The organism is Cyclobacterium sp. 10D3-21 (assembly GCF_055809755.1).
Genome location: NZ_CM147924.1, coordinates 2,479,871 through 2,537,541, shown reverse-complemented (window position 1 = coordinate 2,537,541; position 57,671 = coordinate 2,479,871). Strand labels below are relative to the sequence as shown.

General features: G+C 38.1%; 45 protein-coding genes (2 of these 45 running past the window's edge). 6 read left to right on the top strand and 39 right to left on the bottom strand.

Annotated features, from left to right (window positions below; translation table 11 throughout):
• The 6 genes from AC0L7T_RS10300 to AC0L7T_RS10275 all read right to left on the bottom strand — a co-directional run.
• On the bottom strand, window positions 1-677 hold the 5' portion of the coding sequence (locus tag AC0L7T_RS10300; protein WP_473342508.1) for an SDR family NAD(P)-dependent oxidoreductase. Its footprint begins 55 nt before the window's first position; 677 of the gene's 732 nt are visible here — the first part of the coding sequence; it begins with the start codon at window positions 675-677; its stop codon lies off the left edge, out of view.
• 177 nt (window positions 678-854) lie between these two features.
• On the bottom strand, window positions 855-2,213 hold the full coding sequence (locus tag AC0L7T_RS10295; protein WP_473342507.1) for an MATE family efflux transporter: 1,359 nt from the start codon (window positions 2,211-2,213) through the stop codon (window positions 855-857).
• 13 nt (window positions 2,214-2,226) lie between these two features.
• Entirely contained in the window at window positions 2,227-2,766 is a 540-nt protein-coding gene (locus tag AC0L7T_RS10290; protein WP_473342506.1) for an NUDIX domain-containing protein, read from the bottom strand.
• A gap of 56 nt (window positions 2,767-2,822) precedes the next feature.
• Window positions 2,823-3,305, bottom strand: coding sequence for an Lrp/AsnC family transcriptional regulator (locus AC0L7T_RS10285; protein WP_014018107.1), 483 nt, complete (start codon window positions 3,303-3,305; stop codon window positions 2,823-2,825).
• 210 nt (window positions 3,306-3,515) lie between these two features.
• On the bottom strand, window positions 3,516-4,718 hold the full coding sequence (locus AC0L7T_RS10280; RefSeq protein ID WP_473342505.1) for a tetratricopeptide repeat protein: 1,203 nt from the start codon (window positions 4,716-4,718) through the stop codon (window positions 3,516-3,518).
• Window positions 4,719-4,961: 243 nt separating this feature from the next.
• Window positions 4,962-6,155, bottom strand: a complete 1,194-nt coding sequence (locus AC0L7T_RS10275) for an NAD(P)-dependent oxidoreductase (RefSeq protein ID WP_473342504.1) — start codon at window positions 6,153-6,155, stop codon at window positions 4,962-4,964.
• Between the two features lie 394 nt (window positions 6,156-6,549).
• On the opposite strand from AC0L7T_RS10275, the gene AC0L7T_RS10270 reads away from it, so the two are divergent.
• Window positions 6,550-9,525, top strand: coding sequence for a glycosyltransferase family 117 protein (locus AC0L7T_RS10270; RefSeq protein ID WP_473342502.1), 2,976 nt, complete (start codon window positions 6,550-6,552; stop codon window positions 9,523-9,525).
• Window positions 9,526-9,637: 112 nt separating this feature from the next.
• Here AC0L7T_RS10270 and AC0L7T_RS10265 read toward each other — a convergent pair whose 3' ends face one another.
• A complete protein-coding gene (locus tag AC0L7T_RS10265; protein WP_473342501.1) occupies window positions 9,638-10,414 on the bottom strand; it encodes a class I SAM-dependent methyltransferase in 777 nt (258 codons plus the stop codon).
• Between the two features lie 75 nt (window positions 10,415-10,489).
• On the opposite strand from AC0L7T_RS10265, the gene AC0L7T_RS10260 reads away from it, so the two are divergent.
• Genes AC0L7T_RS10260 through AC0L7T_RS10250 form a run of 3 tightly spaced genes read left to right on the top strand, consistent with a single transcriptional unit; the run spans window position 10,490 to window position 13,829 of the window.
• Window positions 10,490-11,713 carry a GWxTD domain-containing protein gene (locus AC0L7T_RS10260; protein WP_473342499.1) on the top strand — a complete coding sequence of 408 codons (1,224 nt, stop codon included), beginning with the start codon at window positions 10,490-10,492 and terminating at the stop codon, window positions 11,711-11,713.
• Window positions 11,686-12,471, top strand: a complete 786-nt coding sequence (rlmB, locus tag AC0L7T_RS10255) for a 23S rRNA (guanosine(2251)-2'-O)-methyltransferase RlmB (RefSeq protein ID WP_473342497.1) — start codon at window positions 11,686-11,688, stop codon at window positions 12,469-12,471. The genes AC0L7T_RS10260 and rlmB overlap by 28 nt, the downstream gene beginning before the upstream one ends.
• Window positions 12,472-12,482: 11 nt before the next feature.
• Window positions 12,483-13,829: a DNA recombination protein RmuC gene (locus AC0L7T_RS10250; RefSeq protein ID WP_473342495.1), complete on the top strand. Its 1,347-nt coding sequence runs from the start codon at window positions 12,483-12,485 to the stop codon at window positions 13,827-13,829.
• 37 nt (window positions 13,830-13,866) lie between these two features.
• Here AC0L7T_RS10250 and AC0L7T_RS10245 read toward each other — a convergent pair whose 3' ends face one another.
• From AC0L7T_RS10245 to AC0L7T_RS10125, 25 genes are all read right to left on the bottom strand, one after another.
• Entirely contained in the window at window positions 13,867-14,520 is a 654-nt protein-coding gene (locus AC0L7T_RS10245; protein WP_473342494.1) for a transcription elongation protein SprT, read from the bottom strand.
• A 26-nt stretch (window positions 14,521-14,546) separates the two neighbouring features.
• Window positions 14,547-15,911, bottom strand: coding sequence for a hypothetical protein (locus tag AC0L7T_RS10240; RefSeq protein ID WP_473342492.1), 1,365 nt, complete (start codon window positions 15,909-15,911; stop codon window positions 14,547-14,549).
• Between the two features lie 29 nt (window positions 15,912-15,940).
• A complete protein-coding gene (locus AC0L7T_RS10235; protein ID WP_473342489.1) occupies window positions 15,941-17,029 on the bottom strand; it encodes a dipeptidase in 1,089 nt (362 codons plus the stop codon).
• Complete coding sequence (locus tag AC0L7T_RS10230) at window positions 17,026-17,415, bottom strand: RidA family protein (protein WP_473342487.1); 390 nt, start codon at window positions 17,413-17,415, stop codon at window positions 17,026-17,028. Before AC0L7T_RS10230 ends, AC0L7T_RS10235 begins: the two co-directional genes overlap by 4 nt.
• A gap of 31 nt (window positions 17,416-17,446) precedes the next feature.
• Window positions 17,447-18,253 carry an SDR family oxidoreductase gene (locus AC0L7T_RS10225; protein ID WP_473342485.1) on the bottom strand — a complete coding sequence of 269 codons (807 nt, stop codon included), beginning with the start codon at window positions 18,251-18,253 and terminating at the stop codon, window positions 17,447-17,449.
• The gene (locus AC0L7T_RS10220) at window positions 18,246-19,022 is read right to left on the bottom strand and encodes an SDR family oxidoreductase (RefSeq protein ID WP_473342483.1); all 777 of its coding nucleotides are present in this window, start codon (window positions 19,020-19,022) and stop codon (window positions 18,246-18,248) included. The genes AC0L7T_RS10225 and AC0L7T_RS10220 overlap by 8 nt, the downstream gene beginning before the upstream one ends.
• Complete coding sequence (locus AC0L7T_RS10215; RefSeq protein ID WP_473342482.1) at window positions 19,012-19,944, bottom strand: Gfo/Idh/MocA family protein; 933 nt, start codon at window positions 19,942-19,944, stop codon at window positions 19,012-19,014. Before AC0L7T_RS10215 ends, AC0L7T_RS10220 begins: the two co-directional genes overlap by 11 nt.
• 57 nt (window positions 19,945-20,001) lie before the next feature.
• Complete coding sequence (locus AC0L7T_RS10210) at window positions 20,002-20,949, bottom strand: aldo/keto reductase (protein WP_473342480.1); 948 nt, start codon at window positions 20,947-20,949, stop codon at window positions 20,002-20,004.
• The gene (locus AC0L7T_RS10205; protein ID WP_473342479.1) at window positions 20,946-21,755 is read right to left on the bottom strand and encodes an HpcH/HpaI aldolase family protein; all 810 of its coding nucleotides are present in this window, start codon (window positions 21,753-21,755) and stop codon (window positions 20,946-20,948) included. The genes AC0L7T_RS10210 and AC0L7T_RS10205 overlap by 4 nt, the downstream gene beginning before the upstream one ends.
• 519 nt (window positions 21,756-22,274) lie before the next feature.
• Window positions 22,275-23,693 (bottom strand): alkyl sulfatase dimerization domain-containing protein, encoded by a 1,419-nt coding sequence (locus AC0L7T_RS10200; RefSeq protein WP_473342477.1) that lies wholly within the window; start codon window positions 23,691-23,693, stop codon window positions 22,275-22,277.
• A 164-nt stretch (window positions 23,694-23,857) separates the two neighbouring features.
• Complete coding sequence (locus AC0L7T_RS10195) at window positions 23,858-24,586, bottom strand: siderophore-interacting protein (protein ID WP_473342473.1); 729 nt, start codon at window positions 24,584-24,586, stop codon at window positions 23,858-23,860.
• Window positions 24,587-24,696: 110 nt separating this feature from the next.
• Window positions 24,697-25,551 carry an SDR family oxidoreductase gene (locus tag AC0L7T_RS10190; RefSeq protein ID WP_473342472.1) on the bottom strand — a complete coding sequence of 285 codons (855 nt, stop codon included), beginning with the start codon at window positions 25,549-25,551 and terminating at the stop codon, window positions 24,697-24,699.
• 143 nt (window positions 25,552-25,694) lie between these two features.
• Window positions 25,695-25,844 (bottom strand): helix-turn-helix domain-containing protein, encoded by a 150-nt coding sequence (locus AC0L7T_RS10185; RefSeq protein ID WP_473342471.1) that lies wholly within the window; start codon window positions 25,842-25,844, stop codon window positions 25,695-25,697.
• 29 nt (window positions 25,845-25,873) lie between these two features.
• Entirely contained in the window at window positions 25,874-27,136 is a 1,263-nt protein-coding gene (locus AC0L7T_RS10180) for an MgtC/SapB family protein (RefSeq protein ID WP_473342469.1), read from the bottom strand.
• A 76-nt stretch (window positions 27,137-27,212) separates the two neighbouring features.
• Window positions 27,213-28,697, bottom strand: coding sequence for a mannitol dehydrogenase family protein (locus AC0L7T_RS10175; protein ID WP_473342468.1), 1,485 nt, complete (start codon window positions 28,695-28,697; stop codon window positions 27,213-27,215).
• Window positions 28,694-30,412: a purine-cytosine permease family protein gene (locus tag AC0L7T_RS10170; protein ID WP_473342465.1), complete on the bottom strand. Its 1,719-nt coding sequence runs from the start codon at window positions 30,410-30,412 to the stop codon at window positions 28,694-28,696. Before AC0L7T_RS10170 ends, AC0L7T_RS10175 begins: the two co-directional genes overlap by 4 nt.
• A 554-nt stretch (window positions 30,413-30,966) precedes the next feature.
• On the bottom strand, window positions 30,967-32,166 hold the full coding sequence (locus tag AC0L7T_RS10165) for a BaiN/RdsA family NAD(P)/FAD-dependent oxidoreductase (protein ID WP_473342464.1): 1,200 nt from the start codon (window positions 32,164-32,166) through the stop codon (window positions 30,967-30,969).
• Between the two features lie 108 nt (window positions 32,167-32,274).
• Window positions 32,275-33,246, bottom strand: a complete 972-nt coding sequence (locus AC0L7T_RS10160; protein WP_473342463.1) for a dihydrodipicolinate synthase family protein — start codon at window positions 33,244-33,246, stop codon at window positions 32,275-32,277.
• Complete coding sequence (locus AC0L7T_RS10155) at window positions 33,228-35,567, bottom strand: hypothetical protein (RefSeq protein ID WP_473342462.1); 2,340 nt, start codon at window positions 35,565-35,567, stop codon at window positions 33,228-33,230. Before AC0L7T_RS10155 ends, AC0L7T_RS10160 begins: the two co-directional genes overlap by 19 nt.
• A 438-nt stretch (window positions 35,568-36,005) precedes the next feature.
• Window positions 36,006-37,949, bottom strand: a complete 1,944-nt coding sequence (locus tag AC0L7T_RS10150; protein WP_473342461.1) for a sensor histidine kinase — start codon at window positions 37,947-37,949, stop codon at window positions 36,006-36,008.
• A 143-nt stretch (window positions 37,950-38,092) separates the two neighbouring features.
• A complete protein-coding gene (locus AC0L7T_RS10145) occupies window positions 38,093-39,679 on the bottom strand; it encodes a sensor histidine kinase (RefSeq protein WP_473342460.1) in 1,587 nt (528 codons plus the stop codon).
• 560 nt (window positions 39,680-40,239) lie between these two features.
• Window positions 40,240-40,647 (bottom strand): response regulator, encoded by a 408-nt coding sequence (locus AC0L7T_RS10140; protein ID WP_473342459.1) that lies wholly within the window; start codon window positions 40,645-40,647, stop codon window positions 40,240-40,242.
• A gap of 390 nt (window positions 40,648-41,037) precedes the next feature.
• Window positions 41,038-42,456 carry a nucleoside recognition domain-containing protein gene (locus tag AC0L7T_RS10135; protein ID WP_473342456.1) on the bottom strand — a complete coding sequence of 473 codons (1,419 nt, stop codon included), beginning with the start codon at window positions 42,454-42,456 and terminating at the stop codon, window positions 41,038-41,040.
• Window positions 42,446-43,222 (bottom strand): FeoB small GTPase domain-containing protein, encoded by a 777-nt coding sequence (locus AC0L7T_RS10130; RefSeq protein WP_473342455.1) that lies wholly within the window; start codon window positions 43,220-43,222, stop codon window positions 42,446-42,448. The genes AC0L7T_RS10135 and AC0L7T_RS10130 overlap by 11 nt, the downstream gene beginning before the upstream one ends.
• Window positions 43,222-43,992 (bottom strand): metal-dependent transcriptional regulator, encoded by a 771-nt coding sequence (locus AC0L7T_RS10125; RefSeq protein WP_473342454.1) that lies wholly within the window; start codon window positions 43,990-43,992, stop codon window positions 43,222-43,224. The genes AC0L7T_RS10130 and AC0L7T_RS10125 overlap by 1 nt, the downstream gene beginning before the upstream one ends.
• A gap of 985 nt (window positions 43,993-44,977) precedes the next feature.
• Between AC0L7T_RS10125 and AC0L7T_RS10120 the strand changes: the two genes are divergently transcribed.
• Together AC0L7T_RS10120 and AC0L7T_RS10115 are read left to right on the top strand one after the other, a co-directional pair.
• A complete protein-coding gene (locus AC0L7T_RS10120; protein ID WP_473342453.1) occupies window positions 44,978-46,153 on the top strand; it encodes a dicarboxylate/amino acid:cation symporter in 1,176 nt (391 codons plus the stop codon).
• A 728-nt stretch (window positions 46,154-46,881) separates the two neighbouring features.
• Window positions 46,882-48,042 carry a DUF4221 family protein gene (locus AC0L7T_RS10115; RefSeq protein WP_473342451.1) on the top strand — a complete coding sequence of 387 codons (1,161 nt, stop codon included), beginning with the start codon at window positions 46,882-46,884 and terminating at the stop codon, window positions 48,040-48,042.
• A 950-nt stretch (window positions 48,043-48,992) separates the two neighbouring features.
• Here the strand turns inward: AC0L7T_RS10115 and katG are convergent.
• The 7 genes from katG to AC0L7T_RS10080 all read right to left on the bottom strand — a co-directional run.
• Window positions 48,993-51,266 (bottom strand): catalase/peroxidase HPI, encoded by a 2,274-nt coding sequence (katG, locus tag AC0L7T_RS10110; RefSeq protein ID WP_473342450.1) that lies wholly within the window; start codon window positions 51,264-51,266, stop codon window positions 48,993-48,995.
• A 465-nt stretch (window positions 51,267-51,731) separates the two neighbouring features.
• A complete protein-coding gene (locus AC0L7T_RS10105) occupies window positions 51,732-53,153 on the bottom strand; it encodes a M56 family metallopeptidase (RefSeq protein WP_473342449.1) in 1,422 nt (473 codons plus the stop codon).
• Window positions 53,146-53,520: a BlaI/MecI/CopY family transcriptional regulator gene (locus tag AC0L7T_RS10100; protein WP_473342447.1), complete on the bottom strand. Its 375-nt coding sequence runs from the start codon at window positions 53,518-53,520 to the stop codon at window positions 53,146-53,148. Before AC0L7T_RS10100 ends, AC0L7T_RS10105 begins: the two co-directional genes overlap by 8 nt.
• A gap of 271 nt (window positions 53,521-53,791) precedes the next feature.
• Complete coding sequence (locus AC0L7T_RS10095; protein WP_473342446.1) at window positions 53,792-55,588, bottom strand: right-handed parallel beta-helix repeat-containing protein; 1,797 nt, start codon at window positions 55,586-55,588, stop codon at window positions 53,792-53,794.
• A 409-nt stretch (window positions 55,589-55,997) separates the two neighbouring features.
• Window positions 55,998-56,474, bottom strand: coding sequence for a hypothetical protein (locus AC0L7T_RS10090; RefSeq protein WP_473342445.1), 477 nt, complete (start codon window positions 56,472-56,474; stop codon window positions 55,998-56,000).
• A 150-nt stretch (window positions 56,475-56,624) separates the two neighbouring features.
• On the bottom strand, window positions 56,625-57,044 hold the full coding sequence (locus AC0L7T_RS10085; protein ID WP_473342444.1) for a hypothetical protein: 420 nt from the start codon (window positions 57,042-57,044) through the stop codon (window positions 56,625-56,627).
• A gap of 462 nt (window positions 57,045-57,506) precedes the next feature.
• Window positions 57,507-57,671, bottom strand: partial view of a DUF1761 domain-containing protein gene (locus tag AC0L7T_RS10080; RefSeq protein ID WP_473342443.1) — the 3' portion only. Its footprint extends 246 nt past the window's final position; the window shows 165 of its 411 coding nt (coding positions 247-411); its start codon lies beyond the right edge, outside the window — the gene reads right to left on this strand; it ends in the stop codon at window positions 57,507-57,509.

Below are 57,671 nucleotides of genomic sequence, written 5' to 3'. Positions count from 1 at the left end.
AAGTACAAGACTTTCTCTGCCACTTTATCAGGGGTACTTAGGTCTCCATTCTCTTTAAAAGATTTAAACTTAGACAGTCCAGTAAAATCCTTTTCAGAAGCTGCCCTAATTGATTCCTGCATTGGGGTGTCAATAATACCCGGTGATAAAGCGAACAGTTTAAACCCTAAATCCTTTAGGTCAGATTCATGCTGTGCTATTAAAGTCATTTGATTTAAAGCAGCCTTGGATGAGCTATAGCCTGACCAACCATCCACTACCTTTGCTGCTGCACCTGAACTTACATTAATGACTACTTTAGTACCTTTATTGTTCTTGTATTTTCGCATAAAGGCATTCATTAGAATTGCTGGGGCAATGACATTTAAAGAGTGGATTGTTTTTATGTCCCTCGGAGAAATATTTCCGTTATGAGCGATATCGCCTATCCAACCTGCATTATTTATCAATACTACCTTGTCATAATTCCCAAACGGGAAAATCTCATGTAATTTATCGATCAAGATATTGCTGTCAGAAAGATCAATTTGTAAAGGAATGAAATTATCCTCTACCTGAATTGGACTTCTTGAAATACCAATCACCCTTGTATTCGGTAATTTCAACAATCGATTTTTTAGTGCCTTACCTAAGCCTTTACTGGCACCAGTAAGAATATATAGAGATTGTCCTTCCATTTTATAATAATTTATGCGTTTGAACTATGTGCTGAAAAAGCGAATCCTTTACGGAAAAAACCAAATAAAACTTGATTCAGCCTAAAAAAGGCAATGGTCATTCTATTATATGGAAATATCTCCTTCATGAAAGACCGGAGCATTTTGACCTGGATTTCAAATAAGTGATTTATAAAATTAGGTTTTGGGAATTTCAAAACTGCGCTTTAATTTTAAACTAAGGGAATGAAACCGATAAACAAGCATAATAGCAGTAAGGGTTAGACCAATTAACAATCCAATCCAAATACCCAATTCATTCCAATGAAGTACGAAAGCCAAATAATACCCAAGAGGAAGCCCAACTACCCAATAGGCAAGAAGTGTTACTAGCGTGGGTATTTTCACATCTGACAACCCTCTCAATGTCCCTAGAGCAACTACTTGTAGCCCGTCTGAAATTTGAAAAATCCCAGCAATAACCAAAAGACTGGCAGCCATTTCTACTACCTGACGATCATCAATATAGAGCAAGGGCATGTAATTTTTCAACAAAAGAAAAGTGATTGCAAACACGGACATAAAGACGGTCACCATCCCAAAGATAGAAAACCCCACTTCCCGGAGCTTAATAATATCTCCCTTGCCAAGTTGATTACCTATCCTTACCATAGCCGCTGCTGATAGCCCTGAAGCCATCATATAGCTTATTGAAGCGAGGTTAATAGCAATTTGATGCGCAGCTAAGGCGTTGACACCTATCCAGCCCATCATTATGGCAGCCGTACTAAAAGCCCCTACTTCAAAAATAAACTGCATGCCTGTAGGAATGCCTATTCCAAGCATTTTTTTAACGATTGATAATCTTAGTTGCTTAAAATGTATGCCACGAATATACTTTTTATACCTTTTCGATTTTGTCACATACAGGTACAGAGCCCAGGCCATAAGTATTCGGGAAATCAAAGTAGCCCAGCCTGCACCATTTAACCCTAAGGCCGGAAAGCCCCAGTTACCATAAATTAACAACCAGTTTAACCCAATATTCAAAAGGTTAAAAATAATCGTTACAAACATGGCTTGTTTGGTTTGAGAAAGCCCTTCTATAAACTGTTTGTACGTTTGGAAAAACATAAAAGGCAGCAAAGAAAAGGTAATAATCAACAAATAAGGAATAGCAAGTATCACTACCTCCTGGGGCTGATTAATCAATTTCAATCCTGGAGAAATGGCTAAAATCAACAAAAAAAGAAAAATAGAGGCCACTGTATTGATCACAAACCCATGATTCAATAACCTTCCAATTTTACCCGTTTTCCCTTCGCCGTCAGCAGCTGCCACCATAGGGGTTACCGCCATAGAAATTCCAATGCCAAACATTAAAATCACAAAAAAAATACTATTGGCGAGAGAGGCTGCAGCCAATGGTACAGCACCTAATTTACCTACCATAATATTGTCCGCCACTCCAACCATTACTTGGCCAAGTTGACTTAACATCACTGGGTAAGCCAAGGTAAATGTCTTATCAAAATTAACTCTAAAGCCTTTGAACATTCAATATTGGTATTTATTTTTTCAATATAACAGCAGTTTTTAAAATGGCTGCCATGCTAATGGCATCTGTGATTTGTCCATCCAAAACCATTTGATAGGCTTCCTCGAATGGTAAGTACCAAATTTTCAGATCTTCCGTATCATCAAACTCAGTTTCACCCTGTATTAAATCTTTGGCCAGATACACATAACCGACCTCATCCGTAACGGAATTTGAGGTATGTATCTTTAATAATTCTGTCCATTCATTTGCCTGCAGACCGGTTTCCTCTTTAAGTTCTCTTTTGGCACTTTCAAGAGCTGTCTGATCAGCAGGGCCACCTCCCATTGGGATCTCCCATGCATATTCATCTAGCGTATACCGGTATTGGCCCACAAGCCAGGTATAACCATTTTCGTCAAGCGGAATAATTCCAACTGCCAGGTTTTTAAAAATCACCTTCCCATAAATGCCTTTTTTTTGAGTGGGAGTTATTACCTGGTGTTCTTCTACCTTGATCCAAGGGTTGTCGTACACCTCTTTTTTAGAAATTGTTGTCCACGGATTTTTCATAACAAAAAAAAGGGTGACTGAAAGCCACCCTTTAAACGCTTTAAATAATTGTAAGTTTAAGCCGGGATAGGCAAAACCTTGCTGTCTTTAAAAGTGGAAAGGATTACCATAGATTGCATAGAATCTACTTCCTTAATCTCACTTACCTGCTCCAACATTAACTTCTGATAAGAGTTAATGTCTTTAGATATGATTTTTAAAATAAAATCTCCTGTTCCAGTGATGTGATGACATTCGATCACTTCTGGGATTTGGTTGATCTCCTTCATAAAGGCATCTATATTAGACTTATTATGACCGATCAAACCTACCAAAACAAAAGTACTAACTCCAAGTCCAATTTTCTCTGGATCTAACTTGGCGTGATAGCTTTTAATTATTCCCGATTGTTCCAATTTTTTAACTCTCTCTAAAGTTGGTGCTGGAGACAATCCTATATCTTTTGAAAGCTGCGCATTTGTAATTTTTGCGTTGCCTTGTAGAATTTCTAAAATCTTACGGTCAATTTTGTCAAATTTCACTTTTATACTATTATCCATATTGTAAAGAATTTACCGAATTATATGTGGCACAAAGGTAATCTAATTTATATTTATTTTAAAGACATTTACGAAAAAAACGCAAGCATGGACGGAATATTGTTGTTTAATTGTCATTATTTTTAAAATTATTACACTTACTGTTTCGTAATTTCCTAAAAAACGTGGTTTTACCATCGATTAAACTAATAATGAACATTTTAGTGCTTATCAAAGTTTATTCTTTTTCAAAAAATCTCGGGCTTCCTTATTTGCTGGGTGTCGGCGCTTCGAATTCTCTTTAACTAAGTTTAAATAGCGCTTGGCTTCTTTTTTATTTCCCTGATCAAATAAAATTTTCCCCACCTGAAGAAGTGAAAACAAATAATAACCGCTATCCTGGGCTTCCAACTCGTTACCAAAAGCCACTGATTTTAGGTAATAGGGCAATGAATTTTCGGCTTGCCCCATTCTATCGTAATTTTGAGCAACAAAAAATGAGGCATACCTTCCACTAGTGGCTTCATACCCTGTCCATTTTTCATCTATTCGTTTAAGAATTTCCAAAGAAACATCCCTGGCCTCTCTTCCTCTACCTACCGCATAAAGTTGCCTGGCATAATGCCTGTGAAAGTAGGGGTTATTGGGATATTTACTATGGAGATAACTCGTAATTTCCAAAGCTTTAAAAGGCTTTTTTTCCTCCGTAGCATAAAGTCTGAATAGAAAATATTGCGCTTCAATTCGAGCGTAGAAAGAACTTTCAGCTACTTCTTCCAATTGTTTCAATCCCAATTGTTGATCTCCTTTAGGGAACAATAACATTAATGGTCTTAACAAAGGGTAATTCTCAGGTATCCATACTGAAAAATAATTAAACAACGCATCTCCCAATAACAATTCAGGACTCAACTCCTCCTCACCCCTGCTTAGTTCCAGGTACTTTAATGCATTTTTACTGGCAATCGTGGAACTTGTCCAATTTTTTCTTTCACTATGCAATCTTCCCTGAAAACCGTAAGCCCCAGCCAGAAAAAAAGCTGCTTCTTTATTTTCAGGATTTTCATATAACAGTTTTTCCGCTTTTTCTATGGTTAAATCCATGTATTTAAGCATGAGCGCGTCATGGCTTTTGTTGTCAACGGCTACAACAATTTTCCACCATTGGCTCAATCCCATTAAAAAATAAGGAAGAGGGTGTTCTGGGTAAGTATAACGCATGACAAGAAAACCCCTTTCAGCTTGCTCAAAATCAAAGTTATACATGCTATTGATGGCGTCGGTTATTCTAAACTGAAGTCCTTTGTCAAGCAAAAGATATCCGTTTTCCTGCGAGCTCACATCAGTGATGACATCCTCCTGAGCCTGAACTTCTGCAGGGACGATACTATTTATTATTAGTAATAAGAATAATACTATCTGGATATTTTTCATTAAGATCGTTTTCAATAAAACTCATTTCACAAAGCATAAACGCTATATGACAATAATTAATTTCGAAAATCCAAAAAAAATCTTTTGTCCAACTAAAAAACAGGTCCTGAGGAGAATTTCGTGAGTAATATTTGATCACCTATTAATTTCAAGGTGCCTATAAAAAAACAGACCCATTAAACCACTACTACAAGAAATGTAATATTGGCCAATGGATCTGTAAACAGCAATAAGATTAAAAAATTAACAGCTTACTTTTATACCTAATCGATTTTTTAAGTTTACATCGGAAATGGTGCTTTTCCAAGCTTCCAATGCCAAAGAATCGGGTATATTTATATCGTCAAATGTAATTAATTCTCCTTCCTCAATATTTCGCTTCAATTGAACTTGGCTCATTAAGCCAATAGGGATATGGTTAGGGCAATCAGTAATTTTGATCGCTTCACCTCTTACTTCCATCCCACCAATTCCTTTGTCAATATAAGAACCTGAAATCAATTTTTTCTTTGCGATCGTGCCTACACTAATGGAAGGAACATCTCCATTGTCAAGCAAAATCTCATTGTGATTCACCAAATTCAAAATACTGTTAGGTATCTCAAAAAAGCACAAATGCATGGGTTTGTATAGCAAATAAAATGGACCTTTACCCATTTTGTAGGTTGTCAATTCTTCTGCCAAATCTTCTTGGTGAGTAGCAGTGATGAACACACCTGGAGGTGACTCTCTGGAGATAATGTAATCACTGATAACCGAATTTTCTTTTTGAGCAATTTCACCCAATGCAAAAGCTCCAGTTTCAAAATCACTTGTTTCGTACCCCACAAGACCTTGCTTAACAATATCCAGGCCTAGGCCATTTGCTATTAGTGCTTGTTCAATCTGAAGTTTTGTTCCATCGGTAAAGGAAGTAACAGAGCTAAGGCTATAACCTTGTTTCTGCGCCCAATACAACATGTCTTCTAATGTTGGGGTTTTGTTTAGAAACCCTTTAATATTACCATACACCAATGGCTTAAAGCCCATTTGAATCACTTCCTTATTAAGCGCAGCAAGACAGCCAGGTTGGTCACCATTTGCTTCTGTAATCACACCACGCTTTGACAACCATGAGCCAGTTAGCACCTGAGTGTCGGCATCCATAGTAACGACCGGAAGTCCGTAAATAAATGCTTTGTCAATAATTTCTGTTGAATAAATGGGGTCTCCAGTGCTAACCACTAAAAGATCTGAGCTGTCAAATACCTCTTCAGGGGAAGTGGTTAAAAATTCCTGACTAACTCCAAGATCATTAATTAATCCTGCTCTTCTGGTCAATATCTTTGAGATGACCATGTCTTGTCTTCTAGCAATGAGTTTAGCCAAACCCCTGCCGATCCCGCCAGTACCTACTATACCGATCCTAAGTTTTTTACCGTTGTTACTTTTCATCATTAAAAATTTTGTTTGCTGTTTGTCTGCTGTTTATTCATGACGATGTAAAGGTAAGTAAAAAAATTTAAAAACCATTTTATTGTATTTAAAATACATAAAAAATATTTTAAAATAATCAATTTAACTAATCAGCTTATATAAATCCAAACCTTTATTACCTACATTAAAATCAGGCAATTCGAAAAAACAGGGCTGGTATACAACACAAATAAGTTTTTTATAAAATTTAATTTTGCTCCATTATATTTATTTTTTTTTCATGCTGTCATTCAATTCTTGATGAAACATCTAATTTTTACGCCTATTCAACCAACTTTCATTTTTTAAATAAAGCAATTCAACTGTAATTCATGATATTTTTTTTATTTTCGCCTTTCATAAATATTCAGGTAACATGCTAAATTATGCCAGGGTTAACAATCTCGCAGGTTGGACCACCTTCTTTATTGCATTTATTACTTATTTGCTCACCATCGAAGAAACTGCTAGTTTCTGGGATCCGGGGGAATTTATAGCAGTAGCCTATAAATTACAAGTACCCCATCCCCCTGGTGCTCCTTTCTTTTTGCTAATCTACCGTATGTTTAGTTTTCTAGCTTTCGGGGATGTTCTTGAAATTGCGTATTGGATGAACGTAGGTAGCGCTTTGTTTTCTGCCTTCACTATATTATTCTTATTTTGGACCATTACGCTTCTTGGTAGAAAGTTATTACTCAAAAATAATGAAGCACCGGATAAAGAGCAGATTTTCACCTTAATTGGTGCCGGATTTATAGGTGCATTGGCTTACACCTTTTCAGATAGCTTTTGGTTTTCGGCAGTTGAAGCCGAAGTATATGCCATGTCTTCCTTCTTTACTGCCATTGTTATCTGGGCCTTTTTGAAATGGGACGTTATCAAAGACCCCAGGGATGAAAACAAGTACATGATCTTTATTGCTTACTTGGTAGGATTATCAATAGGAGTCCATCTCTTAAACCTTGTAACACTTCCAGCACTTGCACTTGTCGTCTACTTTAAGAAATATAAAAACCACAACTTAAAAGGAGGAATAATCGCCTTTTTATTGGGTGGGGTGGCATTGGTTGTAATCAATAACTTTATTATTCCAGGCCTGCCAAGCATAGCTGGGTCTTTGGAAATATTTTTCGTCAATAGTCTCGGACTTCCATTTGGTTCTGGGATAATTTTCTTTTCCATCGTTTTCTTAGGAGGCCTTGTTTTTGCGGTTATTTACTCTTATCGCAAAGAGAAAGTAATCCTCAACACCATATTATTATGTTTCTCATTTATTCTTATTGGATACAGCTGTTACGCATTGATAGTAATCCGAGCAAATGCAGAACCTGTTATCAATGAAAACGATCCAAAAGACATCATTAGCTTTGTCAGCTATTTGAAACGTGAGCAATATGGCTACCGCCCTTTGGTTCAAGGGCAATATTTTACCGCTGATGTTGTAGATCAGGTAGAAGGTGATCCTGTATATGCCAAAGGCAAAGAAAAATATGAGATAGTCGATTACCAACTTAAAAACATCTATGACCCGGAGAAGACCACTCTTCTACCGAGAATATACTCTACCCAAGAGCGCCACAAGCAACTCTATAGGTCTAAACTAGGGCTGAGGGAAGGCCAAGACCCTACCTTCTTTGACAATGTTTATTTCATGTTTGATCATCAGCTAGGGCACATGTATTGGCGATACTTTATGTGGAATTTCAGTGGTAGGGAAAGTGATTTAAGTAATTCTCCTTATTTAAGTATATGGAATACAGTCACCACAGATTTTCCAGATTATATCAAAGAAAACAAAGGCCATAACAATTATCTTATGCTCCCTTTAATTTTAGGGTTGATAGGAATGTTTTTCCAAGCCAAACATGATCCGGAATCATTTTGGCTTACATTGTCACTATTCCTAATGATGGGCGTAGTGCTGGTGCTTTATCTCAATTCTCCACCTGTAGAACCACGGGAGAGAGATTACATATACGTTGGTTCTTTCTATGCTTTTGCCATTTGGATCGGATTCAGTGTAATGGCCATCAGCAACCAGCTTAAGAAAATGAAAAAAGGCCTGGTGATGGCTGGGGTATATGCTGCCCTTATCGCATTGCCTGTACCAATATTAATGGCTTCGGAAAACTGGAATGATCATAACAGGTCTGACCGTTATTTCTCGGTGGACTCTGCAAGGAATTTCTTAGCCTCTTGTGCCCCAAATGCAATTCTATTCACTGGAGGAGACAATGACACCTTCCCCCTTTGGTATGTACAGGAAGTGGAAGGATTCAGAACCGATGTGAGGGTTATCGTACTCAGTTATTTTGATACTGACTGGTATGTAAAACAAATGGCCAGACCCGTCAATGAATCTGCTGCACTGGATTTCACCTTGGAATACGACAATTATAAAAAAGGCACCAACGACGTGCTATACGTCACAGAGAGAATTGAAAGCCTGCCATTGGTAGATTACCTTAAATTGTTAAAAGAAAACAGTGACTTGTTGAAGCTTTCTGGTAACAGGTCAAGTAGCAGTATCAACACCGTTCCTTCTCGTATTCTGACCTTGCCTATCAACACAGAAAACGTTGATAAGTCTGGAATTGTACCGGAGGAATTTAAGGACTTGAAAATACCAAACATCAACATCCGTATTAAAGGGAACTATGTAACCAAAGGCAACTTGATGCTACTGGATTTAATTGCGACCAATAATTGGGAAAGGCCTATTTATTTCAACAACACATCTCTGGCTACCATAGGGTTTGACATGAGTAACCATGTAGTAATGGAAGGATTAACCTACCGACTGCTTCCTATCCAGAAACCAGACAATCAGGATGAACTGATCAATACAGACCTGGCTTATAAGAATGTTACTGAAAATTTCGCCTTTAGAGGAATGGACAATCCAGACAACTATTTTGACGATGAGTACAGGCGTTTCACGTCTAATCACAGAAGCGTGCTAAATAGCATTGCCATAGCTTTACTGGAGGAAGAGGATAAAGAAAGGGCCGCAGACATTATGCGTTTGAGTTTGCAAAAATTACCGGGTGCAGCAATCCCTTATGATTTGGCCAGCGGACAGGCTGTCCCAATATTATTTGAATTGGGAATGAAAGATGAGGCCATGGATATAATAGCGCAAATGTCTAAAAAATCTATAGAAATGCTGGATTTCTACCAAGAGACCGGAAGGGAAATGGATAGAGAAGCTCAAATTTCCATGCAAATGTTGAATTACTTTATAAAAGTTTTAAATGATCAAGGCTATGTGGAGAAAGCCAATGAAATTCAGCTGGAATATATGCGAATTTTCGGCTCAGCAGCTGGAAACCAAGGTATACAAAGGAGATAAAAACTATTCCAACAGCTGAACAGTAGGTTTGGAATCAAAAAAATAGCCAAATTGGCGCAATTATATACAATCGACTGCCCGTCACAGATGGGCAGTCGATTGTTTTTTAAAGCTATTTTTTGTGCAAAATATAATAAAGGTCAAGGGCATTTTCTGGATCATCCACAAACAGATAGTCCTCATGATTTAACTGCTCTACAGCCTTCCCCTGCTTTTTATGCAACTTGTTTCTATTGGCCCTATTAAGTATTTCGTAGGGAATTCTAAGCAATGCAGAAGGGAGTCTGTATTGAAGATTAAGCACATCCCAGCGGGTAATTTTATGGACAGATTCCTTATTGGCAGCATAATAATCCCAAACTTTGGAATTGCCTCCGACCCCCTTGGTCTCCACTTTATCAAATATAGAAGTACATAACTCTTTTAATTGAGTTGGGGTATATTCCCTGGTATGCCAGGGGTTTCTAGTCAATGAAAATCTGATGTTAGGGGTAGAAATCAAGGCCATTCCACCGGGTTTTAACACGCGATAGATTTCTTCAAGGTATTTTTTGTCGTCTTGAATATGCTCAATCACCTGAAAACTCACTACTGAATCGAAGGAATTGTCTTTTAGGGTGGCCATGGGTGGAATAATTGCCTGCTCAAATGTAAATTCAGGGAATTTATCCTTTAGTCTGTCCAGGATTTCTCCTATCTTGTCCATGCCATGGTAATGTTGTACCAAAGGGCCGAGAACATGTACCCCTCGACCTTCACCACAGCCTATTTCCAGCAGATTGCCTGAAACATACTCTTTAGCAACAATGTATGCTTTAAAAAGGCGTTGATGAATTGGGTTGTCACTGATCAACTTATCGGAAGTAATTTCCGTTGTATAGGTAGCCATCTAAAATTTTATTATTTTCAACAAAATTAAGGTTAATTTTTAAAACCAACTATGGAAAAAATAAAGTCATTGCATATGAAACGAATTATTGGGTTTATATTTATTTTAACCCTGCTTTCCCTTCCAACTTTTGCACAAAAAAATCTGCAAAGTATCAACCAAAGTTTAAGGTATTCAAGGTATTCCAGAATATCATTAAAAGTAATCCCTATTGAAACCGCTGACAGAACCTTTAAACTTCAAATGTTAGTAGAAAAAATAGAGGATGGAGCCAATTTTGATGATTACCTTTTTTCTTATACCATTGTCAATAGTTTTGAGCAAAGAATTGATGATGACAAAGTAATTGCATTGGACCGGGACCTCCTTAAAAAAGACACCGATAGCCATTTTTATTTTGAAGAAACGGTGGAAATACCTTCCTCTGATGAACAGGCCTATGTGATTTTCAGGGCAACAGATACCCGACAGGAAGATGAATATGTTTATCATGCAGATTTAATAAGCCCATTTATTGCAGACCAGCCTTCTTTCGGCGCTTATTTTGGGAATGATATTCCTTATGACCAGAATTTTTTAAATGTAGAAGAATCCCTGCTTTTTAAAAGCGAGCACAGTGTAAGTTTGTACAGGTATTTTTATCCACAGGAATTCCCAATCCCACTTCCTCCCATGGAAACAAAGTCACCAGAAATAGCCAAAGAGACGCAAGTAATTGACGATGGGGACTTCCTGGTAAATGTGCCCGTACCTTTTGAGAAATCAGGCTATTATTTTGTACAGGAGGACACCTCAACAGCATCAGGCCTAATGATTAAAACTGCAGGAAAGGCTTTCCCAAAGGTATCTACCTGGGAAGAAATGATCCAAATGGTGGCCTATATATCCACTCGCAAGGAACATGAAACCCTCCTTGCCGCTGAAAACAAAAAAATAGCACTGGATGAATACTGGATCAGAATGACCAGAGATGAGGAAGCAGCCAAAGGATTGATCAAAGAATATTTTAGACAAGTAGAATTTGCCAATATTCTGTTTACTGACTTCAAAGAAGGATGGGCAACGGACCGTGGAATGGTTTATATTATTATGGGTCCTCCGCAAGAAGTTTACTTTAATTTAGACAAAGAAACCTGGGTTTACCTGGCTCAGGATTCAAATTCCAAAATAACCTTTACCTTTGCACGAGTAAAGAATATTTTAACCCCCCAATATTATACATTGAATCGATCCAGAGCCTATCAGCCTGTATGGTTCAAAACAATCACAGCATGGAGAAACGGAAGGATGGTTTTTTAATAGACAAAGACGAAGACCAAAAAGATTTTATATTTGGCATCAGGCCTATAATGGAGGCCTTGAATGCAGACCGGGAAATAGACAAAATATTGGTCAATAAGGAGCTCAAAGGAGACCTCCTGAAAGAATTACTTGCTTTAACAAAAGAAAAAAAACTTCCGGTAACCAAGGTTCCAGAAAGCAAACTTAACCGCATTACCAGAAAAAACCATCAAGGGGTAATTGCTTATATTTCGTCTATAGCCTATGCTTCATGGGAAAATGTGGTCGACAGTACCTTTACCAAAGGGGAAGCACCGCTTATCTTGATGTTAGATAGGGTCACAGATGTTCGTAATTTTGGTGCCATCGCCCGAACGGCAGAAGTAGCAGGAGTACATGGCATTATTATCCCTGAAAAAAGCAGTGCTCAGATCAATTCAGATGCTGTTAAAACTTCTGCTGGTGCGTTGAACTTTTTACCGGTAAGTAGGGTAAGAAACCTTTATTACACACTCAAAGACCTTAAGAAATCAGGACTAAAAGTGGTGGGCGTAACTGAGAAAACTGACCGAATGATGTATGCGGCAGATCTTACCACTCCTACTGTTTTGGTAATGGGTTCTGAAGAAGATGGGGTTTCTGATGAATTGTTAGGCTTGTGCGATGAGTTCGTAAAAGTACCTGTACATGGTCAGATCGAGAGTCTAAACGTATCTGTGGCCACTGGAATAGTGATTTATGAAGCCATTCGCCAAAGAAATCAAGCCGATTCTTAATTTTAGTATAAATGGCAATTGAACTGGTTGCGCTTTTGGTATTAATGGTCGGGATCATAGCTGTATTGGCTGTACTCCTGTATCAATCTCAACAAAAGCGTGACCATTTGGAGAAAAACCTTAATGCCCTGACCCTGGAAAAGGAGCGTTACAGCGAAAAATACCAACTCCTTCTGGGACAACAGGAAAGTATCAAACAGAACAATTCAGCTCTTTCGGTTTCAGTCAAGTCTCTTGAAAAAGAAAATTATCAGCTTGCACTGGATAAAGGAAAATTGGATAGCCAATTCCTTTATTTGGAAGAAAAGCTAGCCTTTCAAAAACAAGAACTTAACAAAATTGGCAGTCAATTTCAGCAAGAATTTGAATTGCTGGCCAACAAAATCCTGGAAGAAAAAGCTAAAAAATTCACTAGCCAGAATCAGGTAAATATTGAAAATATTCTCCAACCATTGGGGAAAGAATTGGAGGCGTTTAAAAAACAAGTTCAAGAAGCCTACGCCATGGAATCCAGAGAACGCTTTTCGCTTGAAGGAAAGGTCAAGGAACTCGCCCTGCTCAATCAGCAAATCAGCCAGGAAGCCAAAAACCTGACCAATGCCTTGAAAGGAAATGCCAAAATCAGGGGCAATTGGGGTGAGGCTATTTTAGAAACCATCCTTCAAAACTCCGGACTGGAAAAAGACCGGCATTATAGCATTCAAGGATTTTTGAAAGATGAAAATGGTCATCCTCTTATCGGTCCAGATGGCAAAAGAATGCAGCCTGATGTGATTATCCACTACCCTGACGACAAGAAAGTAATCATTGACAGTAAAATATCACTTATTGCCTATGAGAAATACAGCAGTGCTATAGGTGAAACCGAACAAAAATTAGCTCTTGACCTTCATATAAAGGCTCTAAAAACCCATATAGACCAGCTTTCTGCAAAACAGTATGAGGGCTACGCAAAGGCCCTGGACTTTGTGATCATGTTCGTCCCATTGGAAGCCGCTTATATCGTAGCCCTTCAGGCAGATCCTCAAATTTGGGAATACGCCTATAAAAAACGGGTATTATTGATTAGTAGCAGCAATCTTATCGCAGCCCTTAAGATGATTAAAGACCTGTGGATTAGAGATGATCAATCCAAAAATGCTTTGGAAATAGCTGAAAGAGGAGGCAAACTGTATGACAAACTTTCAAATTTTGTAAATAGTCTGGAAGATGTAGGCAAACACCTCGACAGGTCCCAGGACAGCTATGCTACGGCCATCAAGCAACTTAAAACTGGCAAAGGAAACCTTATTTCACAAGCTGAAAAACTCAGAACCTTGGGGATAAATGCCCGGAATAAAATTTCAGGAGAGCAATAAAAATTCCAGACTGTTTCCCCATGGCTTTAAACCTGAACTAAAACGGAACATCTCCAGGATCATCCACATTTTTGACCACCGCATTATTTGATATCAGATAATTTCTTCCTGTGGAAATCTCCTGACAAAGCACTCTTGACCTTTGGGTGCGCATTTTCTTAAAAACTCTTTTTCTTAATTCGAAATGCGCATGTTGCGGAAGATCTCCCAATAGAGGTTGTACAAAAGTGAAGGCATCTTTGTCATATTTCCTCAACTCCTTCATTAAGAAGAAATCGGCTCCCGTAGAAGCTTTGGGGTTCCCCATATGTAACCGAAGCGGAATTAAAACATCCTTAGGAAACACTCGCTCATGTAACATTGGAGCCATCAACCATTTGAAAGATTGCTTCCACTCTATGCCATGTGGCATGATCCCATTCCCAATTCTATCCTTGTACTTGCTAAAAACCCGATGGTGGGCCACCTCATGGATAAAAGTAATTAAAAATTGGTATTGATTTAGATCGTGATTGATGGTGATCTTTTGAATGCTTTTGTCCTTTCGGTAGCGAAAATCCCCCAATTTAGTCCTTCTAGATTTGGCAATTTCAAAGAAAAAAGGTTCCTCTTCCCAAAGGGAAAAACAATAGGACAAGGCGTTTTGGGGCACCCTATCCTTTAATAATTCAAACCACTTTTCCTTATTCACCTATTGACTTTATGCTGAACCCAAAATTAAGGATTTTTATCTTTTTGAATCAGTTGGAGCAGCTTTTTTCTAAACAATTCCTCTGCTTCCGGCAAAAGATTGCTAATCCTACACCTCCAGGTTTCATACCCCCCTTTTTCTATTTCATGAGCAGGTGGGACATACCCAACATTGTCATTGGCCAGACTTATGGTGAAATAGGGGCCATTGACTTCCGCTTTAACTTTAAGTCCTGTTTCAGCGAAAAACTCACCAGGCAAAGCACCAATTTTACCCTCCCCTATATGTAAAACCTGCACAGGACTTTCCGCTTCTTCAGGAAATTCATGGAGCAACATTTGTTCCCGGGCATAAAGCTTTCGCCATCCCTCGGTATCTGGCTTCAATTCCTCCAAACCACCAGTAGCCAAAATTGCGCTGGCTGATTCCAGTTCATCCTTACCTGGCATTCTTCGGCCTGCCTTTACAAGGGCAAAACTACTGTTGAGGTAAGGCGCCTGGTTCCACTCCAAATTTTTCAAACCCTCTACCACTTTGTCAGCCAAATCACTGCCAATTTTCTTGCTTTTAGCCAGTTCCCCATCAGGGAATTTCTTTTGTCCGCTAAAATCCCAAATATTGATATCCCCACTGGTACCATTGCTCATCATGCCTACAAATCCAGCTCCCGCATTCAGCTTTTCTCTCAGGGCATTTGAAAATTCCCCGAAATAATCAGCTGAAATGGTTCCATTTTCCCAATCCCCAACGTAATGAAGGGAGTAATTCCCAAGAATAGCTATCCATTGATCATCCAAACCTTTTACCGCCAAAAAGCCCAATTCAGGGTCTGGGGTATTAAGGGGTTTTATGATCTCATCTTCCACTCCAAAAGGGTTGGTTTTCATCAAATCTGCTTTCCCCGTTACAGGATTTATCGAGGTATAGCTGTCTTTCATCCAATACCGGCGACACATCACATACTCAGGAGCATCAGCGGTTCCGAAGGCTAGTTGAGCAGGCATTAATTTGCTTAATGCCTTTTCGACTGCCTCCACTATTAAATTCGGTATGCGTTTCCTGTAAGCCAAATCAGCAGGGACCATATGTACATCTTCCACTGCTCCCGAAGCATGGGTATGGGTAGCTGAAATCAGTACCTGTTCGGGGGGAATCCCAAATTTATCTTGGATGATTGCCTTGGTACCATCCAGCAATTCTTTACCCAAAATGCAAATATCCACAACCACCAATACCAAAGTAGTTGCCTCATTTTTCAGCACCAAAGCTTTGGCATGCAAGGGGTCGTGCACTTTCTGTGCATAATGCGTGACAAAGTCACCATTAATAATGGTACCTAAAGGGGGAGTAGTAACTACACTGGCCGCACCAGCCTGAAAATTATCTGACATTGTTGGAGTAAATTATTTAATGTAAAAAGTTAACTAGCAGGTAAAGCATTTCTCATAAATCGAAGAAAGTTGCCATGGAATATATTGTCAATGTCTTCCGATGAATAACCTCTTCTGTCTAATATCTCTTCATACTTTTGAAGGTCTGCTATGGAATTAAGGTCCCAGGGAGATTGCTCGGTACCAAATATTCCATCCAAATCACTGCCTATACCGATGTGCTCACTGTTCCCTGCCAATTGACAAATATGGTCCCAATGGTCTACCAGATGCTCCAGTTTAATGTCTAACTGCCAAGGATCTGAAATGGTGTCAATAAACCGAATATCCATGGCCCAACAGTCTAGCATTCCACCAATGACAGCCCCACGTTTCACAAGGTTTTTGATCTGTTCATCGGTCAGTTGGCGCTGATTCGGAACAATTTTACGCACATTGTGATGGCTGGCCCAAATGGGTCCAGAATACAAATCCATGGCCTGCTCAAATCCCTGATCAGTAAGGTGGGTTACATCTAAAATCATTTGATATTGCTCCATTTTTTGTAGCAACTCCTTACCTAAATGGGTTATCGGTCCCTCAGATTTTGTGCCTGGGGCATATCTTCCCGGACCAAAATGAGAGAGGCCTAAAGCCCTTAATCCGTAAGCATGAGCCCTATCAAGATAATCAGGGGATACCAAAGAATCGCCACCTTCAAGGTGCAATAGATAACCAATCGGCTTCTTCTCATCTGGAATGGAATCATCTTCCCATAAATCCACCATCTGATCCAGGTCCTTTCGGCTCAATATCTGCTTCATTTCTCCCTGAGCCTCCATTTCACGGTACCATGCCAACTGAGCCTGTGTCATTGCCCAGGCCTGTTGGGGTGAATTCCAACCTGAAAGGGCAGAATCGGGCGGAGAATACCGGGCCAATTGCGTGGCCACCACTATCCCGATATTACCTTTTCTAAGCTCAGGTAAACAAACGGTTCCCCGGCCTCTATCGGGTTTGTCAGGCATGTGCATTTCTGATTGCCTGATTTCCGAAAGTGGTCTACTCAAATCTCTGTTCCACTCAATGGCATTCATAGACAAGTCTAAATGCGCATCCAGAATCAGTCGTTTACTCATTTCGAGGTGGGTATTTTGGCGATGCAGTCTATTTCCACCTTAAGGTTTTCCGCCAACACAGATTGAACTGTGATACGGGCAGGCTTGGTGTTTTTGAAGAAGCTGGCATACACTTTATTGTAACGATCAAATTCAGAGATATCTGACAAATGAACGGTACACTTTACTACATTGTCCATTGTGCCTCCGGCAGCTTCTATGATTGCTTTTATATTGTCCAGGGTTCTTTGCGTCTCCTCTTCAATGGTTCCCAGCTTAAACTCAGAGGTTTCGAAATCCACTGATGCCTGTCCTGAAACGAATAAAAACCCATCCGTTAATATAGCGTCTGAATAAGCCCCTGTATCAAAACTTAAATCTCTTTTAGGGTGTACTATCTTTTTCATTTTGATCTTTTTTAATTGTTTAAATATTTTTTTACCAGGCAGTCCATCCACCATCCACTACCAGGTTATGACCTGTAATATAACTGGAAGCATCAGAGAGTAAAAAACAAACTGCACCCGCCACTTCCGGGGCAACTCCTACCCTTCTTAAATAGGTTTTTTGTTCCAATCGTTTTATAAATTCCGGGTGATCTTGCTGGACCTTGCTATTGGGAAATGGACCTGGAGAAATGCTATTGCACCTGATATTTTTAGGCCCGTAATGCATGCCCAAATATTTGGCCATCTGTATTATTCCAGCTTTCCCTACCCCGTATTCTATCGGGTTTGGCATCATCGGAAATTGATAAATATGCTCATCAGGAGCTTGCATTCCATACATGCTGCCAAATAACAAAATGCTTCCCGATTCCTTTTCTGCCATTATGGCTCCCACCGCTTTGGCAAGTACAAAGGTAGCTGTGAGCCCGGAATGATTTACCTCATCAAAGTCCATCGCTTCTATGGCTTCAAATGACTTCCCACTAGCGGCATAGGCCATATTTACCAAGCCATCGGGTACGCCTAATTTTTCTTTATTTTCGTTGACAAATTCAGGTATGTCATCCGTATTCGAGAGATCAAAACTTGCCGTCATTAACAAACTGCCAAGCTTGGCTTCTTTTTCAAATGCCATGGCCTTGTCTTCTCTATCAATACACAAAACCTTGGCTCCCTGAGCACACAGCAGGCGCACAACTTCCTGACCCAGGTATCCTGCTCCACCTACCACCCAAATGATTTTCCGTTCTAGAGAAAACGGGGACTTTATTGCGGAGCTGGAATTTGAATCAGGCATTTAAACCTCCATCCATCAAGATGTTTTCACCATTGATATAGGCCCCTGCATCAGAAGCAAGCAATACGGCTAATCCCTTGATGTCATCATTATTGGCCATCCGCTTCATAGGTACTTTTTTGTTGTAATTTTCAACAAATTGCTCGGGCTGGTTATTAAACAATCCACCAGGGGAGATACAGTTAAATCGAATATTTTTACCTGCATTCATCTTGGCCATAAAGCGAGTAAGATTGATTAATCCAGCATTGTGGAAGAAATAATCAGGTGGCAAATCCCCCATACTGGTACCATCGTAATTGGACAAATCGGGTCCTTTCATTCCCATCATAGAGCTGATGTTGATCACTGCTCCACCTCCGCTACCTATAATCAAGTCTGACATGGACTTTAACAAATCCCACATTCCTGTCGCATTTACCCGCATGGATTCATCAAAATCTGCCAAAGGTGCATTGTACCCTTTCATTGGCCTGGAAACGGCATTGTTAACAAAGACATGCAATTTCCCAAACCTCTCTTGTAGGCTTTTGGTAAAGCGACTAACTGACTCAGTATCCCCTTGATCCACTTCCATGGGATGCACATCTAGCCCTTTCTCACGAAATAAAGCCGCTGTCTTTTCTGCCGACTGTAAATCTCTGGAAGTAGTTATAACGGTCCCTCCTGCTTCGGCCAAACCTTCAACCAAGCATTTACCATATAGACCGGAACCTCCAGTGACTACGATTATTTTTCCTTTTAAGCTAAGTAATTCTTTAACGTCCATGTTTTTCTAAATTAACAACCTTTCCCCCATTTTCAAAACTTTCTTTGGCGCCAATCACTACCTGCATGATGGCCGCTGTTTTAGCAAATTCCAAATAGGGCTTTTCATCCCTAAGGGCATCAATAAATACTATGAGATTGTCCCTAAACATAGAATAGGAGTTTTGAATATCAGCGATTTTCCATCCCTTTTCCCCAAAAAAGCTGAGTTGAAAAGTCCCACAAATATCCTTGAATAGATGTACAGTTGCTTTTATTCCATTTTCAAAAGTTACCAATACAATGTCCTCATCAACCTCTCCAATATGCTGAACCTTTACTGGTTTCGGGTCATCCAGGGTGCTGAAAAGTGCTTCCAAAAGATGTACGCCATACTTTTTCCAGTCCTTTTTCCCTACAGCAGTGACCAAATGAATTTTTCCCAACGATTTAATCCCTGTTTTCACAGTCCGACATTCCTGCGAATAACGCATAGAGGAACAGGACATAAAAACTTTCCCTAAATGGTGTTGTTGAATAAAATAATCAAGATCCTCCTGCGAATAGACCAATGGCTTGTCAATAAAAAGTGGCACGCCCGCATCCAGAAAAGGCTTGGCCATTCCCACATGGTTTTCGGGATCATCTCTACCCAGGATGACTGCATCCACCTCCCCAATCATGTCCTCAAGTTCATCCACAACAAAAGGAATCCCAGCATTTTTAGCAATGCTCTTGCTAACCTCAGCATTCTGGCTCCATACATGACTTACCGATGCCCCTGGGATACCCAGTGTATCTAAATTGGCTTGGAGGTAGTCTGCCACAGCTGGGTAACCAATGGCACTAATAAGCTCGCCATCAAATGTTCCATTTATGATTGAAGACCAGGAATAAGGATGGGCATTTCCCGGACTCATTCCTATCATTCCTATTTTTAACATGTTTGTTTTGTTTGAAGATAAATATGTTTGAAAATTTTATCGCTTTTACATTATATACTAAAGCCAACCCATCCTATCCCAATAAGGGATATTGATAAATTCCGGGTCTGGAAATGGAATGGCACCGGCAATTAATTTCTTGCTTAAGGCTGGCCGATTGGCTGTTTCCAGCGCCTTTTCCAAATAAAGTGGTTTGTCTATACCCACCAACACAGAAGATATGTTAGGTTGGTCAAGAACAAATCTTGTTGCATATTCGGGCAAAGTTAGGCCTTCTTTAGCCGCAAGCACAGCATATTTGGCAATGTGTTTCTCAATTTCAGCCAAAGGTTCTTTTAGGTTTTTGCCTCGGTCGCTAAGCATTCCTCGAAGCAAAACCGAACGGACCACCATGCCTACTCCCTTTTTAGCTCCCAAATCGAAAATACTGTCTTGGCGCTGATCCAGTAGATTAAAAGGCAATTGAATTACTTCCCATAAGCCTGAATTGATAGCCATCTCCGACTCCTCCACAGTGTAAGTAGAAGCACCTATCGCCTTGGATAGTCCTTCCTTTTTAATGTCCTCAAAGGTTCGTGAAATTGTGTCATTATTTAAAATCTCCAGATCTGCCTGATGCAACATCAATACATCCACTTCTGCCATTCTCAAGGCTTTCAAACTTCCTTCCAGAGATTCCCTGATCATCTTGACCAATTCCGTTCCTTTTGGCAAATTCCCTGATGCATCTCTTAAATGCTGACATTTGGTGCAGATGACTACCTCATTACGGCGATGAGCAAATGCTTTGCCGATTAATTCTTCACTTTTCCCATACATTCTCGCCGTATCGAAAAAATTTACGCCAGAATCCAGTGCTTGGAGCAACAACTCAATTGCTTCATTTTCCTGAAGCATGTCTTTTTCAGAGGTTATGCCTGGACCATAGGGCAAACCTATTTCCACACCTCCAAAAGCTATTTGAGAAACTTCTATTCCAGTATTACCTAAAACCTTATGGTTCATTTTTTACCAGCGTAATAGTCCTTGTCCTTGCCCTCTTCTTCCGGCCCATTTTGGAAACCAGTCACCAGGTCACTGCAATATTTCGTCAATGTCAAAACATCTGCACCAATACTCATAAACTGGTAGCCCATATTTTGGTATTCAGCGACTTTTGTTAATGGTCCTGTAGTGCCTGCAAATTTCCCGTATTTCCTGGCCACTTCTACCACTTTTTGCCTTGCTTCCTGGATTTTGGGATGATCCATATCTCCAGGTGCTCCTATGGCCTGACTGAAATCACCTGGACCAAAAAACAACATGTCAAAACCATCTAATTGTGCGATAGCTTCTATCTCTTCCAAAGGTTCCGGATCTTCTATCTGGAAGATAACGAAACGCTGTTGGTTGGCATCTCTCAGGTAGTCTTTGAAATTACCAGCTGCGTAGCCTCCATCCGCATTTCCGCCATCAATGGCTCTTTTGCCAATGGGGTGAAAACGCGTCATTTCGATTACCTTCTTAGCATCCGCCAGGTTCATAATATGAGGCACCATAATCCCACTGGCATCAAGTTCCAGTGGTTTCACATAATCGCTATAGCTACCTCTTGGCACTCTCACCAAAGTGTCTTTCCCTTGGGATTTGGCTGCCCAAATCTGGGAGGCCAAAATGGACCAATCCTGACCGATGTGCTCTTGATCCAGCCACAAACAATCAAAACCTGCCTGCGCAGCAATTTCTACAATGCGTGCATCTGCCAGGTTTACTTTAAAAGAACAAACGTTTTCTCCGGCCCTTAACTTTTTTAGTACCAGGCTTTCTCTCATTTTTATAGTCATATCCGTTTTTTGCTTGATCAAATATAACACAGGACTCTTAGAGACACTATTACTTTTATCTTAAATAATGGTACTATTTTTCGGAATCAGTAGCCAGACCAATTAAGGAAAATTCAGGGGAGAATAGAGCGAGTAGTGTTACTTCTTGCTGGTCTATGGTTTTTACAGCTACTCTGAATTATTTTAAGATTGCCAAAGATTTCAAAAAATTCTTTGATTCAATGGCTCATCAAAAACAGTATAATTTTGGAAAGGAGATTTCCGTTGCATTTTTTAAACCATTGAACCGGTATCAGTTATGGATGATTCAAAAAAATCCCACAGTTAAAACTGTGGGATTTTAGTTTCACTTGTGCAGTTAAAATTTCTATTCCTAATGGCTCATTTTTTACATTTGAAACCATCTTTTATATACGGTTCAAATTTCACTACCTAAAAATTTCAAGCCTAACCTAAAAACACGAAAGGTTAGGAACTGAAATTAATTTTAAAAATGTTGCTTTTTGGTTACAAATCCTTCTCCATTTCTAAGGCATATGAAAGGTAATAGTTTCTAGCAGGGGCATTTATTTGTTGGTCAGCTAAAACCCTTAAAAGGCTTATTTTAACCTCTTTAACTTCCTTCTTTTTAAAATCAGTTTGCAGCAAAAAATCCGCTAATTGTAGCCCCCATTGATAATTGGCCTCTTGAAATGCCTTGTTTAACTGTGCAAACATCTTTTCCTCTCCTCCTGCCAATGCGATAAATTGTTTCGCTTCTTCAATATTTGTCAAAGGATAAAGATTCGTAGGGTTTCCGTCAAACCAACCTACATAGTGTGCAAATATAGAACGAACTCCCCAGGGAACGGATCCATAAAACTCCTGCAAATTGGGTTGATCCACTAAAGAATCTGGTAGCTTAACCCTATCAACAGTTTCTTGAATGGTATACCCCTGATTCATGGCATCTATTGTTTGCTGATAGACACTTAAGATAGCTGAGGAATAGTTGGTTAGATTTTTATGGATGGACTCTTTTCCGGAAAGTGGACGGGTATGACCTGGTACAAGAGAAGCCACTGGAAAAGTACTCATTCTTTGTATGGATTCACCCCACGATTTTACATCCCGGTATTGGGAACCACGAATTGCATAAAGATTAGGGAAGGATTTGTAGTAATTGTCACCAGTGAACAATGTCTCTAAACCCGGCACCCACACAAAAAGCGCGTCATTGGTCTCTCCATCGGCAGCATACAATTCAAAATCTATCCCTGCAAGATTTAGGTAGGAAGAATCTTGAATCATGACATTTGGCTCAATATAACCTTCACCAACCCTGTCTTTGGAAGTATTTCCGGGACCTACTCCTCTATTAATAACCACTTCAGCAGGCAAGTCCCTACCAAATTGCCTTCCATTTCGTCGCTTTAGTACAGCCTCTACAGGGGAATTTACTTCCAATTCTTCCTTAAATCCTTCTCTGGCAATTATTTTCACTTCTTTGCTATTGCCAATAAAAGCAGAAGCTCCGCCAGTATGGTCCTCGTGACCATGGGTGTAAATTATTGCTTTAACCGGTTTATCTGTTATTTTTCTAAACCGTTCAGCTACCTTTTCAGCAGCCCCCAAAGCCCGAAGAGCATCTATAATCACTACGCCATCTTTTCCAATAACCATGGAGGTATTGGAGCCATCGAAGCCAACAGCCACATATACATTCTCATTCACCTGAATAATTTCAGGTATGAATTCAGAAGACTGTTTTTTTAATTTCTCAATATTCGAATGCGACTGCTCCTGAATTGTGTTTTCTTCAGGAGAATGTTGACAAGACTGTATAAAAATGAGCCCCACAAAAAGCACCATTCCCATAATTATTTGCTGATATCCTTTACCACCAGCAGATGGTGTAGACAAACTTTGATTTTTAATCGTTTTCATTGTAGTATTTTTTTTAACCCAATACTTATAATAGCATGTCTATAAGAAAATTTAGGTTGAATTTTTCAAAAATTAAAATTGCTTTTTATAACTTTTTTTCCTACTGGATTGGTGGAAAGGATTTCAAGAGCTGTTCATTGTAATCTACCACCTGGGAGGTAATCTTATTCAAGACCTTTTTTGTCTGGATTCCAAAAAGGTTTGGTTTTAATTTGTTTGGTTTCCCATTTCAATTCCTTTCTAAAATACTGGTTTAATTGTACACATATTCTACTATCGCCTGCGATATAGACCATTTTTTTACCTGACATCTTAGCAACGCTTTCTCTTACCATTTCCATAATTTCTTCTTTAGGATTTGGAGCCATCTCATAAAAATCAAAAGGTTTTGTTCCGGCTATATCCGGGAACAATTCATTTTTATTTTGGCTATAAATTATACTTTCTACTTTCTTTTCTTTTGGAAGATTTCTATTGATCGTATACAAATGGGACAAAGCAGACAAGTCTCCTATCATCAGGTAACTGTCAGCAGTAATATCTACTAAAAAATTACCTTTTTTCCACTTATAATAAACCTTGTCACCTGTTTTACATTCTTTTGCCCAAACGGCCCCAATTCCATTGCTGTGGGTGGCTATGGCAATGTCTATATATCCCTGCGATTTGTTTATGTCCCAAACAGTATAGCTTCTAATTTTATCTTTCAATGAAACTTCTTCTTTGTCAATACCGATGCCCAAACGTAAAAAATAGCCTGGAATAAAATCTGCGGACGCAATTCCTTCGGATTTTAAACGGATTTTATACGCTACTTCTGAAAGTTTGGTCTTCTCAATTATAAGTGCTTCTTGTAGTACTATTTTTTTTAAGATACTTTCAATAATTCCCATTATACCGATTTTAAAACTTGCTCGAATTTTTTACTGTTTAACCCTAATTACTTCCAGAAAAGGCAATAGTCATCTTATATCCCTAAAGAATTTAATAAAAGTTACAGCCATTATTTTATGGAGGCCTTTAATTCTTCAATCATTGCTAAAGGGGCTTTGTGCGGTCTACCAGTAGCTTTCTCAAAATCCGATCGCACATTGTTCGCGCCCATTTGAATCCCTTCATAAATACCAGCGATAACAGTTCCTATAAAATCACCCAAAGCCTCTTTTCTTTCTTTTTGATATGCCTCCACCGACACTGGATAATAAGCAAGGTTGGTACCGTAAACTTTATTAATAATGTCGGCTAATTCTGTCTGTGAAATTGGGTTCCCTGCAAGGTTGTAAATCTTGCCATTGTGTTTTTCATGCAATAGCATTTGTGCGTAAGCCTGGCTCAATTCTCCTCTGCTGGTATAAGCACATTTCCCCTCTCCTGCGCAATTCCTAATTCCACCTTCTTCAATATAATGGCTGATGTACTCAAGATCTGGCTCGATATAAATACCATTCCTACCGATTACCCATTGAAGGCCGGAAGCCTGTACATCTTTTTCAGTTTGCCTGTTACTCGCTACTATTGGACTAAACGCAGTATTTTTTTCATCCCCTATTATACTTGTATATACAATTTTTTTAGTACCATTTAACTTTGCTGCCTCAATTACATTTCTATGTTGCTGGATTCTTTTTTGAGGCTCATCCATACCAGAAACCAGTAACACCACGTCAATTCCTTTTAATGCATTGTCAAGTTGTTCCCGATTGTTGTAATCACCCTTTCTAATTTCAACTCCAAGGTGTTCCGCTTTTTCTGGTGTTCTGGCAATTCCTATAACCTGGTCTTTTCCAATTTCTTTTACCAATTGTTTTACAATGGAGGCACCCAATTTCCCACTTGCTGATGTTACGGCTATTTTCATAATGTGTTTAATTTTTGTGCTTGCAGTCACAGTTGGTGATTGCCACCACTTGACTCATTTTATTTAATCAAAGGTCGTTATATCCCTTTGGTATTTAAAGGTAAATGCGCTACTAAAAATGGTAAATGTGGGAATAAAAGTCTTTAAAGACTGGGTTTATATTCCTTTGGACTGTGTTCGGTATGCTTTTTAAAAAACTTGGTAAAGTTGGTTACCTCATCAAACCCAGATTCAAAAGCAATTTCTTTTATACTTTGATTGGTATTAAGTAGAAATACAATTGCAATTTTCAATAGAGGAAATCAAATCAATTACTACTTTCTCAGACAAAAAAAGCAGCAGCCAAAGCGGCAATAACAATCAGTAAAACTCCGGGTAAAATATCTTTCTTCAGTACTTTATGAGCGGTAGACAAGACAATTGTTGCTTTTACCAATGTATTGGAAACGGCCGCCAAGGAAATTGCTCTAATAGCAACACTTGGTTCCACAGTTCCTGAGACCTGACTCATTTCTGCCATTGAGAGAGTAATTGCATCCACATCTGTGAATCCTGCAGCAATTGCTGACAAATAAATTCCCTTGTCACCAAAATTAATCTGAGCGATATTCGCAATAACGATAACAGCCGCATATAGCCCTCCAAAAACAAGCGATTTCTTCAAGGAAAAAGGTTTTTTTACCGCAACATTCTCAGCTATGGCTTCATGTTTTCCATCTTTCATGTATAGCAACCAACAATACAGTCCTCCGGCAAGTGCTGCTGCAGTCATTGGTATCCACATGTCTACGATCAAATTTGAATTTACAACAGCTACTTCAACAAGTATACGTAGAAACATTGTAATCCAGGAAACGGTTATTGCAATGGCAAATGCTTTGGATAATGTTGGACGACCTTTACTTTGAGAAGAAAAAGACAAAGTTACTGCTGTACTTGAAACCAAGCCACCAATGAAACCAGTTAAAACAATTGCTTTGCGATTTGTGATCAGTTTTTTCAAAAAATAACCAACCATTCCTAAGGCTGTCACCAACACCACCATCAGCCATATATTTCTTAGGATCAAAACATCAAATGGGGCTGGAAGTGTTGGTTCATCCGGAAGTATTGGAAGTACAATTGCAGTCATAAGGCCAAATTTGGCTAAACTGACAATTTCCTCTCGGGTAAGCATTTTACTAAACTTATGAAGCTTTACTTTAAAAGACAGTAAAACCAAAACAATTATACCCAAGGCTGAAGCAAGTTCTATTTGGCCATAATAGCACATAATGCCTATTATAACAGTAAGCAAACCGGCTACTTCAGTGGTCATACCAAAGTCCCTCTTTTTAACAGTCCCCATGTAGGCAACGACTAAAAATGCGCCTGCAATAACTATAGGAAGGGCAAACCCCCAAGGTGAATTCATCAATTCGCCTAACATTGCAGCTGAACAACCTGTTAGCGCAAGTAAAGGAAAGGTACGAATCCCGCCAAAAAGGAATTGCTGCGCTTCATCGGATTTTTTAAATTCCCTTTCCAGCCCAATTAATAAGCCAATCGCCAATGCCACTCCAAAATGATAAAATATTTCACTCATAAATAATCCTATAAACTCGCTTTAAATAAATTTATGACCTGTCCTCGCCCAAAATCTATTGCCTTCTTATCGCTCATTAAATCATGGTTTGCATTTGCTTTTTGATGCTTCCCTCCTTATAGATTTTCTGAACGAATTCAGTATACAATTTTGTGAAACGCTCATTTTGATCAAGATCACCAAAAAGAGATTTTTGTTTTATAAAAGCCAGCGTATCCATTTTGGTTTTCCTGGCTATTTGTTGCAGTTCGGCACCCAAAGCATCGATTATTTCAATCGGCTGTCCATTTTTATCAATTCCTTTGTCGCTATAATAGCACCAGGCAGCAATTATCAGGGTTGCGTATTGAATACTTCCACCTGAATCCAAATTTTCTTGAAGCGTAGCAATCAGAAATTTCGGCAATTTGGCAGAGCTTTCAGAACAAATTCGGCTAACGCTGTCCTTAATATTAGGATTGGCAAAACGCACCATCAAACTGTCCTTGTAAGCATTTAAATCAATTCCTTCCAATTCATCTAGTGTTGGAGTAGCTTCCTCATCCATGAATGCCCTTAAATAGGTAACGAACGTTTGGTCTTCCATACAGGCATTAATCGTTGGATGTCCATGAATAGCTCCCAAAATTCCCAAAACAGAATGACCCGCATTTAGGAGGCGAAGTTTCATCTTCTCGTAAGGTTTTACATCCGAAACAAATTGCACCCCTACTTTTTCAAATTCAGGTCGTCCATTTGAAAAATTATCTTCCACTACCCATTGAATAAATGGTTCACAAGTTACTGGCCATTCATCTTTAAATCCAAAGGTTTTCTCTAAATAATCAATATCAGATTGAGTGGTAACTGGCGTTATTCGATCAACCATGCTGTTAGGGAAACGTACTTCTTTTTCAATCCAGTTGGCCAATTCTTCATTTTGTCTTTTAGCAAACGATAGCAACATGTTGCGGGCAACATCACCGTTGTGCTGAATATTATCACATGACATAATGGTGAATGCAGGTAGGCCAGCATCACGACGCTTTTTCAGCGCAGCCGTTAAAAATCCATAAATGGTTTTAGGACTGCCAGGATGTTTTAATTCATGTTGGATATCAGGATTCTCAAAGTCAAATTCTCCAGTTGAAGGATTAAAATTATACCCTCCCTCCGTAATCGTAAGCGAAACAATTTTAGTATCTGGATGGGCCATTCGTTCAATAACAGGCTCAGGGCTTTCAACACCCAGTTGAAAATCGATTATTGATCCCATAATTTGGAGTTCAATTTTTCCATCAGGATGTTTAATAATTAGGGTATATAATCCCTCTTGCTTATTAAGAACATCATGTATTTTTTGGTCGCCTTTTCGTAAACCAATTCCGCAAATGGCCCATTCCTTGACATTGAATTTTTCCAGTAACCTATTGGTATAATATGCCTGATGGGCCCTATGAAAACCTCCAACGCCAATATGCACCATGCCTACCGTTAGCTCATTCCTAGGGTAGGTAGGGCAAGGAATTTGCTTGGCTATAATAGTTAGGTTGTTTTGATTAAGTGCTATATTGTTTTTCATTTCAATTTTGTTTTTTTTTGTTTTCCACGGAGCAAAGCCCAATAGGTTACAACGAAATAAAGTACCGTACAAATGAATGCGTATCGATAAAACACTTCTCTATTTGCCAAATAAAGGCTTTCATCCACACTACCGAATAAAACATTACTTGCCAAAACCATAGTTATGAGTAGTGCAATTATACCTGTGACTCTTAGTAAAATGGAGAAAATCGAATTATCTGTGGTATGGGGTACTTCTAATTTTGATTTTTGCTTCTGAAATGTCTCTATATTTTCGTTGCGTAATTTTTCTTTTAGCTCAGCCTCAGAATATTTTTGTTTGGCTCCATAGCGGCCTGCCAGGAAGGTATATACCAGGATTGTAAAAACCCAAGTGGGCACAAATAAATAAAAGAAGGACATTATATTAAGTGCATTTAGTCCAAAACCAAACACTAAGCCCAAGCCCCAGGAAGCTACTGCCGGTGTACTGAAGGCCAATTGTTGATAGGACAACCAATAACGGGTATATCCTATTCGGGGGAAGATTTGATGTTCTGCAAACACGATGGCACCTACCGGAACAACCAATAAACCTGCATAGGTCAATAGTGGAAGTATTTGTGAAAAAACGAAAGGAAAACATGCGATAACTATGGTTACCAAACCGACCACTATGGTAGTTTTCTTTCGAGAATGGTTAAAGAAAATAGCCTGGGCAGCCAAACCTGCCCTATAAAGATTGGTTATGGCGGTGGTCCATCCTGCTACAATTACGATTACAAATCCAGACCAACCAAGCGCATAGTAAGCCACATCTCCAGGATCAAGTTCCACTATTGATTTTCCTAATATCACGGCAGCTCCTGCGCCCATAATACCTGCGGCAATCCAGGCAACGTAATGACCAAACATCATCCCTGTACTTGTAGCCAATCCATAAGACTTCTTCTTTGCGAAACGTAGTAAGGCCATATCAATTAGCCCAAAATGGGTAATGGTATTGGCCGCCCAGGCAAAACCTATTACTTCAACCAATCCAATCCCAGGTTCTCCGTTACTATCAAATCCGGTCCATATTGATTGATTTCCCAAGGTTATAAAATCATCCCATCCAGCGGGTAAGGTCTTGCCCAAAACGTCAAGACTTAATGCAGGTAAAAGCACCATTGCACCGCTCGTAAACATCACGAACAACCAGGGAGCGCAGATACTAGAAAATTCTGAAACAGCATTGAACCCATATAGGGCAATAGCAACCACAACTATTCCAACCGCAAAAACAATCAAAACAAACCAGGCATTAGTAGGATACCAGTTGAGTTGGGCCGGTATGTCAAAAGCAAACCGAACCGCTGTCGCTGATACCGTAATCATGGCAGCAGAAATAACCGAAAAGATGATAACATTCGCCCAATTGTAGAGCTTGGTCATCGAATCACCTGCGATTTTATTGAGATAAGTATAAAGACTTAGTCTTGTATCCACCGCAATGGGCGAAGTAATAAATGTCCAGCTGAGAACAGCCAAAACATTACCAATCAATAGGCCCAGTACAATATCCAATGTTTTAGCACCTAATGCTACAAAGGTGGCTCCTATAACGAACTCGGTTGCGGCGACATGCTCAGCAGCGTATAATCCAGCAAAATGGGGCCAGTTATGAAGTTTATTTTTGGCAACTGGTAATTGTTCTTCGTCTATGGCTTCAAACTCTTGAAAATTGTCGGTCATGCGTGTATTTTGGGTTGGGTCTCAATTGTTATTTAAATATGATTGTAATCCACCGCAACTATGCATTTTTGTATGGTAAGAAAATGACATTTTAAGCCTCTTGCAAAATACTTATCAGGATTCGTGCAACACATTTATCTGATGCTCCTCCATCCTATAATATTTCATGAAAAAATCCTCCATTATAAGATTCATGAAGCTCAGTATAAAACAGATTCTAAATTGTATCAGCATTCTTTCCAACCAATGAAAGCTTATTCCTACACTTATATAGCGCCATCCTTTCCATTCTACTTATTGTATATGTAATATATAAAAGACTTTGGATATATAATAACGCTGTCCATAGGCAAAGCAAGGTAACCATTTCCTGATTTTCAGCAATATCAAGTAGCTAAGCGTTTACAATTTTCTTACCTGTATGGATATCTTTGAACCTAAGTATTAAATTTAAATGGATGGTTACATTTTCTCATGGCAATCCTCAAAAATTACTGGAACTTGAAATTGGGAAGCACCTTTCAAATTAATGATTAATCCCAACGGTATGCTTCTTAGTCCGCTCCATCCTCCAAGCCATTCAAGTATTTCGCTAAAACAAATCCCATACTAAAACAGCCCTGCAATAAATAGCCACCTGTAGGAGCATACCAATCTAGCATTTCACCTATTGCATATGAATTGGGTATTTTTATAAGCTTAAAATGCTCATCTAGCTCATCCAAGGCAATGCCACCGATGGTAGAAATGGCTTCATCCAATTCTCCAGCGGATTTGATAATTAATGGAATCGATTTGATGGTAGGCATAAGCAGCTCAGGACTTGAGAAAATATTTTTGTCGCAGAATTGCTTTAAAAGGCCAATAGAAGTGCGATCCAGATTTAAATCTTTACTTAAAATATCTGTCACTTTAGACCGTCTAGAACGTTTGTATTTAGCCTTCAACTGATCTATCGTCATAGTAGGCTTCAAGTCCAAGTGGATAACAACATTTTCTCCTTCAATTAGTTTTTCTTGAATGCTTCGGCTTAAGGCGTAAATGGCATTCCCCTCAAGCCCAAATTTGGAAATATTTAACTCCCCTTTAGAAAATTGACCCTGGAAAGTCAAAGCGATGTTTTTCAAAGGCTTTCCTACGTGAGTAGCAATAAAATTCTCATTCCAGTCAACTTCGAAAGCACAATTGGCTGCGTGTAATGCCTGTACCTTAACATCTCGCTTTTCAAAGTGATTTTTCCAGTTCCCATCAGAGCCAGTAACTTTCCAGCTTGCTCCTCCTAAAGCAAATACAACAATATCAGCCTCAATGTCTTCAGTATCTTCAAAACACAATTGTCCATCCTTATTCCAACCCTCCCACTTGGTGTCTAGCTGAAATGCTATTTCCTTGGCTGATATAATAGCAGTAATTTTATTAAGGACCTCAATAGGTTTTATTCCCATTTCAGGAAAAACCCGATTACTGGAACCAATGAACGTTGGGATTTTATGCTTGTTAAGCCAACTTATCAGGTCCTGATTGCTGAACTGCCGAAGGACAGGAGCCATAAATTCTCTTGGAAAATATTGATTTGTGAGGGCTTCTAAGGTAGCATTGTAAGTCAGGTTCAAGCCTCCTTCACCAGCCACCAGAAATTTTCTACCCACTGTCTTTTTCTTATCAAAAAGGGTCACTTTATATTTTTTTGTGTCTAGCTCTGCTGCGAGTATAAGTGCGGCAGGACCTCCGCCAATAATTATTATCTTCTTCATCTAAAAAAAACAAGTGATTCTTTAACCCAGATCATGCAATAAAATTTTCTGACCATTCTCAGCCCACCCTGATCTTTATTCAGGAGAAGAAATGAAACACCAAGAAAATCAGGGTTTATTTGACCTTTGGATTTTCAATTCGTTTTCAATGCGCAAAATACGATCAATATGTTTGTCTGCCAATTTTTGATGTAGGACATCAAAGGGAAGAATGGGATTTCGCACATTTGCTGTGGTGTAAATACCCTGCCGGTAAAGCAGGCGTTTAAAAAAATGTATGGAGATGTCCAGGTGTTGATTGGAGAAGGCCAGGACAGGAATGATCTTCTCAAAAAGGGCTTCAGCATTCTCAGATTTTCCTTCCTCAAAAAGACGGTAGATGGTGGTGTAAATATAATGCATGCCTGTTGGCATAAATGCATGAACCCCACGGTGCAGTCCTTCCATCATTTGAGATACAGCCCAACCCCCACTGACATTCAATTTCCCTTTTGTCAATTCCAAAATCCGTGAATATTTGGGACCTGCCGGAACAGTTTCAATTTTCAAACACCGGAAGGCGTCCACCTTTTCGAATAGCTCACAAATTAGCTCATCCGACAAGCCATATCCTGTAGCATTCCAATCTTGAAGCATGATCATTTCTGGATCAAGCTCAGCCAATTCCATAAAATGATTTCTAAACTGATTTTCATTAACAAATGGAATTTGAAACAGGATATTTTTACAACCTAGGTTAAGATAGGATTTTAAAAGTGCTTTGCTTTTAGATAAGTCCTGTTCCCCAGCACCACCGATAACAGGTATTTTGCCCTCTACAGTTTCCAAAACCATAGCCAAGATCTTCTGTCGTTCTATATGGGATAATTTATACACTTCCGCGGCCATGGCAGGCACCAATATACCTGCAACACCTGCCTTTAAGGCCTCAAGTACATTTACTTTTAAAGCATCAAAGTCAATGGAATCCTCTTTGGTAAAGGGGGTATTGAGCACCGTAACAATCCCCTTTAATGAGTAAAGTTCTTTCCCAACTGGTGATTTGCTATTCGATTGCAAATTTATTGTTTGATCAGCCATACATCGGTAACACGTGATTGCTTTCTCCAATTCAGATGCTCTTCATCCGGTTTATCAAAACTTATTTTTAATTTACCCTCCTTGATCAATTCTTTGGAAAGGGGAAATTCTTTAAACTCCTCAAAGCCTTTATCATATTTTGTAGGTTCCAGCAATTGACCGTTGGCCCTTAAAAGTGCTTCACCAAAACCGGAAACCCTGATCATATAATTGGCATTTGGGTCCAAACCATTGTATGCTAGGGTTGGAGTAAACTGGAACAGTTGGGTAGACAATCTTTTTCTGCTGCGCCCCTCATTCTCCCATAAAAAGTCAATGGCATCATCTGTTTTGGAAGTAACATGTTTGGCATCAGCACTGGACACATTGTCATAAAAGCTACCTTCCCCAGGAAATTCATAGGTGCTTATGAATCCCAATCGGGCTAATTTTTCTGCTTCAGAATCAAATGCCTTAATTTTATTGAACTCATCTTCCAACCACCACCTGTTGTTTAAGGGGTAGTCAATAAAATCCAAGACGGCACCTCTCTCAGCACTCCTTGCCTGATATTTATCCACGCTGGTCTGCGCACCAATGGATTGAAATAGCTTTTCACCATAGACAAAAACCTTCTTTTTCAGGTCTTGTGAGACCATTTCAGAATCCGCTTTATCAAGATGATGCAAGGCTTCCTCCATGGCTTTGTCCGCTCCAATGGAGTTGGCGTTTGCCAGTATTTCATAAGCTTCCACTTCCAGCCCTTTTTCGAAGGCAAGCCTATCCTGAATATAGGCATCGTAATAGGCCCGCATCAGCAATTGCTGCCATCTCCAATTATCTACCAATTGGGGATTATTTTCTTCCAACCTTTTCCATAAGGCCAGGCTTTCTTTGATTGAGGTATTTTCCAGGACAGGACCATCCCAATTCTTTTCCAAGGCGAATATGCCTTGAGTTACTTCTACTGCTACTTCCGGGCCAAAGTAAAATTGAGAATATTCAAGGACAATTTCTTGGGGATCTTTACCAGCATCCCAACCCAATTGGCTCCAAATCGCCTTATTAACATCGTCGTGGGAACCGTCAGAATAGGTGATAAAACCATCAGTATATTTTGAATCCCTGTTGAAAAGCTCAGTATACATTAGAGGTTGTGGGTTGCAAGGCTCTCTACCTAAAGTCAAAGCAAATGCCTGGTCCCAGTTATCTACCGGATATTGACACCTTACCGTATGGGTAATGTCTGGATAAAACCGGTGCAGGTATTTTTCAGGCAATAACTTTCTCTCTAATTCAATGGGAGGACTACTAGGCCCATAAACCAATCCTCTGAGCCAATCAGGATTATTTTGTTCTAAGTATTCGAAAAAATAATCAACTTTTTCTTTATTAAACCCCTGCAAAGAAACCCAAATACCTGCATCCGGATGATATTTTTTTAATATTGCAGACAAATCGTTTAGATAGGGTATTAATTGGGCCGGATGGTTTTCTCCTGGGTCACCACCAGGAACAAACACCCCATCTAATCGAGGACATTTGGCATAAAATGCTTCTTGCTCTTCAAGCCCCTGCAGGTGGGCATTTTTTACAGTCAGATCATGAGGTGCTGGAGTCCATACCCAATAATCAGCATCGTATTTTTCGCAAATTCTGCTAAGTTCCACTTCCATGATCTGCGGATCAATCTTAAAATGGGGACTCGAATTTGCTTCTTGAAAAGGAATATTCTCAAAACTATTGGCACCAAAAAGTACCTGTTCTCTAAAATGTTGATCGAATTGATCTACCGTCCAGGCATCCCAGGAATTGGCAGTATTTCGATAGCCAAACTGATGACCACGAAGGGCATATTCTGGCGCTTCAGAAAAATCAATGTTAGAATCAATGGAAATATTTCCTTTGCTCATTTTGGCCGTTCTTAGCAACTTTCCAATACAATAAAGAATCCCTCTCGCATCTGCTCCAACGATCCATAACGTATTTTTCCCGTCATTAGACGCATGGTAAATGCGGTATCCTTCTTTTTTTAACTCCTGAGCATCTTCAGCACTTTTAAAAGGTAGCTCCTTTCCAAACAATTGTTTATCACTCGAAAGGGCGAGGGCAATGGTGATATTGGCATCCCAATTGTTGTTTTTCTCCAGGGAAATCCCCGTGCGTTTTTCAATTTCTTCAATAAGAACAGTTGCTGAAGTTTCTTGCATGGTTGATTTAATATTGGGCGATATTAAAACCTTTGCAGAAGAAAGGTTCAGGTCTTTTGACCCTTCAGTTGCACAGGAGGTTAATGTACCTGCAACCATAAATAGCAGCCAAATAGCTCGTCTTATTTCCATCTTTTTTAACCATTTAATTTATTGAATTGGGTAGTTTAAGCTCCCCCGTAGTTTTTCTCATACCAGGGTTCTACAAAAACCTATTAGACCCCAATATTTAATACTCTAGTTTAATCGAATCCTACCAATGTGGCAAGCTGAAAAAGATAGTAACGTTGCAAAAAAACAGTCTTTAGTAAATATTTAACCTTAGGCCCTGAAACGGGTAACATTCCTACTATTGTGCAATGAAGCGGGTGGTGACTAAATAGAAATGAAACCATTATGGCCGCAGGGATCCTTTTATATCAAGAATACCTCGCAATTATAATCTATTGGCTAGCAGATGAGACTTTATTCCCGACTTCAAATTGTGGTCAAATTGATGTTTTGGGATTGGTGCCATTACTGGGTATTAGATTTACTTTGGGAGATAGGGGAGAAAAGGAAATAGTTGGTTCAAATCAAATTTTTGAGTATGGTAAAATAGAAGGTACTCCCTTCATTTTCTTTAGAATCTACCCATATCTCTCCTCCGTGCATATTCACTATTTTTTCACAATGCGCCAGACCAATGCCAGTTCCTTCATAATTACTACGCTTATTTAGCCTTTTAAAAATGGCGAAAACATTGCGTTTGTCTTTTTCTGCAATTCCAATTCCATTGTCTTTTACAGAGAATTTGTAGTATTCAGGATCATCATGTTCCGCAATATGAATTTCTGGATTGACTCCTTCTTTTTGAAATTTTATTGCATTGCCTATTAAATTTTGCAACAAAAGACGAAACTCCATCCTATAGCCATCTATTACCGGAAGCTTATCAAAAGAAATCGAAGTATTTTTTGTTTCTAATGTAGCCCCAAGGTCTTGAATTATTTCGCGAATTATTTCATTGGTATCAACAGTTTCTAACTCTTTTTTTCTACCTATCCTTGAGAAGTCCAACAGGCCTTTAATCAATTCGCTCATTCTATCTGTAGCCTCTACCATAAAGTTTAGGGACAATTGAGCATCTTCATCTAATTTATTATAGTATTCTTCATGTAAAAGTTCAATTAGGGTTCTTACTGTTCTCAAAGGCTCTTGTAGATCATGTGAAGCTATATAAGTGAATTGTTCAAGCTCCTTGTTCTTCATTTCAAGATCCCCATATTGCACAGCCAATAAGGTATGTTTGGTAATATCTTGCCGGATAGTGAGGAATTGATAAATTTCACCTTGTTCATTTTTAAAGGGAACAATTGCCGTATTTACCCAATAAAATTTACCGTCCTTGGTTTTATTCTTAATTCCACCAATCCAGATCTCACCCCCAATAACTTTTTTCCATAATTCGGCGAAAAACTCTTGCGAATGGTAGCCAGAATTAAAAATCCTATGTGTCTTTCCAATAAGCTCTTCTCGATCATAATTGGACACTTCACAGAATTTATCATTTACAGATAGGATGGTTCCATTTACATCTGAGATATCAACCAGAGAACTACTGTCCAAGGCATCTTTGTACTGTCTTATTTCATCAATCGAGGCATGTAAGGCTCTTTCATACTTAGCTTTTTCATCCTCTACAGTATTCAATTGTATTGAAATCGTGAAAATATTGCTCAATGATCCGATAATAGCTATAATGGAATAAACAATAAACCCAGCATTAACAGCTACCATTTTTTCATTTACCAAATATAAAAACAAAAGGCCAAATACAATAGTCCCCATAAGCATAGTAGGCACGGCCTTTTTTACCACCTTGCTTCCTTCATAGTTGCCAAAAAGCAAGGTATTGATTGTTTTATTTATGTTATTCAGAAATAAAAATCCTGAGAACCAGAATAAAATTATAGAGGAATGAATTGGTATGGGTATTAAAAAACCAGAATCTCTCCCTGGAAGATTTAGTACATAGGAAATAACCGAAACAAAATTCAAAAGTAATATTACAAATAAAACATATTGGGTAATTTTATTTATTTTTTTTGAACTTGATTCCATTCCCCAAATAGAAAGGGCTAATAATAAGAAACAAAATGCCGTTCCGAGAGACATCCTCCCTTGGAAATTTAATAAGTCCTTTTCATTTATAATGGAAGTGCCAATACTACTTATATCCCTCCAAAAATATTGGCAAATAGTAAGTAGGGCTATGATCATAACAACAATGATAGTGGCCCTGGACAGCATTAAAAAACGACTTGATTTCCTTTGTGAAGCCAACACTCCCAAACTCAATAGGAAGAAACAAACAGCAGTAGCAAAATCCATTGGTGGTACAACTGGCACCCAATTCAATGTCGAATATTTACCGAATAACCATAAACCAATGATAATTGAACTGATCATCAATGTTAATAAGCCAATAATCTTAATATTCTTTGACTTCCTGGCCTTAAATTCTGATGTCATCACAATCAATTTTCTTAAATTTGAATAATGCTTTCCATTGTAAAAGCGTCTTTTTTTAATGGTATGGCTAACTTTACAACAGTTTTTTGTAAAGAGAAATCCATTCTAAAGTAGCATTCAAGCTGAAAAATCAATCGGCCGCGTTAAACCAAATTTTTAAGAATCGTAAAATGAAAGGTGCTGCCTTCATTTTCTTTAGAATCTACCCATATTTGACCTCCATGCATATGAACAATCTTTTCACAATGCGCCAAACCAATGCCAGTACCTTGGTAATTACTCCGCTTATTAAGCCTTTTAAAAATAGCGAAGACATTGCGCAAGTTCTTTTCAGCAATACCAATTCCATTGTCTTTCACAGAGAATTTCCAGTAATCATTTTCATCCTGAACAGAAATGTGAACTTTTGGACAGCTTCCCTCCTTTTGAAATTTTATACCATTACTGATCAAATTCTGGAGCAAAAGCCGAATTTCAACTTTATAAGCCTTTAAAACAGGTAGCTCATCGGAGGTAATGTCAGCTTTTTCTCCTTCTATTACAGTCGTGAGGTCAACAATTATTTCCTGTATAATTTTATTGCTATCAACAGTTTGAATTTTTTTTGTGCGACCAATTCTAGAATAGTCCAAAAGCCCTTTAATTAAATCACTCATTCTATCTGTAGCCTCTATCATGAAATCAAGTGACATTTGCGCCTCTTCATCTAATTTGTCGGAGTAATTTTCTTGTAAAATGTCGATCATACTTCTAACTGTTCTCAGCGGTTCTTGTAAATCATGGGAAGCGATATAGGTGAATTGTTCAAGCTCTTGGTTCTTTTGCTTAAGATTCTCAAATTGAACGGCCAATTGAGTATGTTTGGTGATATCTTGCCTAATGGTTAGAAACTGATAAATTTCTCCAAGTTCATTTTTAAAGGGGACAATTGCCGTATGTACCCAGTAAAATTTACCGTCTTTGGTTTTGTTTTTTATACCTCCAATCCAAATTTCTCCACTATTAATTTTTGCCCATAGATCTGAGAAGAAGTCGTTAGTGTGAAAACCAGAATTAATTATTTTATGGGTTTTTCCAACTAGTTCATTTCGATCAAAATTCGATACCTCACAGAATTTATCATTGACAGAAATAATTGTTCCATTTACATCAGAAATATCAACAAGAAAACTGCTATCCAATGCTTCCTTATACATCTGAATTTCTTTGGTAGAAGCTCGGAATGCTTTTTCGTACATGTCTTTTTCATGTTCTTTCTTATTAAATTTAATAGCAACCACAAAAACATAACTAATTGAAACAAAAACAGCAATGACGGCATAGACAATGATACCACTGTTCATTTCTACTATATTGTTATTTGTCAGGTATAGTAATATAAAAGTCATCAACAAAATCATGGTAAAATTGTAAGGCGCGACCACTTTTAACAATTTACTTCCTGCATAATTGCCATAAAGCAATTCATTGAAATCTTCGGTGGCATTTTTATGGGATATTATCCCGGCAAGCCAGAAAAAAATCAGGGACGTATGAATTGGTGATGCTATCAAAAAACTGGAGATGTTTCCCGGAATATTCAAAACAAAAATAATTGCTGAAGCGAGATTAAGTAAAAGCACAGCAAACATTATGAATTGAGTAATTGTCTCAACTATTATTGACTTAGAATTCACTCCCCAAACTGAAATGCCCATTGAAAAAAAGGATATTGCAGTTGCAATGCTCATTTTTCCAGGAAATTTAAAAAAATAATTTTCGTTTAAAATTGAAATTTTGGCAATAAAGTTAAACTGGAAATAGTATTGACCAATAGTTATCAATGAAATAATCAAAACAAATGCGATCGTAACCCTGTTTAACAACAAAAAAAGATCGGATTTTTTTTGAGAAGTTAGTACACCCAAACTTAATAAAAAGAATGAAAGGGCAGTAACAAAACTCATAGGCGGAACACGTGGAATAAGGCTTAGAACCGCATCCAAATTAAAAATCCATAAACTAATGACAATTGTACTAATCGCCAAAGTTATTAAGCTAATTTTTTTAATATTTCTAGACTTCCTGACTTGTAATTCTTTCGTCATATATGGTTAAAAATAAAACTCGGTTTTTCTAACTATTGGTGAAATTAATAAAAAAAAATTCTTTTCTAAACTAGTCATTTACGCAATAAAAAATCTATAATTTCATTTAATTAAATGACATATACTTATTGACTCTTTTACAATTAAACTAAGCATTAAAAAATACTTTTTTCAAGGTTTAGAATAAAAAAAATTTATCTATTCTATTTAAAGTATTCATCTACAATTTCTTCAATCATTTTCACGGTTAAAGGCTTATTACGATACCCACTTATTGTAGAGAAACGTTTGGCCTTAGTTACATCGTCCGGGTTCAAGGAGGTAGTCAACATGATTAAAACAATATCTCCGCGATAGTTATGGTTTAATTTTTCATATTCCTCTAAAAACTCCCAACCGTTCATTATAGGCATGTTAATATCCAGGAAAATAATATTGGGCTGTGGTGAAGATTCACTTCCTTTTGGTTGAAGATATTCCAATGCTTCTAAACCATTTTCAACAACTACAATGTTATCTGTACAAGCTGATTTTTTAATGGCAAATTTATTGATGAAATTAGTGGCTCTGTCATCATCAATTAGTAGGATGGTATCTAGCTTCATTGTCATAATTGTAGAATTTTTTTAATAAAAAAAAAATTAAATGGACAATACTCCTTTTTATTATTGATGATAGAAAATGTACAAAAATTATTTATAAATAACAAATATTTCTTTAAAACTTATATTTTAATACAAAATATTGATTCCCACCTATTTACACAATATTATATCAAAATAACACTTGATTAAATTTTGCTCCCATCTTCAACATAAAATGGTTAATTTAAAAGGCAAAATCCTTTATGAGAAATTAAGGACAGGTTAACATTCACTTTGGAACAGTAAAAGAAGCTACCGCTTGGTCCAGCCAACCGCTAACTGTTTCTAGGGCGTTTTGCTATTCCATACAAATCAAAGAAACCTTAATCCAGCTATAAATCTTTTATAAAAAAAAAATTAAACGAAAATCCTCCAAATTTGAGCCACTAAGAAAGTGACAATAAAACCAGCAATAACCGGAAGTACTGAAGCTACTACGGTCCATTTTACAGAATTTGTTTCTTTGTAAATGGTGTATATGGTAGTGCTACAAGGGTTATGCAACAAACTAAATAACATTACATTCACAGCTGTAAGTAAAGTCCAACCACCTGCCTTCAAAATATCTGCGGTAGCTGTTACAGAGTCAAGCTCAAACATTACACCATTCCCAACGCCTGCTGCAATTCCTGTAACCATTACCGTAAGCATCAATATGGTTGGTATCACAATTTCGTTGGCAGGAATGGCCACAATATAGGCCAACAGAATCACTCCGTTTAAGCCTAAAAGAAATCCGAACCCATCAAATGAATCAATTAACCAGGAGGCAATACTTTCATCACCTATAAAAATATTAGAAATCAACCAAATGACTGCTCCCGCAGGGGCTGCGAAAACAATCGCTCGCCATAGCACAATTAAAGTTCGATCGATTAATGAGGTATAAATGGTTTTCCAAAAAACAGGTGGTCTATAAGGAGGCAACTCCAAATTAAAAGTTGACACTTCTCCTTTCAATACGGTTTTGGACAAGGCCCAGGAAAAGAAAAACATAAAGGCAATCCCCAAAACAGCTATACTTATTACGGCCGTTAATGACGCCAAACTTGAATAAGAGGCAGGAACAACAGCACCTATAAATATGGTGGCCAATAATATTTGAGTTGGCCAACGCCCATTACACAAAGAAAAGTTATTGGTAATAATGGCAATTAAACGCTCCCGGGGACTATCAATAATACGCGTTGCAACCACTCCTGCAGCATTACAACCAAAGCCCATACTCATAGTGAGTGCTTGCTTGCCATGTGCACCAGATTTCTTAAAAAGCTTGTCCATATTGAATGCAACCCTTGGCAAATACCCGAAATCTTCCAATAGGGTAAACAAAGGGAAAAAGATGGCCATTGGTGGCAGCATCACTGCTACGACCCAAGCTACTGCCAAATATACGCCATCAAATAAAAAGCCGTTTAACCACCAGGGAAAGCCAATATTAGTTCCAAGATTTTTCAGCATTGGGTGAATATTGTCCAAAAGCAATGCAGCTAGCATGGAAGAAGGGTAATTGGCACCAATGATAGTCAGCCACAAAACAGCTCCTAGAATAAAAAGCATGATAGGAAAGCCCCAAATTCTACTGGTAACAATTTTATCTATTTTAGCATCTAGTCTAAATTTGGATTTTTCGTTGTCTCTGGTAACTGCATCCTCTACAATTTTAGAAGCATCTGAATAAATACTTTCGGCTAAATTATCATGAAAATCATCTCCGATTTCCCATCGCAACTCTTCTGATAATGCGATTATGTCATCTATATTTTTAGTACTCATCGGTTGCTATATTGCCTGTTTTTAACGCTTCTATTATCTGAGTATCTCCTTCCAATAATCTAAAAGCAATCCACCTGCTATTTGAAATATTGGGGTATTCTTTTTGAATTGTTTCACTCAATTTCTGAACTGAATGCTCAATATTTTTAGGGATGTTTTTTATCCTGCGGGGTTTGCATTGAATCTTCCCATTGGCCAATTCACTTATGGTTTGAATGAGTTCCGGAATACCTCTTTGAAACCGTGCACTAGTTGGAACAACAGGAATCCCAAGGTCTTTTGATAAAATCCTGGTATCTATTTTAATGTTATTTCTTTCTGCCTCATCTATCAAGTTCAGGCATAAAACGGCATTATTGGTAATTTCTAAAATTTGCAAAACGAGGTTTAAATTTCGTTCTAAGCGGCTGGCATCTGCTACAATTACCGTAACTGTGGGCTTGCCGAAAAGGATAAAATTTCTAGCAACTTCTTCATCTTCCGAAGTAGACAATAAAGAATAGGTCCCTGGTAAATCTACCAATTTATATTTTTGCTTATTGTATTCAAAAGCGCCTTCAGCTCTTAATACGGTTTTCCCAGGCCAATTCCCCGTATGTTGTCTTAAACCAGTAAGGGCATTAAAAACCGTACTTTTACCTGTATTTGGATTGCCTGCAAGTGCCACAACAAAATCAAAATCGTCGGTTTTTACACCTAATTTTTTTAGTCCCTCAGCATTAAAAAGGCCACAAGTTTCGCAAGCACTATTCGTCTTATTTTCCATTACTCATTTCTGTTTATTAAAATTTTTGACGCTTGGTCTTTCCTCAAAGCAATGGCTGTCCCTTTTATAAAGTATGCTTTTGGGTCACCCAAAGGGTTTAATAAATCAATGGCTACAGTTGCACCTTTTACGAAACCTAAATCTAACAATCGCCTTCTACTTTCTCCCCTACATTCTTTCGATAATCCAACAATTATTGCCTTTTCATCTAATTTCAAACTGGATAAACGGGCAATATTTTCTTCTTGTATTTCATTTTTCTCTGATACTGATATGGTAATGTTTCCTGCTACTATTGGTGCCAAAACAAATTGTTCTCCTTCTGAATGAAAAACTACGCGGGTATGGTTATTTTCTATAATTCTAATAGTTGAGTATAGGTGTATGTTCTCTGCCAATATCTGCTTATAAATAATATCTGGTTCATCTTCAATATGAATAATTTGACCGATATCATTTTCTTTAAGCGATGACAAAGGCACCCCCCTTTTGCTTTTCATTTTACCTTTACTTGTTGGTATGGGGTCTCCGTGTGGATCAAACCTTGGATTACCTAAAAGTTCAGATAATTTATCAATCTCAGATTCACTTAATTCATGTTCTTTTTCTTCTGCTCTTGCGTGCCATTCTTCCTTATGAAAACCAGTTTTTTCAGATAAATATTTTTCCCACAACCTGTGTGCTCTAATGATTTGAAATGCATATTCATTTCCATTTGCAGTTAGTTTATAGCTGTCTTTTTCTAAAACAATTAATTCATTGTCCATCATTTTTTTGAGACTTTCAATAATCAATGAATTGGAAAAGTTTAATGAATTTGTCAGGTCACTAGTGGTTATTGAGTTATTGGATATTTGATTGTGATACAAGAACTTTAATATATCCTCAATGATTACTTTATCCTTTTGTTTATTGCCGCTTTTCAGAACAAAATAAATTCCACTTTTTGGTCTGAAAACAAAAAAAAGCACCAAACAAATTCCAAAAAAAATGGCAAGAGCTGTTAAAGGGTTATAATTCATCTTTTGAAGTATAAATTTTATATTATGTTTTTGGAAATATTAAGTGGTTTTTCATTTATTTAAATCATGAAATACTAGTCAAACACTTATTTATCAAACACTTAAATTTAAACACCAATTACAAGGTGCTTTTGGGCTAAAATAAAGCTTGGTCATCTGTTACTTTAACAAAAAACCTCTCCTTTTAGATCTTCTTTTAAATAAAACAAAAGGTTAAAATTGGGTGCAACCTTAATATTAGCATCAGAAAACATACTGTGATGAGGGTCAACTTTCGGGATAATTAAAAAAGGAACTCAATCGACTTGTCCATTTACCCAAATGAAGTTGTTCCAATTGGTATACAATGTCGCTTTCTTAATTGACAATACTATAAAGTTAAGGTATTTAGCCAACTATTTTTTGTCACCTAAAATGATTTTATACTAATTCTCATTGATTAACCTGGGCTATGCAATAGGTTTCCTAACTTTTTTCAGCCTGCCCTGGTCTTTATTCAGGCTAAGTGGTGTGATTACGAGAAACGGAGGCCATGTGGGGACGATTTCATCGTTCCGCCATGGTAAACCTGTCTAACTGATAGACAGAGTGGGAAACAGCAACGATTGACGGATTTTAAAGCAAATCATACAAAATAAGCCCTGCTATAAAACGCTCCTTTATGACAATGGCTGTATATTAGCAAACGTAAAAATTACTTTTGGAAGAAATTCCCTATCATTTAGCATAAATTATGAAGCGTATATTTTCAAACTTACTGTTTAAGGTTTTTCTTGCCATAGTATTGGGGCTTATTTTCGGGCAATACCTACCGGAATCAATAAACCGGATATTTACCACATTCAATGCATTTTTCGGACAGTTTTTAAATTTCGCTATCCCGTTAATTATAATGGGTTTAATAATGCCTGCCATTGCTGATTTAGGGAAAGGGGCAGGGAAATTATTATTGCTTACTGCTGCCGTTGCTTATGGATCGACCTTGTTTTCAGGGTTTATGACCTATTTTGTAACTTCCAGCATATTTCCACAGCTTTTGGCTTCCCATATTAATGATGTTGCCCCAATTGCCGGGGAGGGCCCGCAATTAACGCCTTACTTTAGCATTACGATTCCGCCATTATTAGATGTCATGTCATCATTGGTGCTGGCTTTTGTGATTGGCATAGGACTCTCCTACCAGGAGAATTCCAGTTTAAAATCGGTGGTTAATGACTTTCAGAAAATCATCATGCAAGTGATAGAGAATGTCATCATCCCGCTTTTGCCACTATTCATCCTCGGCATATTTGCAAGCATGTCTTTTAGCGGACAAGTCTTTTCAATTCTGTCCGTATTTATAAGCATAATCGGCGTTATTTTCGCCTTACATATTTTACTATTATTGCTTCAATACAGCATTGCAGGGTTGGTTACGAAGAAAAACCCTTTAAAATTATTGGTCACAATGATGCCTGCCTACTTTACGGCACTGGGTACACAATCTTCTGCAGCTACTATTCCAGTAACCTTGGAACAAACCCTCAAAAATGGTGTTTCCGATAAAATTGCAGGTTTTGTCATTCCCTTATGCGCGACCATTCACCTGTCTGGTAGTATCATGAAAATCACTGCTTGCGCCATGGCATTGATGATATTATTTGGTATGCCATTTACTTTTGCGCTCTTTTCAGGATTTATTTTCGTTTTGGGAATCGCTATGATTGCAGCACCAGGAGTACCTGGGGGCGCAATTATGGCCGCTGTTGGTATTCTGCAATCCATGTTAGGCTTTAACGAAGAAATGATAGGCTTAATGATTGCTTTGTACATCGCTATGGATAGTTTTGGCACTGCTTGTAATGTTACAGGCGACGGGGCGATTGCCATCGTTTTAGATAAAGTAACAAAAGAAAAGTTGGCTGCTTAAAACTCAAATAGGAAGTATCTATTTAGGGATAGATCACTTCTCGGAAAAACCTACCTTAAGAAATCCTTTAGTATAACCACCTCTAACTCTTTATAGCTAAACATACATTTGGGTGTTAAAGACTGTGAAATTCAACGAATCCAAAAAACCCCGAAAGGGGTGAAATATTTGTAGCCAGGGGCATCAGCCCCTGGTAAAAACCATGAGCACAACACGATTTTGGCGGTATTGTTGCTTTTTTTCTGCAACAATGCTGACAAAATCTCGATCGAGCTTAGCTAATCTCACGTAATTCTTTTCTAAAAGCTTTAAGCCCTAATTCTTCTGGACCAATGGATCAAGCTAAGTACCCACGCTTCAATCTCCAGTCCAAGCGCTCATTTAAACCCTATTCCTCATTGCTTTCTTTAAAACTTCTCAACTCCAGAGACAACCGATCACCAATGCACCTGCTAGATTTATAGGGAATTATTAATCTGTTTAAATCACGAATTGAAGTGGGAATATCAAAAAAAAAGGGGGGAATATTTTGAAAACTAATAAATACTTAGTTAATTAAACTGGATTATGCGTAGAGGAAAACAAAAAGCTCAACTTCGCCATGTTATTATACCCTTATTCTAAAACTAAGAAAATCAATAGTTTTAATAGGAGATAGTAAATGATTTTACAGAAAATTGAAACGGTTTTGTTCAATGAATAAGGAAAGCTAAAATCTACATACAGAGATGGAAAATTTGACACAGTTGCTACCATCATGTGGTCGTATGAGCTGGGGTTGTATATTCTATTTTTTGATTGCCTGTATATCCATGTCTTGTGAAAAGGGCAATATAGACCAGGAAAATCAGATCATGGAGTATACCGTAGATACAGTCCTAATTGACTCAAAAGAGCAAATATTGGGTGTTTCAGGATATATGAATGTTTCCGACTTGGATGATGATGAAAAATCCTTTTTCCTGTTTAATTACCATGATCTTTCCATAGACGAAATCAACCTCGATCGGAAGGAGTTTGTCAAAACCTATCCCTTAGTTGCTGAAGGACCCAATGGGGTAGGGAATGCTATCTTTTGGCTGCAGGTATTAGATGATAATCTATTTTTTACGAAATCAGGGCCCTTCTCTACGGTTATTGATAGAAACGGGCGTGTAGTTAAAAAGATCAATTGGCTTACTGCAAAGGATTCCGTAGGAGATCCATTTGGTGATACACCGCCGAGATCGGAAGTAGTAGTAGACACCAAAAATTGGCGGGTGATGGGTACTAATCTTGATTTCTTTAAATCGACAGCTTTTTTGGGTATCCTCTCAGTTGATGAGAAATTAGTAAAAAATATCTATGTAGATACTGAGAATTCGTTTTCTAATTATTTCCTAAAGTTTCCCAATAATTTCCGACCCCCATGGGTATATCTGCGGACTGACGAAAACTACACCTACGTAAGCCACCAATATTCCAATGAAATTTTCCTATTCCATCCAGAGGGTGAGCTTGTGAAAATTATTCAGTATGAACCGAAATTAACGCCTAGCCGGGCAAAAGCACCAGAAGTTTTAATTAGCACTCGGGAAAAAGTTCGACGCGAAAGCCGGAAGCTATTGGAACAAGTCCGTTTTGAAGCTCCGGTATGGGACAAAGTAAAGCGGCGCTACTTCCGATTGTCTGCAAAACGGATCTTTGAGGACGGACCAGAGGACGAAATCTTACCGATCAGAAAGACTCATGTATTTTTAACGGTGTTCGATGCAGAGTTTAACCTCATTTCAGAGGTGGAACTTAAGGAGTTGTTTGCCGAGCAATATAAATACTTTGCTAAGGACGGAAAGCTTTGGGTATGTAAAAATTTTTCGGATGAACTTGGATTTCTTGTGTTTGATTTTTAAAATACTTTTCTCCGCATATATCTAAACTTAGGCCTACAGCAGTACATTCTTTTCGAATTGGTTCCGTCTGTGACGAGAGATAAATAGCATGATCAAATCTTTTAAAAATATAGGGCATGAATTCCATCTAATGCTTTCAAAATACAGCGATACAATCAATAATCATGGGTACTAATCCTTGGGGAAATAATAACAAATCACAGATTTTGGCGGTATTGTTGCCTTTTTTTCTGCAACAATGCTGACAAAATCGCTACTTAGTTTAGACATCCTACATTAATTTTTTTAAATTTTAGCATTCCAAATAACCCTGTTATAGCTAAAAATTACTTATTATATTGACGCTAACTTTTAAAATTCAACGAATCCAAAAAACCCCGAAAGGGGTGAAATATTTGTAGCCAGGGGCATCAGCCCCTGGTAAAAACCTTGAGCACAACACGATTTTGGCGGTATTGTTGCTTTTTTTCTGCAACAATGCTGACAAAATCGCTACTTAGTTTAGACATCCTACATTAATTTTTTTAAATTTTAGCATTCCAAATAACCCTGTTATAGCTAAACATTACTTATTATATTGACGCTAACTTTTAAAATTCAACGAATCCAAAAAACCCCGGAAGGGGTGAAATATTTGTAGCCAGGGGCATCAGCCCCTGGTAAAAACCTTGAGCACAACACGATTTTGGCGGTATTGTTGCTTTTTTTCTGCAACAATGCTGACAAAATCTCGACCGGAGTTAGCTACCTTAAGTTACTTTTTTGAAGTTTTAGAATTCCATCAAACCCTTTAAAGATTTAAAATTATATTAACGTTAGACCTATTAGACTAACTCAGATGAGTAGCTAATTTCGATGAAGAAATCCTTTGCATGGTTACGTACAAAAATAAAAAAGCGACTTCGATAGCATATCAAAGCCGCTTTTTACTATAATCTGAAGGGATTTGTTTACTTCAAATCAAATCGATCAGCATCCATTACCTTCGTCCAGGCTTTTACAAAGTCATTTACAAACTTTTCTTTGCTGTCGTCTTGGGCGTACACTTCAGAATACGAACGCAAAATAGAATTGGAACCAAACACCAGATCCATGCGTGTGGCTGTCCATTTCACTTCACCCGTGTTTCGGTCACAAATATCATAAAGTCCTTTCTCTTTCGGTTTCCAGACGTTCCCCATATCGGTTAAATTGGCAAAGAAATCGTTGGTCAAGGCACCTTCATTGTCGGTAAAGACACCATGTTTGGTATTGCCATAGTTTGTGCCCAACATTCTCATACCACCAACAAGTACTGTCATTTCTGGTGCAGTTAATCCCATTAGCTGTGTTCGATCTAGCATCAATTCTTCTGAACTGACAACATAGTCTTTTTTGCTGTAGTTTCTATACCCATCAGCCAATGGTTCCAGAGGAGCAAAAGATTCTGCATCCGTCATTTCATCAGTAGCATCTCCACGACCGGGCGAAAATGGAACAGTAATGTCATGGCCGGCTGCTTTTGCAGCTTGTTCTACACCCAGATTACCTGCCAATACAATCGTATCTGCTATACTAATTCCAAATTCAGCGGCAATTGGCTCAAGAACAGATAATACATGTGCCAAACGTTGTGGCTCATTGGCTTCCCAATCTTTTTGAGGGGCTAAACGTATACGGGCACCATTGGCTCCGCCACGCATGTCCGAACCACGGAAAGTACGTGCACTGTCCCAGGCGGTAGCTACCCTATCTGAAATAGATAAACCAGAAGCAGCAATTTTATTTTTAACAGCATTTACATCATAAGCTGTAGCTCCAGCGGGAATAGGATCTTGCCATATCAAATCTTCCTCCGGCACATCCGGACCAAAGTACCTTACTTTTGGCCCCATATCTCTATGTGTCAATTTAAACCAAGCACGTGCAAAGGTTTCTGAAAAATAGGCTGGATCATTCATAAATTTTAAACAAATCTCCTTATAAATGGGATCTACCTTCATGGCCATATCTGCATCCGTCATCATTGGATTAAGACGGATACTAGGGTCTTCTACATCCACCGGTTTATCTTCCTCTTTTATACTCACCGGTTCCCACTGCCATGCACCAGCAGGACTTTGACGAGGCTCCCATTCATGATTGAATAACATCTCGAAAAAACCATTGTCCCATTTGGTAGGATGTGTAGTCCAAGCGCCTTCAAGCCCACTTGTTACCGCATAGCGACCCTTACCTGATTTTGTAGGATTGTGCCAACCCATGCCTTGTTCTTCTACATCTGCAGCTTCAGGAGCAGGCCCTAAAATACTCGCATCACCGTTACCATGCGTTTTCCCTACCGTATGCCCACCTGCAGTTAAAGCAGCCGTTTCTTCGTCATTCATTGCCATTCTTGCGAACGTTTCACGAATTTGAGCACCTGTTTTTAAGGGATCTTGTTTGCCATTAACCCCTTCTGGATTCACATAGATTAGCCCCATTTGTACAGCGGCTAAAGGATTTTCCATGGTTGTTGGATCCTCTACATTATCGTACCGTTCGTCGCTCGGTGCCAACCATTCTTTTTCAGCTCCCCAGTAAGTATCTATTTCAGGATGCCAAATGTCTTCCCTTCCAAAAGAAAAACCATAGGTTTTTAATCCCATGCTCTCATAAGCAATGGTACCCGCTAAAATTATTAAATCAGCCCAACTAACTTTATTGCCATATTTCTTTTTGATCGGCCATAGCAATCTTCTTGCTTTGTCTAGACTCACATTGTCTGGCCAGGAATTCAATGGTGCAAAACGTTGATTTCCGGTTCCACCACCACCACGACCATCAGAAATACGATAGGATCCTGCGGAGTGCCAAGACATGCGTATAAATAATCCTCCATAGTGCCCCCAATCTGCTGGCCACCAATCCTGACTATCTGTCATTAAGGCATGCATGTCTTTTTTTAATGCCTCAACATCTAGTTTTTTTAGTTCTTCATGATAATCAAAATCTTGACCCAAAGGATTTGTTTTAACATCATGTTGATGCAATATATCAAGATTGAGTGCATTAGGCCACCAACTCATTACTGATGCTTTAGTGGAAGTATTTCCGCCATGCATCACAGGGCATTTACCAGCAGAACCTCCATTGGAAGACGAATTATCGTTGCCTTCAGCAATGGTTACACCTTCGTCCTGATTTGGATGGTGTGGGCATTTGCTTTCATCCTCTGATGATTTCGGGTTTTTGTTATTGTCCATAGTTGAAAAGTTTATTGTTTTTTTACAAATTCAATTTGAGCTTTCGCTCATTTATTAATGCAAACGGTATTTATAACACTCTTTCTACCCTTATGTTTTTTTAAACAAACCCCAACCGTGAAATTTTCATCTAGTCTAAGATTCACTCGAAAATCGGGATAGTCAACCTAAATACGCCTATTTAACGTAATTATTGAAATAGCCTTAAATTACTTCCATCAGTACCCCATGCTAAAAAGCAATTTCCAGATACAATCTCTTAAGCTGTTCATTGTCAATTACAAAATAGTAATTTCTTATAGAATTTCAGCAATCGAGCGAAGAAAAGATCAATACTATGGTAAAATCTAAAAATTTTAATTCAATATTTCACACTATTAATTATCGTCAATGAAAATAATAGCCACTCCCTGATCGCCAATTAGACTTGAAAAAACACCTGATGGGAGTGGCTGTTGGTTGTCCTTAAAGCTCCACCACTTTAAATTCAATATCAACCGTTCCAGCACTTGGATGAGGAATAATATTAGGAATAAGCTTTTCTGAATCAAATAGACCTGACGCTAAGATTTTCTTTTGAGAGGATACCAGCTTACTTCTGCTGAACAATTCTCCCTTAACCGTATCTACCATTTTCAAGATTTCCTCAGTTGGCACCTTATTGTTTCCAGTAACAAATACTTTGTCGATCACTGAAACCTCTCCTTCAAAAATTTTAAATGTTAGGTCAACGCTACTTTCTACCATCTCTTTTTCCATTTCTAAAGTGAAATATAGATACCCCTGGTCCATAAATAAAGAACCTAGATCACGTCCTTCTGGTTGATAAGAAAGGCTTTCATTAATCCCTTCTTCATTAAACTGATCTCCTATTTTGAGCCCTAAATATTCAGAAAGATATTCATCGGAGTAAAGGGTATTCCCTTCCCATGATATACTTCCAATTACAGGAGGTGTTGCAGAGGTAGCAAGAATGTCCGGAGAACTAGGGTTCTTTTGGACGAAGGAAAATACTGCCAACAGCAGGATTAAACATGGCGCAACCAGCATGTACCGTAGCGCAATACGCTTACTATAATTTGATTCGTTTAGCATAATGATTCGTTTTTTAAAAGTGTTCATTGAAAATTGATGCGTTAATAAACTATTCCCTTTGTTAGAGGCAAGTTTTAATAGAAGCTTAGAATAGCTTTCAATATTTCCTTTAAATGCTGAGGCTTTTGCATCGGCATAATATTCATGGACGTTGTTAAGTTCCTTTTTCATAAGCCTTAAAACTGGGTTAAACCAACATATTAAGATGGACACTTCCATTAGGAGGTTATCAAGGGTATGTCGCTGATTTATATGTGTTTTTTCGTGTTCAATTACCTGAGAAAATTCCTCATCTGAAATGGCTAAATGGCTCGTGTTAATAAATATGTAATTCAAAAATGAAAAAAATGAAGGTCCACTGTTAATGTAAATGATTTTAATGCCATCCTTTTCGATGGATTCGTTGTTTAGGGTAAGTTTTAAAACCGCTATAATTCCGCTGAAGAGTTTCCAAAAGCGAATTGAAAATCCAATTAGATAAACCAAACCTATAATGGTTGCCAACCAGTTGACATTAAAAGCAATAGAATGCGTTGACAGTGTCTTATCTGGGACAAAGGCCAATTCTATATGCTGAAATCCCTGAAGAACGGACTGAGATGAATCACTTACCGGTACATTCCAAAAAGGAATACTTAATAGTGGAATAATAAAACTTAAAATGGTGACTGTTAACAGCAATACCCTATTGGCCTGAAAAAAAGAAAGATTTCGAAAGACAGTCCAATAGAGAAGACCAAATAGGACCTGACAAACAGAAACTTCAACCAAATAAACAAGCCAGCTATTCATTTCCTTTCTTTTTATAATGTTCAATTAGCGAAGAAATCTCTGAAATCTCCTTTTCTGTTAGTTCGTTTTCCTTGGCCATAAATGAAACCACATTATCAAAAGAACCTTCAAAAAAATGAGACACCATATTTTTCAATAGTCCTTTTTTGTATTTAACTTTTGAAATGCATGGTCTGTATTCATGGGTTTTTCCAAAGGCCTTGTGATTTACGTATCCTTTGGTTTCCAAAATTCTAATTATTGAAGACACCGTAGTATAGGGGGGCTTTGGGTCTGGAAATTTATCAAGCACATCGTTTACAAAACCGCTTTCTATCTCCCAAAGAATCTCCAATACTGCCAATTCTCTTTGCGTTAATTCTTTCATAGCATAAATATATAACGCATACATGAGTTATCCAACTCATGTATGCGTTTCATAACGTTAATATGCGTTAAATTATTTCTCAAATAGAATAAATGCCATGGATTGACTATTGTAGCCTAAAAACGGTATGGTTGGTTAACTAGAAAAGCTCTGGCTCCAGAATACAAAAAGCCACAATAAACATCACCATAGAAGGTTAAGCCATAAGCTTCGTTAAAGCCTCTCCCTTTGTACCATAAAACTTAATTCACTGAATCAACCTATGTTAGCGCTATTGAATCTGCACATGGAGCTCCTGATTTATATCCGTATTAATGGTAATGTTTGAATTCTGATTGTCCTGGTAAAGGATTTCTTTCGGAACCTGAAATCCCCGGTCAAAAATATACACAGGGTATTTACCTTCAATCGCTTCTGCAGGAATGGCGGCAACTTCCATTTTCCCCTCTTTTTTAGTAAAGTATCCAACAGCAATCTCCTTCCATTTCACCTCAGACCTTCCACACCTGTTGATCTCCGTACCCTTGTCGTCAAAAAATAAGATGCTGTAATAATCCTTTTCATTGATTCGGGAAATTGGTTGATCCCAGATGGCAACAAACTCTTCCCCGGGCAAATCCAAACTGAACTCTCCAGTAGCAGTGGCCATAGGAACGCCTAGCCTGTAGTCTTCCAATAGGTTTTCAACTTTAGCCTTTACCGGGTTAAGCTTAAAATTTTCATCTTGGTTTTGCAAGAAACTCGGACCCTCCTTTTGCGAAAACACAGTGATCAATTTCTCGTCCTTTTTGATACTTCCATTCAGGTCATCCTGAAACCTGAACCAATCCGAATACTGGGCATAATCCTCGGTAACAAACCAGAGTTTCACTTCATCATCCTTTTGGTAATTGATCGTTGTATTTTTTAGCTTAAAGAATACACACTGCAAAACAATTTCTTCTTCTACTTTGATGAAGGCATTGCCTCTGATGGTGTTTCCTTCGGTGTTGATTTTTATTCCGATGGTTGAATTCTCAATGGTATTGTCCGCTATAAGGTTATAAAAAGCATAGTCACGTCCTTCATCAGTAATGTCATTTCTTGTGTCCCTCCCCATACGTGAGCCTATATGAATCGCTACAGAATAACCATCAAAATGGTTGCCACGGATAATGTTATTGTGCGGCATCTGTTCCCGCAAATTATTGCTTTCCCCCATGTTTCTGAACATGGAAATCCCAATTCTCCTTTGGTCCGTTTTTATTTGGGATTTAGAGAATTCATTGTTACTAATTTCACTGTCAAAAAAAGTATCCCCGATAAAATCCCCATAGGAATGTTGATTCTGGCTTAGTGTATTGTCCCGAAACACATTCCCGATAAATTGATTGCGCCGACTGCGACTTCCCGAATAAATGGCCCCATAACCATTTTCATAGAGCTCACAATTATTCAAAAGGGTATTGTACCCATTGGTATAGAACCCTATCTTGTTTCGAGTAAAAACACAATTTTCAACAATTAACCGGTGTTGTTCCTGATCGCCTGTGCCATTGATTTTAATGCCTCGTTTCCAGCCCATAAACGTGAAATTCTTTATTTGTGTGGCTTGGATTCCTTCTACTTGGGGAAGGTTATAAAATATCCCACGAAGTTCATTACCTTCTCTCCACGGCTCTTTTCTTAAGGCATACAATTCATCAAGAGGGAGGCTTTGGTTTGTGGTTCTTACATCCATAATCAATCCATTGCCATCCATCACAATGCCTTGTTTTGCGATGGTAAACAGGGATTTATTGGTAAACTGCTCACTAATCTTCACTAGCCAGGGTTCCTTCCTTGGTTTGAATTTAACAGTGGTATCCACATCAAACTGCCGGATCAATTCTCCCTTATAATTGTACCAGGCAGCCCAACGTTCAGTATTCCAAGGGTCAAAATCTCCCTTGCCATCCTGTAGGACATCTTTTATATAAAAAACACTCTGGCTTGGTTCAGATGCTATCTTGGGGGCCTCATTTTGAGCACCACTGAAATTATAGCTAAAAATCAAGGCTATGTTCAACAGAAAATAGATTTTTCTCATAGGATTATTGGGCAAAATATTAATCGACAATGAAATCCCTAAACCAGGGTGAAATTCATCTCAAATTACGTGATTTTATGTTCATTCCGAAAGTAATTGTGGCTAGCAAGTAATAGTATATTTTATGGCCAATTATCGTGTAAAGGATGCGTTTCTACCTCGAAAGGCAGAAGCTTGAAAATTCAGGACGAAGGTTTCAATAAAAGTTTCCATTTAAATCTTCGATCAATTTCCTAATCCGTATACCCACTTACAAGAAAAATCAACACATTAAAATATCATGCTATTGATAGTTCCATCCACCATAAACTCAAGTTTTTTTACCTTCACCAGTGTTTTTCACCTCAAGTAAAAATTTCACTACAGTTAATAGGGCTCATCGAGTAGGATATTAGAGTTATAAGAATGTTTAATTGCCGGCAGAACTTCTCCACATTTGCCAATGGCCAGTAGTATCACTAATTATTTTTTCACCATTTGAATACTCAGTTATAGATCTGGTCACCCATTGTCCTGAATACATCTCTTTAGAATGATCGTATATACCAGCGTAATAGACAAACTGAGGACCTATAAATAGGGTTCGAACTCCCTGTTCATCCAGTTGATAAAAGTTGCTATAACTCTTTGTAAACTTGATATTACTTCGATTAACAATGCCATTAATTCCAGCAATTTCTGGTACTCCTCCTTCTCCTTCTTGAACTGTTCCTATAAAGTTTGGTAAGTTCTTTTCGATAGTTATATCCGCTGTAAATTGGACCTTTATTTCCCTAATTTTTTCTGGATAAGAGTCACTATATTTATAGAACCCATGCCAACGACCTTCAATTATTATCGGCTTTGATTTAAAATAAGAGAATATTTTCTTTATGCTATTCTTCATATCATGACCTCCTAGGGTTAGTTATAATTCGCATGACTGAAAAATAAAAATCTATCAATCTGCTAGTAACCATAAGTAAAATAAATATAAAAAGTGGTGGACTTTAAACTCAAAACATCCTGACCAATCCCCTCATTCATAGTATTTTTACTAAGAGTCTTCGTTACGCTTGATTTTCAAAAAATTTGGATAATTATCTGAATATTTATCAGAAATCACATAGCACTCATAGTTATAGAGATTAACTGCAGTAATTTTAATCCGTAGGACTTCAGATTCGTCCGTTACTGATTTCAGGATGTATTCACAATTACTTTTCCAAGAAACAAAAAACACTTTTTTTTCACCGGTTGCTTTTTTCGTTTGAATTTGTTTGTTTATTGTCCTTTCAATATATAGATTCTGAGTTTCAAAATTCCCTAATAGGACGGGAGAACAATCCAGACCGACAGGTATTTGAATGTCATTGTATTTTTGCAATGGTCTTAAATTATGTTTCTTAACAATATAATTAAAATAAAAAATCCCACTAACTATCAATATAACAGCTACTAAGAGTATATTTTTCATGTAGTTAATATTATTTATAAAGTTTACTAAAAAGTGATTCTACAAGTTAATTTTCATTTCAAATATATCATTTTGATACGAAATGAGCTTAAAATTTGTAGTTGTATTTCCGGTTAGGATAAATCCCTATATTCTACCCTTCCACTAGGTGCCGTTCTCACCGGCTCAATGTTACCATTAAAAAGTTGATGAGAATTAACAGAAATGTTTGATTTATTTAACATCAATTCGATTTTAGAATAGAAGGAGTTCTATCCTATTCCTTTCCAAAGCTAATGAAAAAGTATTACAATATGATATTGGGGAAATTGGCGAAAAAACCTCCAGCCTACTCCATAAAACAGATTGAAAATTAATACAATTCGACTATGGAAGTACCATCAAATAGGCAACGTTAACCTGTTTAAAATCAAAAAAAACAATAAAACCGGTTTCGGCAAATAGAATTAATAAAGCCAAAATTCACCAAGCTCCCAGGATCCCTCCCATTAAGGTAAGGGCCACGATGCAATAACCTGCATTAATTAAAAATGCTTGGAAGGATCGCTTTTCAAATAAATACAAAATTCCCAAAAAGGTAGCAACCCAACCAAAACCCGCTAAGAATCCTGCAATCAGGCCATAAGA

Coding starts and splice junctions, on each gene's coding strand:
- AC0L7T_RS10295 (WP_473342507.1), bottom strand. CDS start 2,213: ATGTTCAAAGGCTTTAGAGTTAATTTTGATAAGACATTTACCTTGGCT.
- AC0L7T_RS10290 (WP_473342506.1), bottom strand. CDS start 2,766: ATGAAAAATCCGTGGACAACAATTTCTAAAAAAGAGGTGTACGACAAC.
- AC0L7T_RS10285 (WP_014018107.1), bottom strand. CDS start 3,305: ATGGATAATAGTATAAAAGTGAAATTTGACAAAATTGACCGTAAGATT.
- AC0L7T_RS10280 (WP_473342505.1), bottom strand. CDS start 4,718: ATGAAAAATATCCAGATAGTATTATTCTTATTACTAATAATAAATAGT.
- AC0L7T_RS10275 (WP_473342504.1), bottom strand. CDS start 6,155: ATGATGAAAAGTAACAACGGTAAAAAACTTAGGATCGGTATAGTAGGT.
- AC0L7T_RS10270 (WP_473342502.1), top strand. CDS start 6,550: ATGCTAAATTATGCCAGGGTTAACAATCTCGCAGGTTGGACCACCTTC.
- AC0L7T_RS10265 (WP_473342501.1), bottom strand. CDS start 10,414: ATGGCTACCTATACAACGGAAATTACTTCCGATAAGTTGATCAGTGAC.
- AC0L7T_RS10260 (WP_473342499.1), top strand. CDS start 10,490: ATGAAACGAATTATTGGGTTTATATTTATTTTAACCCTGCTTTCCCTT.
- rlmB (WP_473342497.1), top strand. CDS start 11,686: ATGGAGAAACGGAAGGATGGTTTTTTAATAGACAAAGACGAAGACCAA.
- AC0L7T_RS10250 (WP_473342495.1), top strand. CDS start 12,483: ATGGCAATTGAACTGGTTGCGCTTTTGGTATTAATGGTCGGGATCATA.
- AC0L7T_RS10240 (WP_473342492.1), bottom strand. CDS start 15,911: ATGTCAGATAATTTTCAGGCTGGTGCGGCCAGTGTAGTTACTACTCCC.
- AC0L7T_RS10235 (WP_473342489.1), bottom strand. CDS start 17,029: ATGAGTAAACGACTGATTCTGGATGCGCATTTAGACTTGTCTATGAAT.
- AC0L7T_RS10230 (WP_473342487.1), bottom strand. CDS start 17,415: ATGAAAAAGATAGTACACCCTAAAAGAGATTTAAGTTTTGATACAGGG.
- AC0L7T_RS10225 (WP_473342485.1), bottom strand. CDS start 18,253: ATGCCTGATTCAAATTCCAGCTCCGCAATAAAGTCCCCGTTTTCTCTA.
- AC0L7T_RS10220 (WP_473342483.1), bottom strand. CDS start 19,022: ATGGACGTTAAAGAATTACTTAGCTTAAAAGGAAAAATAATCGTAGTC.
- AC0L7T_RS10215 (WP_473342482.1), bottom strand. CDS start 19,944: ATGTTAAAAATAGGAATGATAGGAATGAGTCCGGGAAATGCCCATCCT.
- AC0L7T_RS10210 (WP_473342480.1), bottom strand. CDS start 20,949: ATGAACCATAAGGTTTTAGGTAATACTGGAATAGAAGTTTCTCAAATA.
- AC0L7T_RS10205 (WP_473342479.1), bottom strand. CDS start 21,755: ATGAGAGAAAGCCTGGTACTAAAAAAGTTAAGGGCCGGAGAAAACGTT.
- AC0L7T_RS10200 (WP_473342477.1), bottom strand. CDS start 23,693: ATGAAAACGATTAAAAATCAAAGTTTGTCTACACCATCTGCTGGTGGT.
- AC0L7T_RS10195 (WP_473342473.1), bottom strand. CDS start 24,586: ATGGGAATTATTGAAAGTATCTTAAAAAAAATAGTACTACAAGAAGCA.
- AC0L7T_RS10190 (WP_473342472.1), bottom strand. CDS start 25,551: ATGAAAATAGCCGTAACATCAGCAAGTGGGAAATTGGGTGCCTCCATT.
- AC0L7T_RS10180 (WP_473342469.1), bottom strand. CDS start 27,136: ATGAGTGAAATATTTTATCATTTTGGAGTGGCATTGGCGATTGGCTTA.
- AC0L7T_RS10175 (WP_473342468.1), bottom strand. CDS start 28,697: ATGAAAAACAATATAGCACTTAATCAAAACAACCTAACTATTATAGCC.
- AC0L7T_RS10170 (WP_473342465.1), bottom strand. CDS start 30,412: ATGACCGACAATTTTCAAGAGTTTGAAGCCATAGACGAAGAACAATTA.
- AC0L7T_RS10165 (WP_473342464.1), bottom strand. CDS start 32,166: ATGAAGAAGATAATAATTATTGGCGGAGGTCCTGCCGCACTTATACTC.
- AC0L7T_RS10160 (WP_473342463.1), bottom strand. CDS start 33,246: ATGGCTGATCAAACAATAAATTTGCAATCGAATAGCAAATCACCAGTT.
- AC0L7T_RS10155 (WP_473342462.1), bottom strand. CDS start 35,567: ATGGAAATAAGACGAGCTATTTGGCTGCTATTTATGGTTGCAGGTACA.
- AC0L7T_RS10150 (WP_473342461.1), bottom strand. CDS start 37,949: ATGACATCAGAATTTAAGGCCAGGAAGTCAAAGAATATTAAGATTATT.
- AC0L7T_RS10145 (WP_473342460.1), bottom strand. CDS start 39,679: ATGAGCATTGCAACTGCAATATCCTTTTTTTCAATGGGCATTTCAGTT.
- AC0L7T_RS10140 (WP_473342459.1), bottom strand. CDS start 40,647: ATGACAATGAAGCTAGATACCATCCTACTAATTGATGATGACAGAGCC.
- AC0L7T_RS10135 (WP_473342456.1), bottom strand. CDS start 42,456: ATGAGTACTAAAAATATAGATGACATAATCGCATTATCAGAAGAGTTG.
- AC0L7T_RS10130 (WP_473342455.1), bottom strand. CDS start 43,222: ATGGAAAATAAGACGAATAGTGCTTGCGAAACTTGTGGCCTTTTTAAT.
- AC0L7T_RS10125 (WP_473342454.1), bottom strand. CDS start 43,992: ATGATGGACAATGAATTAATTGTTTTAGAAAAAGACAGCTATAAACTA.
- AC0L7T_RS10120 (WP_473342453.1), top strand. CDS start 44,978: ATGAAGCGTATATTTTCAAACTTACTGTTTAAGGTTTTTCTTGCCATA.
- AC0L7T_RS10115 (WP_473342451.1), top strand. CDS start 46,882: ATGGAAAATTTGACACAGTTGCTACCATCATGTGGTCGTATGAGCTGG.
- katG (WP_473342450.1), bottom strand. CDS start 51,266: ATGGACAATAACAAAAACCCGAAATCATCAGAGGATGAAAGCAAATGC.
- AC0L7T_RS10105 (WP_473342449.1), bottom strand. CDS start 53,153: ATGAATAGCTGGCTTGTTTATTTGGTTGAAGTTTCTGTTTGTCAGGTC.
- AC0L7T_RS10100 (WP_473342447.1), bottom strand. CDS start 53,520: ATGAAAGAATTAACGCAAAGAGAATTGGCAGTATTGGAGATTCTTTGG.
- AC0L7T_RS10095 (WP_473342446.1), bottom strand. CDS start 55,588: ATGAGAAAAATCTATTTTCTGTTGAACATAGCCTTGATTTTTAGCTAT.
- AC0L7T_RS10090 (WP_473342445.1), bottom strand. CDS start 56,474: ATGAAGAATAGCATAAAGAAAATATTCTCTTATTTTAAATCAAAGCCG.
- AC0L7T_RS10085 (WP_473342444.1), bottom strand. CDS start 57,044: ATGAAAAATATACTCTTAGTAGCTGTTATATTGATAGTTAGTGGGATT.